Origin of the sequence: Winogradskyella sp. (assembly GCF_013213835.1) — a bacterium.
In the GTDB taxonomy this organism is placed as follows: domain Bacteria; phylum Bacteroidota; class Bacteroidia; order Flavobacteriales; family Flavobacteriaceae; genus Winogradskyella.
Map to the genome: position 1 here is coordinate 115,344 of NZ_JABSSU010000005.1, position 57,671 is coordinate 173,014.

The 57,671-nt window shown below is 34.1% G+C and carries 53 protein-coding genes (2 of these 53 cut by a window edge); 18 read left to right on the top strand and 35 right to left on the bottom strand.

The window, feature by feature from the left end:
- The 6 genes from nqrF to HRU50_RS09045 all read right to left on the bottom strand — a co-directional run.
- Positions 1-743, bottom strand: partial view of an NADH:ubiquinone reductase (Na(+)-transporting) subunit F gene (gene nqrF, locus HRU50_RS09020; protein ID WP_296350396.1) — the 5' portion only. It extends 568 nt beyond the left edge of the window; the window shows 743 of its 1,311 coding nt (coding positions 1-743); it begins with the start codon at positions 741-743; the stop codon falls past the left edge of the window.
- Positions 744-749: 6 nt separating this feature from the next.
- Entirely contained in the window at positions 750-1,496 is a 747-nt protein-coding gene (nqrE, locus tag HRU50_RS09025) for an NADH:ubiquinone reductase (Na(+)-transporting) subunit E (protein ID WP_296350398.1), read from the bottom strand.
- A 72-nt stretch (positions 1,497-1,568) separates the two neighbouring features.
- Complete coding sequence (locus HRU50_RS09030; protein WP_296350400.1) at positions 1,569-2,213, bottom strand: NADH:ubiquinone reductase (Na(+)-transporting) subunit D; 645 nt, start codon at positions 2,211-2,213, stop codon at positions 1,569-1,571.
- Between the two features lie 11 nt (positions 2,214-2,224).
- On the bottom strand, positions 2,225-3,019 hold the full coding sequence (locus tag HRU50_RS09035; protein ID WP_296350402.1) for a Na(+)-translocating NADH-quinone reductase subunit C: 795 nt from the start codon (positions 3,017-3,019) through the stop codon (positions 2,225-2,227).
- 3 nt (positions 3,020-3,022) lie between these two features.
- Positions 3,023-4,300: an NADH:ubiquinone reductase (Na(+)-transporting) subunit B gene (locus HRU50_RS09040; RefSeq protein ID WP_296350404.1), complete on the bottom strand. Its 1,278-nt coding sequence runs from the start codon at positions 4,298-4,300 to the stop codon at positions 3,023-3,025.
- Positions 4,300-5,649, bottom strand: a complete 1,350-nt coding sequence (locus tag HRU50_RS09045; RefSeq protein WP_296350406.1) for a Na(+)-translocating NADH-quinone reductase subunit A — start codon at positions 5,647-5,649, stop codon at positions 4,300-4,302. The genes HRU50_RS09040 and HRU50_RS09045 overlap by 1 nt, the downstream gene beginning before the upstream one ends.
- Positions 5,650-5,817: 168 nt before the next feature.
- Between HRU50_RS09045 and HRU50_RS09050 the strand changes: the two genes are divergently transcribed.
- The 3 genes from HRU50_RS09050 to apaG all read left to right on the top strand — a co-directional run bounded on the left by HRU50_RS09050 (position 5,818) and on the right by apaG (position 8,947).
- Positions 5,818-7,068 (top strand): DUF5103 domain-containing protein, encoded by a 1,251-nt coding sequence (locus tag HRU50_RS09050; RefSeq protein ID WP_296350408.1) that lies wholly within the window; start codon positions 5,818-5,820, stop codon positions 7,066-7,068.
- 56 nt (positions 7,069-7,124) lie between these two features.
- Positions 7,125-8,498 carry a pyridoxal-dependent decarboxylase gene (locus tag HRU50_RS09055; protein ID WP_296350410.1) on the top strand — a complete coding sequence of 458 codons (1,374 nt, stop codon included), beginning with the start codon at positions 7,125-7,127 and terminating at the stop codon, positions 8,496-8,498.
- A gap of 62 nt (positions 8,499-8,560) precedes the next feature.
- Positions 8,561-8,947: a Co2+/Mg2+ efflux protein ApaG gene (apaG, locus tag HRU50_RS09060; protein WP_296350412.1), complete on the top strand. Its 387-nt coding sequence runs from the start codon at positions 8,561-8,563 to the stop codon at positions 8,945-8,947.
- A gap of 7 nt (positions 8,948-8,954) precedes the next feature.
- Here the strand turns inward: apaG and HRU50_RS09065 are convergent, their stop codons facing one another.
- Entirely contained in the window at positions 8,955-9,959 is a 1,005-nt protein-coding gene (locus tag HRU50_RS09065; RefSeq protein ID WP_296350414.1) for a DUF6695 family protein, read from the bottom strand.
- Positions 9,960-10,127: 168 nt separating this feature from the next.
- On the opposite strand from HRU50_RS09065, the gene pruA reads away from it, so the two are divergent.
- Positions 10,128-11,753: an L-glutamate gamma-semialdehyde dehydrogenase gene (gene pruA, locus HRU50_RS09070; RefSeq protein ID WP_296350416.1), complete on the top strand. Its 1,626-nt coding sequence runs from the start codon at positions 10,128-10,130 to the stop codon at positions 11,751-11,753.
- Positions 11,754-11,795: 42 nt separating this feature from the next.
- Here pruA and rsmG read toward each other — a convergent pair whose 3' ends face one another.
- Positions 11,796-12,422 carry a 16S rRNA (guanine(527)-N(7))-methyltransferase RsmG gene (gene rsmG / locus HRU50_RS09075; protein WP_296350419.1) on the bottom strand — a complete coding sequence of 209 codons (627 nt, stop codon included), beginning with the start codon at positions 12,420-12,422 and terminating at the stop codon, positions 11,796-11,798.
- Between the two features lie 140 nt (positions 12,423-12,562).
- On the opposite strand from rsmG, the gene HRU50_RS09080 reads away from it, so the two are divergent.
- Together HRU50_RS09080 and HRU50_RS09085 are read left to right on the top strand one after the other, a co-directional pair.
- Positions 12,563-13,663: an acyl-CoA desaturase gene (locus HRU50_RS09080; RefSeq protein WP_296350421.1), complete on the top strand. Its 1,101-nt coding sequence runs from the start codon at positions 12,563-12,565 to the stop codon at positions 13,661-13,663.
- 19 nt (positions 13,664-13,682) lie between these two features.
- Positions 13,683-14,867 carry a pyridoxal phosphate-dependent aminotransferase gene (locus HRU50_RS09085; RefSeq protein ID WP_296350422.1) on the top strand — a complete coding sequence of 395 codons (1,185 nt, stop codon included), beginning with the start codon at positions 13,683-13,685 and terminating at the stop codon, positions 14,865-14,867.
- 59 nt (positions 14,868-14,926) lie between these two features.
- Here the strand turns inward: HRU50_RS09085 and HRU50_RS09090 are convergent, their stop codons facing one another.
- The 5 genes from HRU50_RS09090 to trkA all read right to left on the bottom strand — a co-directional run bounded on the left by HRU50_RS09090 (position 14,927) and on the right by trkA (position 18,838).
- Positions 14,927-15,181 (bottom strand): hypothetical protein, encoded by a 255-nt coding sequence (locus HRU50_RS09090; protein WP_296350424.1) that lies wholly within the window; start codon positions 15,179-15,181, stop codon positions 14,927-14,929.
- 7 nt (positions 15,182-15,188) lie between these two features.
- Positions 15,189-15,449 (bottom strand): hypothetical protein, encoded by a 261-nt coding sequence (locus HRU50_RS09095; RefSeq protein ID WP_296350426.1) that lies wholly within the window; start codon positions 15,447-15,449, stop codon positions 15,189-15,191.
- Between the two features lie 134 nt (positions 15,450-15,583).
- A complete protein-coding gene (locus HRU50_RS09100; protein ID WP_296350428.1) occupies positions 15,584-15,832 on the bottom strand; it encodes a hypothetical protein in 249 nt (82 codons plus the stop codon).
- Positions 15,833-15,985: 153 nt separating this feature from the next.
- The gene (locus tag HRU50_RS09105; RefSeq protein WP_296350430.1) at positions 15,986-17,479 is read right to left on the bottom strand and encodes a potassium transporter TrkG; all 1,494 of its coding nucleotides are present in this window, start codon (positions 17,477-17,479) and stop codon (positions 15,986-15,988) included.
- Positions 17,480-17,488: 9 nt separating this feature from the next.
- Positions 17,489-18,838 (bottom strand): Trk system potassium transporter TrkA, encoded by a 1,350-nt coding sequence (trkA, locus tag HRU50_RS09110; protein ID WP_296350432.1) that lies wholly within the window; start codon positions 18,836-18,838, stop codon positions 17,489-17,491.
- A 190-nt stretch (positions 18,839-19,028) separates the two neighbouring features.
- Between trkA and ubiE the strand changes: the two genes are divergently transcribed.
- Both ubiE and HRU50_RS09120 read left to right on the top strand, forming a co-directional pair.
- Positions 19,029-19,760, top strand: a complete 732-nt coding sequence (ubiE, locus tag HRU50_RS09115; protein WP_296350434.1) for a bifunctional demethylmenaquinone methyltransferase/2-methoxy-6-polyprenyl-1,4-benzoquinol methylase UbiE — start codon at positions 19,029-19,031, stop codon at positions 19,758-19,760.
- 1 nt (position 19,761) lies between these two features.
- Positions 19,762-20,478, top strand: a complete 717-nt coding sequence (locus HRU50_RS09120; protein WP_296350876.1) for a porin family protein — start codon at positions 19,762-19,764, stop codon at positions 20,476-20,478.
- Here HRU50_RS09120 and HRU50_RS09125 read toward each other — a convergent pair.
- Complete coding sequence (locus HRU50_RS09125) at positions 20,465-21,199, bottom strand: RNA methyltransferase (protein ID WP_296350436.1); 735 nt, start codon at positions 21,197-21,199, stop codon at positions 20,465-20,467. The genes HRU50_RS09120 and HRU50_RS09125 overlap by 14 nt on opposite strands.
- Before the next feature lie 96 nt (positions 21,200-21,295).
- Here HRU50_RS09125 and HRU50_RS09130 point away from each other — a divergent pair, with 96 nt between their 5' ends.
- The 4 genes from HRU50_RS09130 to HRU50_RS09145 all read left to right on the top strand — a co-directional run bounded on the left by HRU50_RS09130 (position 21,296) and on the right by HRU50_RS09145 (position 26,810).
- The gene (locus HRU50_RS09130; RefSeq protein WP_366927371.1) at positions 21,296-23,884 is read left to right on the top strand and encodes a BamA/TamA family outer membrane protein; all 2,589 of its coding nucleotides are present in this window, start codon (positions 21,296-21,298) and stop codon (positions 23,882-23,884) included.
- 108 nt (positions 23,885-23,992) lie between these two features.
- Complete coding sequence (fbaA, locus tag HRU50_RS09135; RefSeq protein ID WP_296350439.1) at positions 23,993-25,060, top strand: class II fructose-bisphosphate aldolase; 1,068 nt, start codon at positions 23,993-23,995, stop codon at positions 25,058-25,060.
- A 220-nt stretch (positions 25,061-25,280) separates the two neighbouring features.
- Positions 25,281-26,141 carry an acetyl-CoA carboxylase, carboxyltransferase subunit beta gene (gene accD / locus HRU50_RS09140; RefSeq protein ID WP_296350441.1) on the top strand — a complete coding sequence of 287 codons (861 nt, stop codon included), beginning with the start codon at positions 25,281-25,283 and terminating at the stop codon, positions 26,139-26,141.
- A gap of 141 nt (positions 26,142-26,282) precedes the next feature.
- Entirely contained in the window at positions 26,283-26,810 is a 528-nt protein-coding gene (locus tag HRU50_RS09145) for a hypothetical protein (protein WP_296350443.1), read from the top strand.
- A gap of 82 nt (positions 26,811-26,892) precedes the next feature.
- Here HRU50_RS09145 and HRU50_RS09150 read toward each other — a convergent pair whose 3' ends face one another.
- Positions 26,893-27,750 (bottom strand): hypothetical protein, encoded by an 858-nt coding sequence (locus HRU50_RS09150; protein ID WP_296350445.1) that lies wholly within the window; start codon positions 27,748-27,750, stop codon positions 26,893-26,895.
- A 181-nt stretch (positions 27,751-27,931) separates the two neighbouring features.
- Here HRU50_RS09150 and rpsO point away from each other — a divergent pair, with 181 nt between their 5' ends.
- Positions 27,932-28,201: a 30S ribosomal protein S15 gene (gene rpsO / locus HRU50_RS09155; RefSeq protein WP_296350448.1), complete on the top strand. Its 270-nt coding sequence runs from the start codon at positions 27,932-27,934 to the stop codon at positions 28,199-28,201.
- Between the two features lie 238 nt (positions 28,202-28,439).
- On the top strand, positions 28,440-30,665 hold the full coding sequence (locus tag HRU50_RS09160) for a polyribonucleotide nucleotidyltransferase (protein ID WP_296350450.1): 2,226 nt from the start codon (positions 28,440-28,442) through the stop codon (positions 30,663-30,665).
- 49 nt (positions 30,666-30,714) lie between these two features.
- Here the strand turns inward: HRU50_RS09160 and HRU50_RS09165 are convergent, their stop codons facing one another.
- The gene (locus HRU50_RS09165; RefSeq protein WP_296350452.1) at positions 30,715-31,374 is read right to left on the bottom strand and encodes a hypothetical protein; all 660 of its coding nucleotides are present in this window, start codon (positions 31,372-31,374) and stop codon (positions 30,715-30,717) included.
- 106 nt (positions 31,375-31,480) lie between these two features.
- On the opposite strand from HRU50_RS09165, the gene HRU50_RS09170 reads away from it, so the two are divergent.
- Complete coding sequence (locus HRU50_RS09170) at positions 31,481-32,452, top strand: helix-turn-helix domain-containing protein (RefSeq protein ID WP_296350454.1); 972 nt, start codon at positions 31,481-31,483, stop codon at positions 32,450-32,452.
- A 73-nt stretch (positions 32,453-32,525) separates the two neighbouring features.
- On the opposite strand, the gene HRU50_RS09175 is transcribed toward HRU50_RS09170, so the two are convergent.
- Together HRU50_RS09175 and HRU50_RS09180 are read right to left on the bottom strand one after the other, a co-directional pair.
- Complete coding sequence (locus HRU50_RS09175; protein WP_296350457.1) at positions 32,526-34,208, bottom strand: DUF6029 family protein; 1,683 nt, start codon at positions 34,206-34,208, stop codon at positions 32,526-32,528.
- Positions 34,209-34,252: 44 nt separating this feature from the next.
- Positions 34,253-34,732 carry a TlpA disulfide reductase family protein gene (locus HRU50_RS09180; RefSeq protein WP_296350459.1) on the bottom strand — a complete coding sequence of 160 codons (480 nt, stop codon included), beginning with the start codon at positions 34,730-34,732 and terminating at the stop codon, positions 34,253-34,255.
- Positions 34,733-34,830: 98 nt separating this feature from the next.
- Here HRU50_RS09180 and HRU50_RS09185 point away from each other — a divergent pair, with 98 nt between their 5' ends.
- From HRU50_RS09185 to rpe, 3 genes are all read left to right on the top strand, one after another.
- Positions 34,831-35,937 (top strand): Omp28-related outer membrane protein, encoded by a 1,107-nt coding sequence (locus HRU50_RS09185; RefSeq protein WP_296350461.1) that lies wholly within the window; start codon positions 34,831-34,833, stop codon positions 35,935-35,937.
- A gap of 163 nt (positions 35,938-36,100) precedes the next feature.
- Positions 36,101-36,964 carry a sigma-70 family RNA polymerase sigma factor gene (locus HRU50_RS09190; RefSeq protein ID WP_094967995.1) on the top strand — a complete coding sequence of 288 codons (864 nt, stop codon included), beginning with the start codon at positions 36,101-36,103 and terminating at the stop codon, positions 36,962-36,964.
- Positions 36,965-37,123: 159 nt separating this feature from the next.
- Entirely contained in the window at positions 37,124-37,786 is a 663-nt protein-coding gene (gene rpe, locus HRU50_RS09195; protein ID WP_296350465.1) for a ribulose-phosphate 3-epimerase, read from the top strand.
- On the opposite strand, the gene HRU50_RS09200 is transcribed toward rpe, so the two are convergent.
- From HRU50_RS09200 to gmd, 17 genes are all read right to left on the bottom strand, one after another.
- Positions 37,787-38,206 (bottom strand): CBS domain-containing protein, encoded by a 420-nt coding sequence (locus HRU50_RS09200; protein ID WP_296350468.1) that lies wholly within the window; start codon positions 38,204-38,206, stop codon positions 37,787-37,789.
- Positions 38,207-38,664: 458 nt separating this feature from the next.
- Positions 38,665-41,001, bottom strand: coding sequence for a polysaccharide biosynthesis tyrosine autokinase (locus HRU50_RS09205; protein ID WP_296350470.1), 2,337 nt, complete (start codon positions 40,999-41,001; stop codon positions 38,665-38,667).
- A 10-nt stretch (positions 41,002-41,011) separates the two neighbouring features.
- Entirely contained in the window at positions 41,012-41,773 is a 762-nt protein-coding gene (locus HRU50_RS09210) for a polysaccharide biosynthesis/export family protein (protein WP_296350473.1), read from the bottom strand.
- Between the two features lie 60 nt (positions 41,774-41,833).
- Positions 41,834-42,922: an MraY family glycosyltransferase gene (locus HRU50_RS09215; RefSeq protein ID WP_296350475.1), complete on the bottom strand. Its 1,089-nt coding sequence runs from the start codon at positions 42,920-42,922 to the stop codon at positions 41,834-41,836.
- Positions 42,923-42,983: 61 nt separating this feature from the next.
- Complete coding sequence (wecB, locus tag HRU50_RS09220; RefSeq protein ID WP_296350477.1) at positions 42,984-44,084, bottom strand: non-hydrolyzing UDP-N-acetylglucosamine 2-epimerase; 1,101 nt, start codon at positions 44,082-44,084, stop codon at positions 42,984-42,986.
- A gap of 490 nt (positions 44,085-44,574) precedes the next feature.
- The gene (locus HRU50_RS09225) at positions 44,575-45,273 is read right to left on the bottom strand and encodes a WecB/TagA/CpsF family glycosyltransferase (RefSeq protein ID WP_296350478.1); all 699 of its coding nucleotides are present in this window, start codon (positions 45,271-45,273) and stop codon (positions 44,575-44,577) included.
- Positions 45,274-45,276: 3 nt separating this feature from the next.
- Entirely contained in the window at positions 45,277-46,482 is a 1,206-nt protein-coding gene (locus tag HRU50_RS09230) for a delta-aminolevulinic acid dehydratase (protein ID WP_296350480.1), read from the bottom strand.
- Complete coding sequence (locus HRU50_RS09235; RefSeq protein ID WP_296350481.1) at positions 46,457-48,595, bottom strand: bi-domain-containing oxidoreductase; 2,139 nt, start codon at positions 48,593-48,595, stop codon at positions 46,457-46,459. Before HRU50_RS09235 ends, HRU50_RS09230 begins: the two co-directional genes overlap by 26 nt.
- Complete coding sequence (locus HRU50_RS09240; protein ID WP_296350486.1) at positions 48,596-49,738, bottom strand: glycosyltransferase; 1,143 nt, start codon at positions 49,736-49,738, stop codon at positions 48,596-48,598.
- Positions 49,735-50,847, bottom strand: coding sequence for a glycosyltransferase (locus HRU50_RS09245; protein WP_296350488.1), 1,113 nt, complete (start codon positions 50,845-50,847; stop codon positions 49,735-49,737). The genes HRU50_RS09240 and HRU50_RS09245 overlap by 4 nt, the downstream gene beginning before the upstream one ends.
- A complete protein-coding gene (locus HRU50_RS09250; RefSeq protein ID WP_296350490.1) occupies positions 50,837-51,343 on the bottom strand; it encodes an acyltransferase in 507 nt (168 codons plus the stop codon). The genes HRU50_RS09245 and HRU50_RS09250 overlap by 11 nt, the downstream gene beginning before the upstream one ends.
- A 49-nt stretch (positions 51,344-51,392) precedes the next feature.
- Positions 51,393-52,613, bottom strand: a complete 1,221-nt coding sequence (locus HRU50_RS09255) for an O-antigen ligase family protein (RefSeq protein WP_296350492.1) — start codon at positions 52,611-52,613, stop codon at positions 51,393-51,395.
- Complete coding sequence (locus HRU50_RS09260) at positions 52,610-53,791, bottom strand: hypothetical protein (protein ID WP_296350494.1); 1,182 nt, start codon at positions 53,789-53,791, stop codon at positions 52,610-52,612. Before HRU50_RS09260 ends, HRU50_RS09255 begins: the two co-directional genes overlap by 4 nt.
- A 3-nt stretch (positions 53,792-53,794) precedes the next feature.
- Positions 53,795-54,367, bottom strand: a complete 573-nt coding sequence (locus HRU50_RS09265; protein ID WP_296350496.1) for an acyltransferase — start codon at positions 54,365-54,367, stop codon at positions 53,795-53,797.
- Between the two features lie 4 nt (positions 54,368-54,371).
- Entirely contained in the window at positions 54,372-55,775 is a 1,404-nt protein-coding gene (locus tag HRU50_RS09270) for an oligosaccharide flippase family protein (RefSeq protein WP_296350499.1), read from the bottom strand.
- Positions 55,776-55,832: 57 nt separating this feature from the next.
- Positions 55,833-56,948 carry a non-hydrolyzing UDP-N-acetylglucosamine 2-epimerase gene (wecB, locus tag HRU50_RS09275; protein WP_296350501.1) on the bottom strand — a complete coding sequence of 372 codons (1,116 nt, stop codon included), beginning with the start codon at positions 56,946-56,948 and terminating at the stop codon, positions 55,833-55,835.
- A gap of 457 nt (positions 56,949-57,405) precedes the next feature.
- Positions 57,406-57,671, bottom strand: the end of a protein-coding gene (gene gmd / locus HRU50_RS09280) for a GDP-mannose 4,6-dehydratase (RefSeq protein ID WP_296350503.1). The gene runs 862 nt beyond the window's last position; 266 of the gene's 1,128 nt are visible here — the last part of the coding sequence; the start codon falls outside the window, past its right edge; the stop codon is at positions 57,406-57,408.

Consider the following 57,671-nt stretch of genomic DNA (forward strand, 5'->3'; position numbering starts at 1 on the left):
TCCCAAGGTGGAGTTGCAATACGTACATTAAGCATAATTTCTCTTCCTTCTGCTGGGTAGGAAGCCATAGAATACGCACGCTCGACAGTTTCATCGTTTTTCATTACCAAAGGCCAAAGACCAAACTTATCCCAGTCTTTTTTAAATTTATCTGGTTCTCCAGCATGGTCTGTTGGATGTGCCGTTATATCGATATCTTCATATTTGATTTCGCACTGAGGAATTTCAATCTGAATATACCCACCAGCCTTATAATTCATATCTTCAGGAATTTCCACTACAAATTCCTTAATAAATGTAGCCACGTTATAGTTACGCACAACCGTCGCTTCCCATTTCTTAATACCAAATACTTCTTCAGGAATAGTTATTTCCATATCCTGCTTCACTTTTACTTGACAAGCCAAACGTGCTCCATGTTGTAATTCCTTTCTAGAGAAGTGAGGTGTCTCAGTTGGTAATGCTTCACCTCCACCAGAAAGTACGTGACATTCACACTGAATACAAGTTCCACCACCACCACAAGCAGATGGTAAGAATACTTTACTATTACCTAACGTAGATAATAAAGTACCACCTGAAGCTACTTCTATTTCCTTTTCACCATTAATGGTAATCTTTACAGGACCAGAAGGTGATAGTTTTTGTTTCACAAATAACAACAGCGCTACTAATAATAAGGTTACTAGTAAGAATGCTCCAACTGTTGCTAAAATAATTCCTAAATCTACTGCTAATATCATAAGGTTCTATTGCTTGTTTGTATTTTCAGCTAGTTCTAGTGTAGCTTCATCTTTGTTCATATTATCCTCAACAGCTTCAATTTGTGCTGCTTTATCTTCTGGCTTAGCTTCTTCATCTCCGCCACCAGTTAACATTCCACCAAAACTTAAAAAGCCAATACCCATTAAGCCAGTAATTATAAACGTAATACCTAATCCTCTTAAAGCAGGTGGTACATTACTATATCTGATTTTTTCACGAATAGCTGCAATTGCTAAAATTGCTAAGAACCATCCGATACCAGAAGAAATACCATAATTAAGTGCTAAACCAAATGATTCAATTTCACGAGATTGCATAAATAAAGACCCTCCTAAAATCGCACAGTTTACTGCAATAAGTGGTAAAAAGATACCAAGTGAGTTATATAAAGATGGTGAGAACTTTTCAACCACAATCTCTACCAATTGCACCATTGTTGCAATCGTAGCAATGAACATGATAAAAGATAGGAATCCTAAATCCATTCCAGAGAAACCTTCTCCACCAGAACTTCCATCTAACCATGCTAATGCACCAGGTTGTAGTAAATATTGATCTAATAACCAGTTTAAAGGCACTGTAATTGCTAATACAAATATTACAGCTGCACCTAAACCAACAGCCGTTGACACTTTTTTGGAAACAGCTAGGTAAGAACACATACCTAAGAACACAGCAAATACCATGTTGTCAACAAATATCGATTTGAAAAATAATTCTAAATGTTCCATATATTTTTAGTTTTCAGTCTCAGTAAACAGCTGACAAAAGTTGTGCACTGTTAACTGTAAACTGTATACTGATTAATCCTCTATTAATGCTTTATTTCTACTACGTTGTACCCAGATAATTAATCCTACAATGATTAAGGCCATTGGCGGCATTAACATAAAACCATTGTTTTCATATCCTATACTGTAAACTCCAGTTTGTTCAATAGGATCTCCTAATACAGGAATTCCTAATAATGTCCCAGAACCTAGTAGCTCTCTAAAGAAGCCTACAATGATTAAAATTACAGCGTATCCTAATGCGTTACCGATACCATCTAAAAATGATTTCCATGGTCCATTACCAAGTGCGAACGCCTCAAAACGCCCCATAATAATACAGTTAGTGATAATTAAACCAATGAATACCGATAATGTCTTACTCAACTCAAATGCGAACGCCTTAAGTACTTGATCAACTATAATTACCAATGATGCAACAACAATTAATTGCACAATAATTCTAATCTTTGAAGGAATGATATTTCTCATTAGAGATATCACCACGTTTCCAACACCTAATACGAACAGTACTGCTATACCCATTACAATTGATGCTTTAAGCTCTGCAGTAATTGCTAAAGCGGAACATATACCTAATACCTGAATTGTAATAGGGTTGTTATCCGCTAACGGATCTGTTATTAACTTTGTATCTTTTTTTGAAAGTAATCCCATAGTTTAATGTTTTATAAGCTTTGAAAAAATGGTAAGTATAATTTCAAATCGTTTTTAATCATTGCAGACACACCATCGCCAGTAATTGTGGCACCAGCTAAGGCATCTACCTCGTAGTCATCCTTTATTTCATTCTTTGGATCGTTATTTCCTTTGGCAACTTTGATACCTTTAAAAGTACCCGACTTATCTATTAATTGTTCACCATAAAAATCATCCATGAAATAACGTTGCTTAATATTTGCACCTAAACCTGGTGTTTCACCAGCATGGTCAAAAAACGCACCTTTAACAACCATATCTTTATCTAGAGCAACATAACCCCAAATCGCGTCCCAAAGTCCTTTTCCTCTAATTGGTGCTACGTAAACCGTTTCACCATTTTGAGTGCCTTTAAACAATGGTAAAAAACGAGACTTACCACTTTTAGCTTTCGCTTGTTCTTTCTTAATATCTACTAAATACGGTTCTTTACCAGCACCTTCAGCTTTTGATTTTAAAAAGTCTTCTCTTGATAGTGTATTGATTATTTTGCCATCTTTAAATTCTAATACTAATTGCTCTTCAACATTAGTAGCAAAAGCATCAGCAACTTCAGCAGTAGAGACAAAAGTAATATCTCCTGTACCCTCATTACCATTAACACCCATGGCATATAGGATATTTTGCTGCTTTTCAATTCTTTGATTTTCATCAATATTCGCTCTTAAAGAAGAAGCTGTAAAGGCTAATAATGAACCTACAACAACAACCATTGCAACAGCAAATAATATTGTATACGAATTCTTTTCTGTATTAATCGCCATAATCTATGCTACTTTTGCTTTTAAACGTTTCATTCTCTTCTTTACATTTCCTTGAACCACGTAGTGATCAATAGTTGGTGCAAACACGTTCATCAGTAAAATCGCTAAGAACACACCTTCTGGATATGCCGGGTTGAATACACGAATCATAATGGATATGAATCCTATTAAAAATCCGTAAATCCATTTCCCTTTATTGGTTTGCGCAGCTGTTACAGGATCTGTCGCCATGTATACTGCACCGAATAAAATACTTCCGATTATTAAATGTTGCCAAAATGGTACACTCATTAGACCAAAGAACTTACTCGATTCTCCAACCCATCCTGCATCAACAACACCATTAAAAATAAGTCCCATTGATAATGCACCTATCACTGTACTTAACATAATTCTCCAACTTCCAATCTTTGCAAAGATTAAGAACAATCCACCAAGTATGATTAAGAACTTTGACGTCTCACCTATTGATCCAGGTATTAAACCCCAGAACATATCAGAGTATGAATATAATTCTGCTGCTCTGTCACCATAAGTTGTTACGGTATCAGTACCTGCTACTGTTAACTCTTGGCCTGCTTTCGCGTAATACCCAAGTAATGTCTCACCAGACATAGCATCCGGTTGTTGTCCTGATGCTAAATCCTGAACTCTAGGATCTGCACCATGAACCCATACTTTATCACCAGACATCCAAGTTGGATATGCGAAGAATAAAAATGCTCTAATAGTTAAAGCTGGATTAAGAATGTTCATTCCAGTACCACCAAAAACTTCTTTACCGATAACAACACCAAATATCACAGCAACTGCTAACATCCACAATGGTAAATCAACAGGAACGATTAATGGTACTAACATACCTGTTACTAAATAACCTTCTTCTACCTCATGACCTTTGATGATTGCAAATACAAATTCTACTGCTAATCCTACACCATAAGACACTGCTACTAGTGGTAATATTTTCCAAGCACCAATTGTAAGGTTGTCTAAAGTCCAAAATGATGCACCTAAAAATCCGTTAGCGCTCTCAATTAATCCTTGTGCTAGATAATGCTGATAACCTGCATTAAACATACCAAATATAAGACATGGCACCATCGCCATGATAACTGTATTCATAGTACGCTTAAGATCATCTGCTGCCTTAACATGAGTACCACCATGAGTCGTCTCATTTGGTAAATACAAGAACGTAAAAAGGGCATTAAAACCAGGAAGCCACTTTTTGTCCTTATTTTTCTCTTTAAAATTGTGTAAATTCTGTTTTAAACCCATTATCCTATCTCTTTAAGCATTAAGTCTAATCCTTCTCTTATTATTTTCTGATGCGGCTGTTTAGACACACATACAAACTCCGTCAATGCAAAATCTTCCGGTGCTACTTCGTACATCCCTAAAGCTTCCATTTCATCTAAATCCTTATACATACAAGCCTTTAAGATTTGTAATGGATAGATATCTAATGGAAATACTTGTTCATAACTACCTGTCACTACAAATGCACGGTGCTCACCGTTTGTATTTGTGTTTAAGTCGTATTTCTTTTTTGGATTTAACCATGAAAACGTCAACGCTCTAGATGTTGATACTTTATTGAAGATTGGTTTATTCCAACCAAAGAATTCGTAATCATCACCTTCAGGTATCACAGTAATGACATTGCTGTAATAATCCAAACTACCATCTGGCTTCACTTGCTTACCTGTTAAGACATTACCTGAAATAATTCTGTCGTTGCCATCTTTCTCTACGCCATTGTCATAAATCATTGTTGCAACTTCAGAACCAATTTTAGTTTTAAAATATCTTGGTTTTTTAACTGAAGAACCAGCAAAAGCAACAACGCGCTCAGCATTAAACTTACCAGTTAGTAAGAGTTCACCAATAATGACTAAATCTTGTGCATTAACTGTCCACGCAACTTCACCTTTATTAATAGGATCTACTTTATTGATTAAAGTACCTACATTCCCAGAAGGATGAGGTCCTGAAACTTTATAAGTGGTTGCATTATCTAAACCTGCTAATGGCGAGTTATTACTACCTACTGAAATGTGAACTCCACCTTCTGTTAATTTAGACAGTGCAGTTACAGCAGCTTGCAATTCAGCCTCTTTACCAGCCAGAACGTAATCTAAGTCTGCAGCTAACGGTGCACTTGCATAACCAGAAACAAAAATAGCTTTTGGTGTAGACTCTACATTTGCAATAACATCATAAGGTCGTTGCTTTATAAAAGCCCAACATCCTGATGCTAATAAATGCTCCTTAATTTTTGCTGCATCTGAAGACAAATCAAATTTACCATGATCTATATACGTTTGCTCTTTGTCTGCAGTAATTTTAATTGCGTCGATGCGACGTCTTGGTCCACGTTGTATTTCAGAAATTTCACCAGACACTGGAGAAACAAATTTCATTGCTTCAGCATCTTTATTGTAAAACAAAGTCTCACCTGCTTTTACACGTGTACCTTCTTTTGCAACAAGTTTCGGGATAATACTGTGGAAATCTTCTGGTCTAATAAAATAGAAATTACTAATAATAGCATTTTCTGTCACTTTCTCGGCTTCACCGACTAGTTTTATATCTAGACCTTTTCTAATTCTGATGTCTTTTGACATATATCTTAAAAGATTAGTTATCTAAAAATCCGTGCAAATTTATGAATTAATGATAAATATACTTTCAGAAAAAATGCTAAGGTTTTTTATTTATACTAATTCTAAATAAGAAATTTAGATAAGGTACGGTTTTTGTTTATCTTTAACCACACTACATAAATTCCTCAAATGAAAAAGGTTGTCTATTGTATTCTATTTCTACTCTTTACATCATCGTCGATTCTTGCACAAGCCGAAGAAGTAGCACCGCCAGATTTTATAAAAACAATTAAATTCAAAAGTAATACCACACAAGGTCAACTACCCATATTGAGATTAGGAGAACCTCTAATATTAGAATTTGACGCTCTTAATGCTGATGAAGAAGACTTCTACTATGTGATTGAACATTTCAACTATGATTGGACTCCGTCTATTTTAGCAAAAGCTGAATATCTTCGAGGGCTCGATAACCAGCGGATTTTAGAATACTACAACTCATTCAACACCTATCAGGTGTATTCGCATTACAAACTGCAAATCCCTAATATTCAAACAAGAGGTTTACTTAAAAGTGGAAACTATATGATTTCTATATATGACGATTATGATGAACTAATGTTTAGCCGAAAATTCATGATATATGAAGATTTAGTGAGCACAGGTGTCCAAGTAAAACGCTCAAGAGATGTAACCGCAATTGCTGAAAAGCAAACGATAGATTTAAAAGTTTCAACAAACAGCATCAACTTTAATAACCCATTAGAAACAATAAAAACCTTAATTATTCAAAATAACAATCTTAATACATCAATTTCCGGCTTAGAGCCTCAATACACCATTGGCAATAATCTTATTTACAGATATGATACCGAATCTGCTTTTTGGGGAGGTAATGAATTCTTTTGGTTTGAAAATAAAGATGTCCGCACCTCAAATATGGCTGTACAATTTATAGATTTACAAGACATTTACCATAGTTATCTCTACACAAATGTACCTAGGCGAGACACGCCATACACCTACAACCCAGACATTAACGGGAATTTCCAAGTGACAGCTGCAGAACGCTTAAACACAGATATAGAAGCAGATTATACCATGGTTCATTTCTCACTGTCTCACGAAGAATTAAAGAGTAAGGACGTTCATGTTTATGGTAATTTTAATGCCTTTGCCATTGAACCATTAACTAAAATGGAATACAATTCTGAAAATGGAAAGTATGAGGTGATGCTAAGACTTAAACAAGGATTTTACAATTATAAATATGTGGTCGTTGACAAGGATACCGAAGCAGTAAATGAAGGTGCTATAAGTGGTGACTATTGGCAAACAGAAAACAATTATAAAGTCCTTGTTTACTACAGAGATTTAGGCGCCCGATACGATAGAATTATAAGTTATGGGGAAGCTTCCTCGACAGACATTTCCAATTAACAACCTTAAATATCTTTAACTAAAACTACCCATTTAAAATAAGAGCACATAATACTATGCTAAAAGACCTCAATCTTTTCAATCAATTATGCGAAGAACTGATAAAACTAGAAAAAGAGCATCCTGTTTCAAGGCCTATACCTACCGCAGAATTATTTAATGAATTAGACCTTTCTTTAAATGAAGAAGGTATCGTTGACAAAGACCTAATTGACACTTTAACAAAAATTATTAAGTATACACCAAAAACAGCTTCAAAATCTTTCTTTAATCAGCTTTTTGGTGGTCGTATGAGTAAGGCGACATTAGGAGATTTGTTAGCTGTTCTATTAAACAATAGTATGTACACCTATAAAGTGGCTGGACCGCAAGTAGGTATTGAAAAACAAATACTCAATAATATTTGCCATCTCATTGGTTATAACAAACAAGGAGATGGGACAATGGCACCTGGTGGCTCAATGAGCAACTTTATGGCATTAATAATGGCAAGAGATTTTAAACATCCAAGTGTTCGTAACAGCGGTGTAATTAGTGAAATGACCCTTTATACATCTAAAGAAGCACATTACTCTATTGCAAAAAACGCTTCATTTGCCGGCATTGGAAGATCTCAAGTTAGGGAGGTAGACACAAATGATAAGGGTGAAATGTTAACATCTCACTTAAGTTATCTTATTAATAAAGATGTAGAAGCTGGTCATATTCCATTTTTTGTAAATGCTACAGCTGGCACAACGGTATTAGGTGCCTTCGACAACATTTTAGAAATAAGCAAGGTTTGTAAAACTCATCATTTATGGCTTCATGTTGATGGTGCTTATTGCGGTGGTGTATTGTTTAGTAAAAAGTATAGACATCTTCTAAACGGTATAGAGCATTCAGATTCTTTTAGTGTCAATGCACACAAAATGCTTGGCACACCATTAAGCTGTTCTATTGTGCTTACCAAGCACAAAGAACAATTGCACAAATCCTTTTCCAATGAAGCTGACTATCTATATCAAACAGATTCGGATGACTTTAATTTAGGTAAAACCTCCTTACAGTGTGGCAGACGTAATGACGCATTAAAATTTTGGACGTTATGGAAGTCTATTGGAACAAAGGGTCTTGAAGAAATGGTAAATAAACAATTTTTACTAGCTGAAGTTGCACGACAATATATAAGAGACCACGAAAACTACACGCTCTACAGTTTCGAAAATTCTATTTCAGTTTGCTTTAACTATAGAAATATTTCTGCAAAGGAATTATGCACTGCTTTATATGAAGACTCAAAACTAATGGTAGGTTTTGGCAAATACAATGGTATTGAATTTATAAGATTGGTAACCATTAACAGCGTTTTGGAAAAAGAAGACATTATCGCTTTTTTTGACACTTTAGAGCACTTTGTTGCTAAAAAAATGCTAAAAACAGCCACATAACGATTAAAGAACTAAAATTCAACTCAAAATTTGTTATTTTAGCTTTTACAAGAAGCAATTGCATGGTTCAACAAGTTACAAGTGGCATCAAAATCTCTGTCGAAACTAATTTCGAAGGTACCTTTTATAAAAATTATAAGGTGCACTTTGCTTTTGGTTATAAAGTAACTATTGAAAACCAAAGTAAAGATTCCGTTCAGCTCAATTCTAGACACTGGCGCATTTTAGACGCTTTAAATAATGAAGAAATTATTGAAGGAGAAGGTGTCATTGGCAAAAAACCTGTTCTAAAACCTGGTGAATCACACACCTATAATTCAGGCTGTTTACTAACTTCACCTTTTGGTGCAATGCAAGGCCATTATAATATGGTAAACTTCACCAAAACCAATAATTTTAAGGTTTACATTCCTTCATTTAAATTGAGCGCACCGTTCGCATTGAATTAATCGAAACCTAGTTAAAGTCCCTAATATACTCAAACCTAAATAGATTATCATTCTGTTTGATATGAAAAAACAAACAGTTTGAATAATGGGCAAATTGATAGTCTGCTTTTATATCAAAACCCTTATCATTTAAATTATAGACTCCATCACAATCTACATGACCATATGGCGAAACTCTTCTAAACCTATATTCTAAAACATTGTCTAAATCATATAATTCAAACCAAGCGCCAGCAGCAATACCACTTAACCATTGCGCATGTTCTTCCTTAACCTCATTATGTTTTGGTTTTAGTGTTCCGGTCAAACTTGGATTATAACCTTGAAGTCTATCTAAAAACAACCTTCTATTTTCTTTACTAACAGTTGATGTAAATTCTTTAATTTCGCCTTTATCAGACACTAAATAGATGTAATCCTCAGTGTCAGATATAATGACATTTCCAATAGTACTTGGTGTAAACCACTTGGATCGAATAAGTCGATTTCTAATTTTATCATTTGTTACAGATGAAATTAATGTATCGGTAACAAAACGCGCACAATTACAAGCTTCCTTAATAAAAGCAGCATACCTAATAAAACCTAAAGACTGCATCTTGTCAATATGAGTTCTGGCAAGCTCATAATTAACCTCAGCACATACCGAAGCGTACAAATTACCATCACCATGCGTAAGTTTAGGATGAGTTGCCAAGAATTCTAAGATCTCAGGCAAATTCTCAATTTTATTATTTTCAATTTGAGCCATTAGGGGAAAACTAAGTTCAAAATCTGTTTCTCTACCCCTAACTCTTCCATTCGGTTCTGAAGTGATGTAACGGCCAAAATCGTGATATTCTAAAACACCTGTTTCCTTTTGAATTAAAACTAAAGCAGCATGACCTGCGCGTACATGTTTTCTACTACCAATACTTAAAAATCTCAAGAACCTAGAATACCATTCTTCTGCATGAGAAACAATAGTTTCGGGATATGCCAAGGTTAAAATGAAGGCATTATTATTAGCCATATAATCAACGTGTATATTTAGCCAACAACTTACAAAAAGTTTCAGAGAACTATCAATTTTAGAGCATTCTAATATCTTATAATTGTTGTAAATTTGTACTCGAAAAATTTCGAAATAAATAATATTAAACAATAATCCACTTTTGTGGAAATACTAAAAAATTAAGAGATGGGAAAAGGATTCTTCAATGTACCAATCGCTGTTAATGAGCCAGTGAAATCATATGCACCAGGTTCACCAGAACGCCAAGAAGTGTTAGAGGCATACAAAGCAATGTATAACAGTAAGATTGATGTCCCACTTTATATTAACGGTAAAGATGTGAGTACTGGAAATACTAGAACAATGTCACCACCACATGATCATCAACATATTGTTGGAGAATACCATTTAGCGGAGCAAAAACATGTTGACGAAGCTATTGCCACTGCGTTAGAAGCTCGTAAGACATGGTCTCAATTACCATGGGAACACCGCGCTGGCATCTTTTTAAAGGCTGCCGAATTAATTGCTGGACCTTACAGAGCCAAAATTAATGCTGCTACAATGATTGCACAATCTAAAACAATTCATCAAGCTGAAATTGATGCAGCATGTGAATTTATTGACTTCCTGCGTTTTAATGTGCAGTTTATGACAGATATCTATGCCGAACAACCAGAAAGTACGAGTGATGCCTGGAATAGGATTGAATATAGACCACTTGAAGGTTTCACATACGCGGTAACACCATTTAACTTTACTGCAATCTCAGGAAACTTACCAGCTTGTATGGCGTTAATGGGCAACGTTGTTGTTTGGAAACCAAGTGACAGTCAGATATTTTCTGCAAAAATAATTATGGACGTCTTTAAGGAAGCAGGTGTACCAGATGGTGTAATCAATGTTGTTTTTGGTGATCCTGTAATGATTACAAATACGGTATTAGCTCACCAAGATTTCTCTGGTCTACACTTTACTGGTTCTACATTCATTTTTAAAGAACTTTGGAAACAAATTGGAGAAAATATTCATACTTACAAGACTTACCCAAGAATTGTAGGTGAAACAGGTGGTAAGGATTTTATCATCGCACACAAGTCTGCGAATCCTAAACAAGTGGCAACTGCTATTTCTCGTGGTGCTTTTGAATTCCAAGGACAAAAATGTAGTGCTGCTTCTAGAGCCTATATTCCTAAAGGTATTTGGAATGATGTAAGGGATTTTGTTTTAGAAGATATCGCTTCATTTAAAATGGGTTCACCAGAAGACATGAACAACTTTATTACAGCAGTCATTCATGAAGGGTCTTTTGACAAATTGGCGAAATATATAGATCAGGCAAAGACTGATGGTGATGCTGAAATAATCGCTGGCGGAGGTTACGATAAGTCTAAAGGTTACTTTATTGAACCTACTGTAATTGTAACAACAAATCCGAAGTACACTACAATGGAAACTGAATTATTTGGACCAGTTATCACCATTTATGTTTATGAAGACGATGCGTATTCTGAAACACTTAAACTTGTAGATGACACAAGCGAATATGCATTAACAGGTGCTGTAATCGCAAGAGAGCGCTATGCCATTGACGAAGCTACCAAAGCGCTACAAAATTCAGCTGGTAATTTCTATATTAACGACAAACCAACTGGCGCAGTTGTTGGACAACAACCATTTGGTGGGGCAAGAGCATCTGGCACAAATGATAAAGCAGGTAGTGCACAAAACTTATTACGTTGGGTGTCGCCAAGAATGATTAAAGAAACATTTGTAACTCCTACAGATTATAGATATCCGTTCTTAGGATAAGTATTACAAGAATAAAAAAGCGCTTCTGTTGAAGCGCTTTTTTTATTTATGCTTTAATGGCAGGTAAATCACCTTCTTTGTTTCAAAAAAATCTTCTTCAAAATAATCAGAAAGTAAATACGCTTTCACAGTAGTATACTGCTTTAACTCTTTTGATAAATCACCACCTTTAAGGTAAAGAATTCCATTTTTCAAATCGTTTTTTTGAATTTTATCAATTTTGCCTTTCACCAATTTTGTAAACTCTGGCATAGCGGTTACAGCTCTACTCACTATGAAATCATAAGTGTCATCAATTGCTTCTACTCTACTATGTGTAGTCTTAATATTTGTTAATCCAATTGCTTCAGAAACAGCATTTATAACTTTAAGTTTTTTATTGATACTATCAACCAAATGAAATTGACAATTAGGAAACATAATAGCCAATGGCACACCTGGAAAGCCACCGCCAGTGCCAACATCTAGGATTGATGAACCTTCATTAAATGAAATAACCTTAGCGATTCCTAATGAATGAAGTACATGTCTCAAATAGAGCTCATCAATATCTTTTCTAGATATTACATTAATTTTGGAATTCCAGTCCTGATATAACCTTTTTAATGCTTCAAATTGTTTGATTTGTACATCAGTTAATTCTGGAAAATATTTTAAGATCAAATCCATTTACACTATTTTCTGCAAAAATACATTTTTTAAACATGTATAAATTATGTTAAATCTGAGATGCTCATATATTTATTAGTATCTTTGATTTCTTAAAAACTAACCTAACCCTAAGACGTTGAATACTTAAACTAAGAAGTATGAACAAACAAACCCTTTCTTTTTCAAGAACCGATTCAGCAAAGTTCTTTAGAACCCTTAATAAACGCGTAAACAATTATTTTAAGGAGAACAACATCAAACGCACAGGTAACTGGCAACTATGGTTAAAAACAGTAGTGATGTTTGCACTTTTTCTTACGCCTTATTTTTTATTACTCACTTTAGATATTCCTACTTGGGCTCAAATTCTGCTTACCGTTGTTATGGGTGTTGGAATGGCAGGAGTTGGAATGAATGTGATGCACGACGGTAATCATGGAGCTTTTTCAAACAAAGAATGGATCAACCGTTTAATGGGAAGTAGTATTTACATTTTAGCTGGAAATGTATATAATTGGAAAGTACAACACAATGTCCTACACCATACGTACACAAACATTCATGGACATGACGAAGACTTAGACGCCGGAAGAATTCTTCGCTTTTCTAAACACGCAAAGTGGAAGAAGTATCACAAGTTTCAACATTATTATTCTATTCTTTTATACGGTCTACTTACCATAAATTGGGCAATTACAACAGATTGGCAACAAATGCGCAGATATATGAAGCGCAAGCTGTCTTATGGAAAATTCCCTAACCCTTTTGTAAACTGGAGTAAATTGGTAATTTCTAAAATGGTTTATGTGGCCATGTGGATTGTATTACCTATACTTCTTACTGATCTTGCTTGGTATAAAGTATTAATCGGCTTCTTCTTAATGCATTATGTAGCTGGTCTTATATTGAGTATTGTATTTCAATTGGCACATGTCATGGATGAAGCAGAAATGCCAATGCCAGAAAAAGATGGTACTATGAAAAATACTTGGGCTATTCACCAATTAAAAACTACCGTTAATTTTGGTGCGAAAAATTGGTTGGTTAACTGGTATACTGGGGGCTTAAATCATCAAGTAGAGCATCATATTTTCCCTAATATTAGTCATATTCATTATGGTAAAATTGCACAGATTGTTAAAGACACTGCAAAGGAATTTAATTTACCTTACAAAGAATACGAAACTACACGTAAAGCCATTGTCGCTCATTTTAAATTTCTAAAAGAAATGGGTACTAAACCAGCTCTACAAGTTTAAATTTACTATTACTAACATCATGAATCAACTTTCAGATAGAATTAATAATCTATCGACATCAGCTACCCTAGCTATGGCTGCCAAAGCCAGAGAATTAAGAGCAGAGGGAAAAGACATTATTGGATTAAGTTTAGGTGAGCCAGATTTTGACACACCAGAATTTGTTAAGGAAGCTGCAATTAAAGCTATTAACGACAACTACAACAGCTACACACCCGTTGATGGTTATGGCGACCTAAAAAATGCTATTATCACTAAGTTTAAGAGAGATAATAATTTAGAATACACAGCATCTCAAATTGTGGTCTCTACTGGTGCAAAACAGGCGCTATACAATATTGCTTCAGTGATGTTAAATGATGGTGATGAAGTTATTTTGCCTTGTCCTTATTGGGTAAGCTACAGTGATATTGTAAAATTAAATGGAGGAGTTCCTGTTGAAGTAAAGACAGATATCTCTAACGATTTTAAAATGACTGCTGAACAGCTTGAAGCCGCTATAACACCAAAAACAAAAATGCTTTGGTACAGTTCACCTTGTAACCCAAGTGGATCAGTATATAGTAAAGAAGAATTAAGAGCTATTGCTGATGTTTTAAAGAAACACCCAAACATATATATTGTTTCCGACGAAATCTACGAACACATCAATTTCATTGGAGGTCACTTTAGCATTGCTGAGTTTGAAGACATGTATGACAGAACAATCACTGTAAATGGTGTCTCTAAGGCGTTTGCGATGACTGGTTGGAGAATTGGATATATAGGTGCACCAGATTGGATTGCGAGAGCCTGTAATAAAATTCAGGGGCAAGTTACAAGTGGTGCAAATTGTATTGCGCAACGTGCAGTTATTGCCGCACTAGAAGCACCTGCATCATCTATTCAATATATGGTAGATGAATTTAAAGAGCGTAGAAAACTAATACTAGGTCTGTTAGGTGAAATAGATGGCATCAAGGCTAATGAGCCAGAAGGAGCATTTTATGTATTCCCAAATGTATCGGAATATTTCGGTAAAACGCTTAAAGACAAAACCATTAATAATGCATCTGACATGGCTTTATACCTTTTGGAAGAAGCTAATGTTGCTACAGTAACTGGTGAAGCTTTTGGTAATCCTGATTGTATTAGAATTTCTTACGCTGCTTCGCAAGAAGAAATAAAAGAAGCGATTAGTCGTATAAAAGTCGCTTTAAGCTAAATATCGACTTAAATACTAAATTTAAAAGCTATAATGCGCATGCATTGCAGCTTTTTTATTTAAAAAAATAACCAAATTAAAATTGAAATAACCATGACAGAGGTTACTACAACTTTCATCCATAGCTTACGATTTTCTCTTCGAACTTTATTTTTAATTTCTAGTAATAGTTCTGGTGAAGCTTTTGGAAAATTAAAATTACCTCTTGTACACTTATTATAGCCACCTAAAGTTTTTCTAAAACGTTTAGACTTATCGAGCATAATATTTTTATTGCTCTTCAATGTACTTATCATAGATTCACTAAGTGGCATAATACCTCTAATTTAAAAATTTAAACATAAATATCACTAAACCCAAAGTTAATAAGCCAGTCACAACACCAACTTTCATCATTCGTATTTTACGTTCTTTTTTTAATCGAGTTGCTATAGAATGAAGTTCGGCATCTGTAGCCTTAGGAAGATTATATTCTGTTTTCTTATTTGGATGATAACCTCCTAAAGTAAATTTTAAACGATCTCTTTTATTAAGCAACTTTTGATTATTCTTAATAATCGTCATCATTGAACTTGAAGCCATAATTTCTAAAATTTTAGTTTGAATAAGACAATAATCTCCTACAGTGCCATATTTAAATGGCCTGTGAAACAAAAGACATTAACCATGGTTAATGTCAGTTTAAAAGTTCTAATATTTAATTGAAAAGTCTAACTCTAGAACATTGCTATTACAGCAATAAAAAAGACTGATAATTTAATAATGGCAGCGGTATGGTTTACCATTCTAAACTGCGAAGACTTTACACGTTGTTTGATACTAAATACCGAACGCTCAGTTGACGTTTTAAAGTTATCCTTTACTATTGATTTGTAATTGGTATTTAATAAACCATTATTTGTAAAATGACGGTTAATAACGGGTTCTGGTAAAGTTTCTAATTCTTGATTTAATACTAATTCCATGATTGATATATTTTGATTGGTTACATAGATATGACGTATAACCCAAAAAAATGTTACAACATCAGATGCTAGATTATCAATTAGTTACAATACAAAACAACCAAAATATCAGTAAAAATATAGGCTAGCTAAAATTTAAAAAAAATTAAAAATTTATCGATTTCGCCAGAAAAATGGTGTGAAAAGAATAAGTACTGTGAACAATTCTAGACGTCCAATAAACATTAAAAATGATGCCCACCATTGTCCCAAAGGAGGTAATTTCGCATAGTTATTTACTGGTCCAAACTCACCTAAAGCTGGCCCAACATTACCTAAACTTGATGCGGACAAACCAATCGCAGATTCAAAGTCCATTTGAAACATCGAAAATACTAAGGCACCGATAATAAAAGATAACATATAGAGTATAAAGAATCCAAGAATTTTAAACACAATATCTCCTGAGATTGACTTCTCATTGTATCTAACTGGAAGAATGGCATTAGGATGTAAAGAGCGTTTAAACTCTAAAAAACCGTTTTTTATTAAGATGAGATGGCGTACTACCTTTACACCACCAGAAGTACTACCTGCAGATCCTCCTAAAAACATTAAACCAAAAAAGAATACCGTTAAAAACGGTGTCCATGCCGTATAATCAGCTGTTACAAAACCTGTAGTAGTTACAACCGCCAACACTTGAAACAAAGCATGTCTAATGGCACTTTCGCCTTCACCCAAAACCATCGGGTGATCAACCGTGGTTGTTGATACGTCAGCTCTAAAGTAAATTAAAAGCGCTGCTATTATTGTAAAAATTGCAATGAATTTAAAGTACAATTTAAACTCATCGTCTCTTATAATCTTCACCACGTTACCCTTAAACAGATAATAACTCAAGACAAAATTAGTACCTGCCATAAACATGAAAAATATAATGATATATTGAATAGCTGGGTTATCATTCCAATACGCAACACTCGCATTTTTAGTTGAAAAACCACCTGTAGACAATGTACTCAATGCATGATTAATCGCATCAAAAAACGACATTCCTGCCAGCCGAAGAAGTAAAGTTTCAGCAACAGTATATCCGAAATAAATAAGCCATAATCGTTTTGCTGTATCTGTAATTCTAGGATGTAATTTATCGCCGCCAGGACCAGGAGCTTCAGCAGCAAATAACTGCATACCACCAACACCTAATAATGGTAGAATAGCAATAGCCAGAACAATAATTCCCATACCACCAATCCAATGTGTTGTACTTCTCCAAAACAACACTCCTTCTGGTAAAGCTTCTATGTCGTTTATAATACTCGCACCCGTAGTTGTATAACCAGACATGGTTTCAAAAAAGGCACTTGTAAATGAAGGAATAGCTCCGGTCGTAAGATAAGGTAACGTTCCGGTTAAAGACATGACAATCCAACCAAGGGTCACCACAATATATCCTTCTCTTTTATTCATTTCCTTGCGATGATTTTTAGTACCAATCATTGCAAATCCACCTAACAAAATAGTTAACAAACCAGCCAGAAGAATATTGAGGGTATCTCCATCTTTATAAATCAAACTAAACAACGTTGCAATTAGCATAAAGCCACCATTAAACAACAACAGTAAGCCTAAAAAATGGAATATTATTTTGTAATTAAGTTTCATTAATTCAGCTTATGAAAAAAAGGCTTCTACCTCAGAAATAGATCTAGGCAAACAACATACCACCACGCGATCACCAACCTCAATTTTAAAACTTCCTTTTGGGACCACACCTACTCCATCTCGTATAACACCTCCTAGAATAGCTGACCTTGGAAAATTTAAATCTTTAATAATCTTGTTCGTGATTTTAGATTTTGGTTTTACAACAAACTCCAACAGCTCAGCATTCATATTGGTTAACTTCGTCATCGCAACTACCTCACCTTTTCTGATGTATCTGAAAATATTATTGGCTGCCAAAAGTTTTTTGTTGATTAACGTATCAATACCTATTGAATGAGACAACTGATAATAATCCATATTCTCTACTAAGGCAATTGTCTTTTTTACACCTTTGGACTTTGCTAAAAGGCAAGACATTATATTAGTTTCAGAATTACCTGTCACCGAGATAAAAGCATCCATGTCTGAAATATTTTCTTCTTCAAGAATTTCAACATTTCTTCCATCACCATAAATCACCAAAGCATTAGGCAAGTTATCCGCCAAGTCCATGGCTACAGTCTTTTTATGCTCTACAATTTTTACATTGAATTTATTCTGGCATAAATCTCTAGCCGTTTTGAAACCGATTTTACTTCCACCGAGAATCATCACATTTTTCATGTCAACCTTTACTCTGGCAGAAAGTTCAAACAGTTCTTCATCACCACCTTTAGAAGTTACAAAAACAACCTTATCACCTTCTTTAAACTGAGTATCACCTCTTGGAATAATAGTGTATTGGGTACCATAACGCTGAATAGCGATAGGAATAAAATGAACTTCAGGAAATAATTCTGCAGCTTCTCTCACTGTTTTACCAACAAAAGTTGCAGTTCGTGATAAGCGTAATCCTAACATTTTTAAAGCACCTCCTTCGAACTCATAGGTGTCATTAAATCCATATTGATTTAGAAGCAATTCTATTTCGGATGCGGCTAAAGCCTCTGGCGAAATCAATTCATCAATACCAAATTGAGAAAAACCTATAACTTCTTTTTGTTCTAAAAATTCAGTGTTTGAAATTCTAGCAATGGTACGCTGCGCACCTAATTGCTTTGCAAGTACACTCGCAGTAATATTAGTGGTTTCTGAAGATGTCACAGCAATAAATAATGCCGCCAATTCAATGCGAGCTTCTCTTAAAATGGAAATGGAAGTAGCATCACCCTTTATTGTCTTAATATCTAAATGCTCATCGGCATAAATTAAGCTGTCTTTACTCGTATCTATAAGTGTTATCTCTTGCGACTCGTAAGACAGTAGTTTTGCTAAATGAAAGCCTACTTCTCCTGCGCCTGCGATAATTATTTTCATTATTGATCATTCAAATAAACGTACAAATATAGTAAGAATAATATGTTAAGACCTAGCTTCACTTCCTAAACTTAGTCTACCATATCGCTTAACATAAATAAATATTACATGATATTGAATCTACCATAACTTTAAATACTTTCAACTTTAAGGACTTATAACTAATACCTATATTTGTCAAAAATTTTTGATGGACGAAAAAGTTAAACCATACAAAGACAGTGATGCCTCAAAAAAAGAGCAAATCACCGAAATGTTTGATACGATTTCAAATGAGTATGACGGACTAAATAGAGTGATCTCTTTTGGTATTGACGTTAAATGGAGACAGAAGGTTGTAAAGCTTGTTTCAGAAAAAAAACCAGAAAACATTCTAGATATTGCAACAGGTACAGGTGATTTAGCCATAAATCTTACTTCAACTAACGCTAAAGAAATTATTGGTCTAGATATTAGCGATGGCATGCTAGAAGTTGGACGACAAAAAATAAAAACTAAAAATCTAGACGGCATCATTTCAATGGTGATAGGAGATTCGGAAGATTTACCTTTTGAAGACAACACCTTCGATGCCATTACAGTGGCTTTTGGAGTTAGAAATTTCGAAAACTTAGAAAAAGGCTTAGCTGAAATTTTAAGAGTTCTTAAACCAAATGGCATTTTTGTTATTTTAGAAACTTCTGTACCAACAAATCCAATATATAAATTTGGTTATAATGCCTATTCAAAATTGATATTACCAACTATAGGTAAAGTTTTTTCCAAAGATAGGGTAGCATATAAATATTTGAGCGAATCAACCTCTAGTTTCCCTTATGGTGAAGCTTTAAACAATATTTTAAGAAAAACAGGGTTTATAAATGTCGAAGATAAACCGCAAACCATGGGAGTGGCAACAATATATACCGCATCTAAAGGATAATATGAAACGAATTATTGTCATCTTAACGTTTTTATTGGCAACACAAAACAGTTCTGCCCAACTTTTCACCAAAGAAAAGGTCGCTAACAACATTGACAATTTAGATCAAAAACAATTGTCTTGGGGCTATTTTCTTGGGTTTAATCAATACGATTTTAAGTTTCAATACAATGAGAATCTTGAAGATATCTTAGTAGATAAAACGTTTGGATTTCACCTAGGACTCATAGGAGATTTACGCCTTAATAATTATATGAATTTAAGGTTAGAGCCAGGTGTTTTCTTCACTACCAGAAATTTACGTTATGACGAAAGCTATTTTGCTGGTATGGAATTTAATGACGCCGATTTATTGAGAGAAGTTAAATCGACTTACATCCATTTACCATTGTTATTGAAAATTTCTACTAAACGTATCAATAATTTCAAGCCTTTTATTATTGGTGGTATTTCCACTGCTCTAAACTTATCGAGCAATCAAGACAATCCTGATGATAATAGCTCAGGCGAATTTAGAATGCAAAAAAATACGTTGTTTTACGAACTCGGTTTTGGTATTGATTTATACCTACTTTACTTTAAGTTTACACCTTCAATACGAGCTATTTTCTCATTTAATGATGAAATCATAAGGGATGCTGACCCTAATAGTCCATGGACAGGCAATGTTAATCAGATGCAAACAAGGGGAATTTTTATCAACTTTACATTTCAATAGTTCGTCGCATAAATTCGCTTAAAACTATAGCTGTTGCATTAGCAACATTTAAACTTTCAGTATCGCGTTGATCACCAAACTGAGGAATGGTGAGCTTAGTGTTTATTTTACTAGTTATTGCCTCAGATATGCCATTAGCTTCATTACCCATAACTATGATTCCAGAAGTTGGCAATGATGTCCTGTAAATATTTTGACCATCCATAAAGGTTCCAAAAATTTCGGCTGAAGTCTCTTCTAAAAAAAGATTCAAATTAAGATAAGAAATATTTACACGAGACAAAGAACCCATTGTAGCTTGTACCACTTTTGAGTTATAACAATCCACTGTATTCTCACTACAAACCAAATCTTTAATACCATACCAATCGCACAATCGTATTATTGTGCCGAGATTGCCAGGATCTCTAACATCATCTAATGCAACTACAAGCCCATCAATATGTATTGTCTTTGGTTTAGAAGTTTTAAAAACAGCTAACGCTGTATTTGGGGTTTTCAAAGAAGAGATCTTTTTTAAATCATTAGAAGAAATCTCAAAAGTAAGTGCTTGCGGCGCATTGAATTGATCCGCCGTTGTATAAAGTGATTCTAATTCAAATTCAGAATTAAGAAATTCCTGAATACCTTTTATGCCTTCAACGGTAAACAAACCATGTTGTTGTCTGTATTTTTTTTGAGATAAACTTTTAATTAACTTTATTCTGTTCTTTGATAACATTAAAATGTCTTTACATTTGTTAGTGTTAATACAAAGTAAACCAATTTTGGACTAATTTTTGTTTACAAGAATCAATATCTAAAAAACATCTCTCTTTTGAAGCTAGCGTTAAGCATGTTAATCCATCATAAATTGCACAATAAAACTTGTAGCGCTTTCTGCTTCTTACTTCTATTTATTCTATTTAGTTCTTGTAATGTCGTAAAGCGTGTAAAGAAGAACGAACATCTCATTACCAAAAACACCATCATTGAAGATGGCAAAGTAATTAAAGACGAACGAATTAATAATATTATCATTCAGAAAACGAATTCTGGAATGAATACGTTTTTTGGTTTGCCTTTAAGATTACATATATATAATCTAGCTAGACCAAATATAGATTCTATTATTCAAGCTAAAGTTCTGAGCGACTCTTCTAAAGTAAATTGGAAGTCTAAATTATTCTCTAAAAAACAGTTTGATAGAGAGATCAACTCTAGAAAAAACTTCAATAGTTGGCTCAAAAGAACTGGTGAGGCACCAACAATACTTAACGAAACTAAAACTGAAAAAACAGTAAATAACCTGAGAAAATACTATTACAGAAAAGGTTGGTTTAATAATAGTGTAAGCTATGATATTAAAAAAGATAGCTCAAAACGTGCTGAAATTACTTATAACATCATTAAAAAGACACCATATGTGCTTGACTCTATTACACCTATAATTAGTAGTCCACTCATTGATTCATTATATCCTAAATTTATGAAGTCTTCATGGCTTAAAAAAGGAGAACAGTTTGATGCGGAAAACTATGAAAAGGAACGAGAACGAATAACAGCATATTTAAGGAATTCTGGCTTCTATTATTTCGGACAAGATTATATTCGTTTCAATACAGATACGATAGACACTAATTATAAAGTAAATACAGAGCTGAAAATAGCAAATCGCTCAATACGAAACGATGACTCTACAACCGTTGCTCCTTTTAAGCCATATAAGATTAAGGAAGTAAATATTTTCACTGACGAAAGTTTCGCCAATCAAAATCAACCCATACGAGATAGTGTCTTTTATAAAGACTACAATCTTTATAGTAAAAACAAATTACGTTTTAGACCACGAGCTTTAACCGATGCTGTTTTCTTAAATAAAGGCGATATCTATAGTGATTTAGCAAGAAGTAGGACATCTCGCTACCTCAACGATTTGCAGATGTTTAGGTATCCTAGCATAGAATTTGTTGAAAATAGTAAAGACACAACCCTTACGGCAAACATCTATTTAGAACCTAAGAAGAAGTATCAATTAGGTTTTGATTTTGATGTAAGCCAAAGTAATATTCAAACTATAGGATTTTCAGTGACACCTGGGCTAAAAATTAGAAATGTCTTTAGAGGCGCAGAAAGTATTGAAATAAGTGGAGTTGCGGCTATTGGTGCTTCTAAAAACAGAACTGATGATGTTACAAGTTTTTTTGATATTAATGAATATGGTGGTAATCTAAGATTAAACATTCCGAGATTATTTACCCCATTTAAAACAGATAGCATTATTCCTAAATATATGTCACCCAGTACGGCCATAAACGTATCTACAACAGGTCAACAAAATATTGGTCTTGACAAACAAACCCTTTCTGGTCTTTTAAGTTATAACTGGGAACCTTCACGATCTGTATCAAACACTTTAGAATTATTTAATGTACAGTTTGTGAAAAATTTAAATACCAGCAACTACTTTGGTGTATATTCAACGTCATTTGGAAGACTAAATAGTATTGCAAGAGATATCAACTATATAGATAATGATGACAGTTTACGAGATGATTCATTACCAAACAGATTTTCTCCAGCGGACCAATTTATTTCTGATGTATTATCAGGAAATACCAGCTTAACCAATTCTGATGACGACTTCATTGCCGTTAATAATATTGAAGAGCGCAAACAACGACTTACAGAAAACAACCTTATCTTCTCTACAAGTTTTGATTATAAGAAAGATAAACGTACCAATATATTTGACAATGACTTCTCGGTATTTAAGTGGCATGTTGAACTCGCAGGTAACCTATTGTCTAACCTTTCAGAAGTATTTGGTGCACAACCTAATCCAGATGGCAACTACGAGGTATTTGGTGTGGTGTTTTCACAGTACTTCAAAACGGAACTTGACTATGTAAAATACTTTGATCTTGGTGGTAGTAATATTTTTGCATTTAGAAGTTATGCTGGTATTGCTATTCCTTATGGGAATTCTGAAAGTATTCCGTTTGCTGAAAGTTTCTTTGCTGGTGGACCCAACGATAACAGGGCATGGACAGCATACAACTTAGGGCCAGGAAGCTCCAGAACAACAAACGAATTCAACGAAGCCAATTTTAAAATTCATTTAAGTGCAGAGCAACGGTTTGACCTTTTTGGAGACGTTAAGGGTGCCTTGTTTGTTGATGCTGGAAATATTTGGAATGTCCTAGATAATGTCGAAGACGACAATGCCACATTTACTAGCTTTAATTCGCTTAGAAATATTGCCGTTGGCTCTGGATTTGGACTTCGATATGATTTTGACTTCTTTGTACTACGTTTTGACACAGGATTCAAAACATACAATCCTGCTCTCAATGGTAACAGATGGTTTAAAGAATATAATTTCAAAGATGCCGTCTATAATATAGGTATCAACTACCCCTTCTAAAACTATATCGTTTTCGGTATTTTATAGCGTATTTATCTGATTAAAGTCAGTTTTTAGTATTTAAAATTATGTATTTTTGAGATCTAAAATTATTTCAATCACATTGTTATGAGTCACAATATTAAACCTGGCGTTGCAACAGGTAAAGAAGTTCAAGAAATTTTCAAACTTGCAAAAGAAAAAGGCTTTGCATTGCCTGCAGTTAATGTCATAGGATCTAATACCATTAATGGCGTTTTAGAAACTGCAAAAGCATTAAACGCACCCGTTATCATTCAATTTTCAAATGGTGGTGCACAATTTAACGCTGGTAAAGGTTTAGGAAATGATGACCAAAAGGGTGCAATTGCCGGATCTATTGCAGGAGCAAAACACGTACATCAAATGGCTGAGGCTTATGGCGTACCTGTAATTTTACATACAGATCACTGCGCAAAGAAACTTTTACCTTGGATCGACGGTTTATTAGATGCTAGTGAAAAGCATTTCGCTGAAACTGGTAAATCTTTGTTCAGTTCACATATGATTGATTTATCTGAAGAACCATTAGAAGAAAACATCGAAATCTGTAAGCAATACCTTGAGCGTATGAGTAAAATGGGTATGACTTTAGAGATTGAATTAGGGATTACTGGTGGTGAAGAAGATGGTGTTGACAACAGTGATGTGGATGCATCAAAATTATATACACAACCAGAAGAAGTGGCTTACGCTTATGAAGAATTAAGTAAAGTAAGTGATCAATTTACAATTGCTGCTGCCTTTGGTAACGTACATGGGGTTTACCGACCAGGAAACGTAAAATTAACACCAAAAATCTTAAAGAATTCTCAGTCCTACATTACAGAAAAGTATAACGTAGGTGAAAACCACATCGACTTTGTATTCCATGGTGGTTCTGGTTCTACAGTTGAAGAAATTAGAGAGTCTATTGGTTATGGTGTCATCAAAATGAATATAGATACAGACATGCAATGGGCATTCTTAAGTGGCGTGAGAGACTATGTAGAAGAAAAGTCTGACTATCTTCAAACTCAAATCGGAAACCCAGAAGGGGACGATGTACCAAACAAAAAATATTATGACCCACGTGTATGGTTAAGAAAAGGCGAGCAAGCTTTTGTAGAAAGACTTAAAAAAGCTTTTGAAGACTTAAATAATGTAGATACGTTGTAGGTCTTTTTTATATGACAATTCAAAACCCATTAAAGCTATAAAACTAGGTTTGATGGGTTTTCTTTTTTAATATATTTACGCACTGAAAAAAGCTAGGCTTTTGCGTTTCATTAGAAATAAGTAATTTTGCCTACCTTAGTTTTACAAACACTAACTAACTAAACACCTTGTAATCTAATATCTAAAGTATTACGATTACAAACCACAAAAAGCAATTGATATGACGGCTTGGTTTAAAAGAAAAGATAAAGGAATTCAAACCTCTACTGAAGAAAAAAAAGACACTCCCAAAGGGCTTTGGTATAAGTCACCAACTGGTAAAATAATTGACACCAAAGAACTTGAACAAAATTTTTATGTAAGTCCAGAGGATGGTTATCACGTAAGAATTGGAAGCAAAGAGTATTTTGAGATCTTATTTGATGACAATAAATTCAAGGAATTAGATGCAGGTTTGACCTCAAAGGATCCACTAAAATTTGTAGACACTAAAAAATATCCTGACCGACTAAAAGCGGCTCAAGAAAAAACAAAACTTAAAGATGCGGTAAAAACAGCAGTAGGTAAATCTAAAGGGGAAGATTTGGTTATAGCCTGCATGGACTTTGGTTTTATTGGTGGTTCTATGGGAAGTGTTGTTGGCGAAAAAATAGCACGTGCTGCCGATTATGCTCTCAAGCACAACATTCCATTTATGATTATTAGTAAATCTGGCGGTGCACGTATGATGGAGGCCGCATTATCATTAATGCAGTTGGCTAAAACTTCTGCGAAATTGGCTCAATTAGCTGATGCTGGCATCCCTTATATATCATTATGTACAGATCCAACTACAGGAGGAACCACAGCTTCTTTTGCCATGTTAGGCGATATTAATATCGCTGAGCCAGGGGCATTGATTGGGTTTGCAGGTCCGCGTGTTGTTAGAGATACCACAGGTAAAGAATTACCTGAAGGTTTCCAGACATCAGAATTTTTACTTGAGCACGGTTTCCTAGATTTCATAAGTCATAGAAAGGATTTAAAGGACAAAATCAATTTATACATCGATTTAATTAAAAATCAAGCCATAAGAGCTTAGACACAAATTATAACAATAAGAAAAAGAGGTGTTTAACCTCTTTTTTTTATGGACCCCATTTTTATTTGTCGTTTTTTTGATGTTACTTGTTAACCTTTTACAAACTAACTGTACTAAAAACAAACCATAACAAATTGCACTATGAAATTTATTAAAAAAACAAGCATTCTATTATTAATATTTAGCATTTCTTTTTCTTGTGATGAATTGGATGAGTTAACAGAATTTGATGTCACTACAGATTACGAAACCACAGTGAGTGTATCTGTACCTGCTGGTGAAGATTTAACGTTCTCTGATCAAACAACAATAGACCTTACTGCTGATGAAGTCATTCAAGATAATCTTGATGCCATAGAAGATATTCAATTAAACACATTAACTTATGAGATATCAAATTATGTAGGTGTAGAGGGTGCATTGATTACAGAAGCTTCGGTGAGTGCTGCAGGAATTACTGTTCCAGTTTCTAACATTGATTTACAAGCAGCAGACGCAAGTGATCAACAATTTGTAATTGCAGATTCAACCTTATTAAACACAATTGCCAATACGCTTCAAAATACAAACACAGTTACCGTAACGCTCAACGGAACAGTTAGTGACGCACCAGTAGACTTTGATGTTATTATTGTGTTGGACATTACTGCCACGGTAGATGCAGGATAACTTAAATAATTAATAAAATTAAAAAGCGAGCCAAATGGCTCGCTTTTTTTAATCAATCAATCTAAAAATAGACTAGTAAAAACTAGTTAAGTGTTATCGGAATTTCGGTGCCGTTATTAAAAGTAAATGTCGCTTGATTATCGCAACTTCCATCACCGAAATCGAAGATTCCACCGAAATTAGTACGTTGTACATCCACAGAACCACTCACAATATTACTACAAGTTGCTTCGCGTCTTAAGGCCGTTATTACCTCATACGTATGTGTGTTACCATTTACAAAATGAGCTGTCCAATCGCCAGTAATCTCAAATACGTTATCTGTGTAAACACCTGTTCCAAAACCTTGAGTCCATTCTCTTATACGTGTGCCTTCTCTAGAGGCTTGTACTCCATTTGGCCAAACTACTGTAAGATCTAAAGTATGTGTAAATTGTGGATTACCATTAGCATTAGATAATTCTCTCAAGATCGTTCTGCTACCTAAAACTTGTTTTGCATCAAAAGTAAATGCCACCAAATTATAATTGATCATAATTTGCTGTGCTTCAGGATCTCTGGTATAATCAAAAACGATTTGACCAGTTAACACATGTCCATTAACAATACATCCTTCAGTACCAAAATCTAGGGTCACTTCTCTATAATTTTGCTGAGCTACTATGGTAATTGTTACACACCCAGGTATACCACTTGTATAACTAGACCTACCCGATTCGCTAATTTCTTGTTGTTCGTAGGCCTCGATGACCAAGTCACCCAGTGTGTCATCTATTTGATCTATTTGGGAGGCGCGCTCAACTTCTGTGAGATCTTGTTGTATGTCATCAGCATCATTTGCGGCATCATCAGAACATGATGTACTAATAAACCCTAATAATAAAAGGAAAAATAATCCTCTTAATAGGTCTTTCTTTAAAGTGAAATTTAATAAGTTCATGATTTTATTATTTGCGTTACTATGCTACTAAGACTTTCACCTTTTCAAAAGGTTTAAAACCGTTTATCGAAAAATGAAAAGAATCTTCTGAATAGATTGTAAATCGTTAAAAATTACTATATTTGCCGCCTGAAAGAAAGACTTTCAAACATACATAACAATCATTTACAATAATATTAGAATGTATTTATCTAAAGAAACAAAAGAAGAAATCTTCGCAAAACACGGTAAAGGAGCAAACGATACTGGATCTGCAGAAGGACAAATTGCATTATTCACTTACAGAATTAACCACCTAACTGAACACTTAAAACAAAATCGTAAAGATTTTAACACTGAGCGTTCGTTGGTAAAATTAGTAGGTAAGCGTCGTGCATTACTCGATTACTTAACAAAGAAAGATATCATGAGATATCGTGCTATTGTTAAAGAATTAGGTTTAAGAAAATAATATTAAAAGAGGCTTTCGAGCCTCTTTTTGTTTTTATACAACGCAATCGAAAGCGTCTAAAATTCGAACATTAAAATTAAGCAGAAAAGGTTCTGAAACAAGATCAGAGCTATTGGTTTTTCACTGGTCACTCAACAACAACTACACACAACAACACAACGACCATTGTTTAACAAGATGTTTTTATGGATTCACTTCATGAACTTCAGTGACCACAAAAACAAGAATTAAAAATTTTATGATTCCAAAAACTTACAAAGAGGTCATTGACCTTGGTGATGGTAGAGAAATTTCTATCGAAACCGGAAAATTAGCAAAACAAGCGCATGGTAGCGTTGTGGTGCAATCAGGTAAATGTATGTTATTATGTACAGTAGTATCTAATTACCACCAAGCAGATGTTGACTTTTTACCATTAACAGTAGATTATAGAGAAAAATTTGCTGCTGCTGGTCGTTATCCTGGTGGATTCTTTAAAAGAGAAGCAAGACCTAGTGATGGTGAAGTATTAACAATGCGTTTAGTAGACAGATGTTTACGTCCATTATTCCCAAAAGATTATCACGCAGAAACTCAGGTAATGATTCAGTTAATGTCTCACGATCCAGAAGTTATGCCAGACGCTATGGCTGGTTTAGCGGCTTCTGCTGCAATTCAGTTATCAGATATTCCATTTGAAACAGCAATTTCAGAAGTAAGAGTTGCTCGTGTTAATGGTGAATTTATCATTAATCCATCTTTCGCCCAATTGGCAGAATCTGATATCGACATGATGATTGGTGCTTCTGCAGACTCAGTAATGATGGTAGAAGGTGAAATGGATGAGATTTCTGAAGAAGAGATGGTTGAAGCGATTAAAGCTGCACACGAAGCTATTAAAGTGCAGTGTGATGCACAGTTGAGATTAGCTGAAGCATTCGGCAAAAAAGAAACTCGTGAGTATGACCCAGAAGTTGAAGATGAAGATTTAGCGAAAAAGATTCACGATATGGTATATGATAAAACATATGCTATCGCAAAAGCAGGTTCTGCAAAACATGAAAGAGGTGCTGCCTTTAGCGAAATTAAAGAAGAAGTTTTCAATGCGTTCTCTGAAGAAGAGCAAGATGAGTTTGGGAAACTAATTCACAAGTATGTTGCAAAAGCTCAAAAAGAAGCAATTAGAAACTTAACCCTAAATGAAGGTTTACGTTTAGATGGTCGTCAGACTACAGACATTAGACCAATCTGGTGTGAAGTAGATTACTTACCATCAACTCACGGTTCTGCGATATTTACACGTGGTGAAACTCAAGCATTAGCAACTGTTACTTTAGGTACTTCTAGAGATGCTAATATGATCGATATGCCTTCTTACGAAGGAGAGGAACGTTTCTATTTACACTATAATTTCCCACCATTCTCAACTGGTGAAGCAAGACCAATTAGAGGCACATCTCGACGTGAAGTTGGTCACGGAAACTTAGCACAACGTGCTTTAAAAGGCATGGTTCCGGATGATTGTCCTTACACAGTAAGAGTTGTATCCGAAGTATTAGAATCTAACGGTTCTTCTTCTATGGCAACAGTGTGTTCTGGTACTATGGCTATGATGGACGCTGGAGTACAATTAAAAAAGCCTGTTTCTGGTATTGCTATGGGATTAATTTCTGATGGTGATAAATACGCTGTATTATCAGATATTTTAGGTGATGAAGACCACTTAGGAGATATGGACTTTAAAGTTACTGGTACTGCAGATGGTATTACGGCAACGCAAATGGACATTAAAATTAAAGGCTTGTCTTACGAGATTTTAGTGAAAGCTTTAATGCAAGCTAGAGATGGTCGTTTACATATCTTAGAGAAGTTAACTGATACGATAGCTTCACCTAATGCAGATGTTAAAGACCACGCACCTAAGATGATTACTAGACGCATACCAAACGATTTAATTGGTGCATTAATTGGCCCTGGTGGAAAAGTGATTCAAGAACTTCAGAAAGAAACAAATACTACTATTGTTATTGAAGAAGACCCAGTAACTGAAGAAGGTATTGTTGAAATTTTAGGTGTTGGTGCAGAAGGTATTGCAGCTGTTGAAGCTAAGATAGATGCTATGATGTTTAAACCTGAAGTTGGTAGCGTTTACGAAGTAAAAGTGATCAAAATGTTAGATTTTGGGGCTGTTGTAGAATATACTGAAGCACCTGGAAATGAGGTTTTACTTCACGTAAGTGAATTAGCTTGGGAACGTACAGAAAATGTGTCTGATGTTGTAAACATGGGTGACATTTTTGATGTAAAATACTTTGGAATTGATTCTAGAACTAGAAAAGAAAAAGTATCTCGCAAAGCTATTTTACCAAAACCTGAAGGTTGGCAGCCGCGTCCAAAACGTGACAACAACAGAGACAATAAAGGTGGAAGAGACAATCGTAATCGCGATAATCGTAAACCTAGACAAGATAGAAAAGAAGATTAATTCTTTTTGAAATCATAAAAAAACCTCACCAAATGGTGAGGTTTTTTTATTAAAAGCTGTAAAGTAATCTTGGCGTAATTGCGATACTACCAATATCTTCTTGTAAAGCACCTTCAATCTTATATGGTGAATAATTGAGACCTACACTAAAGGTAAATTCATTGTTGTTTTTAAATGTTTTAGAGTAATCTAGACTCGGAGACACTAAAAACGCAGTGATGACCTCGTATTTATTTCTGTCTTCTGAGTTGTCAAAAAAATCAGTGTTTCTAACATCTGTAGTAATTACTGAAGCACCAAGACCTAAACCTAAAACTAAGGTTTTTGTTTGTGATGCACTCATATTTTTCTTAAACCTCAATATCGGGTTGAATAAAAAAGTTGCTTTGGTTTCCACAATATCAGAAATGCGTTGATATTCAAAAGATTGTTTTTGTTCTGGGATAACCAATTGCATCGCTAATTCTAAAGATTTAGAATCAGTTACTGGAAAATCTAGACTCAATTCCACCAAAGGAGATATTCCAAAATGGCTACTTAATTCTCCCTGCGGTACTAAAACACCACCACCAATTTTAAAGGTTACAGTTTTCCAATAATTACCAAACATATCATACGGTCTGTAATCATTTTGTTTTACTAAGGTGTCATTCTGCCCAAAAAGGGAAAAACTTAATAATAATACGATAAGTGTGATTCCATGTTTCATATCAGTGTGATTTAAATTCATTTCAAAATTATTGCTATATTCACAATTAAATCGAACTAAAACGCAAATTTGAATTTTATTTTTTGTGTTTTTCACAATTTTTCAAATGATGTATGAACAGCGATTATTAGAACTATTAAAAACAAACCTCTCACCTAATACATCACTTAATGATGCCATCGTAACTGCATTAGACATAAGTTATGACGCTGCACATCGACGTACCTCGGGTAAAAGCAAACTATCTTTGGAAGAAAGTGTGCGACTTGCGAAGTATTATGATCTATCTCTAGATCGCTTGTTTGAAAACACTCAAGAAAACATTATAGCTGTAGAAAAAACCAAAACTATAGATAGCGAAAGTGAGTTGAAAGAGTATTTTGACACCTCTTTCGAATCTTTAAAACCACTATTAAACCAAAAGGATAGCCACATTCTATATTCTGCAAAAGACTTACCATTGTTCTACACTTTAGAAAACAATACTTTAAGTCGATTTAAAATGTTTGTTTGGTTAAAACTTTTAGACCCAACAATGAGCGATAAAGGTTTTGAAAGCTTTTCTTTAAAAGTTGAGACTATAGAATCAGCAAAAGCATTAGGTGGGCTTTACAAAAATCTTAATACGTCAGAAATTTGGGATATCACCACCATTAATAGTACACTAAAACAGATTGACTTTTATTACGAAGCAGGTCATCTGGATACGACAACTGCATTACAACTATGCGATGAATTACAGACTTTAGTCACATCAATTTCAATTCAAGTTGTTCCAAAAAACGAGAAATATTTATTCTACTATAACGAACTACTGTTAATGAATAATAATGTACTCGTCACCACACCTCAAAAACAGTCCTTATTTGTACCATTCACCATCTTATCATACTACCAAACATCAGATAAAAAAACATGTCAAGAAGCAGAAGTATTCTTAACAAAACAATTGCAAAGTTCTAAACTGCTAAATACAGCAGGTGAAAAAGAAAAGCGAAGTTTTTTTAACAAATTACATTCTAAAATTGAAGCTCTTCAGCAACTCATTAAAGCATCTCAAGTATTAAATTTCGAATGATTTAGGTTACCAATAAATCATCAGTAACCTAAATAGTATTGCAATATTTTATTGTCTTCATTATATTTCTGTACTAGAAACTCATCAACAAACTTGCTGATAAACCTGTAGCCTCAGGTACGAATCTACATACACCACCAACACAAACCAATCCGGCACGTTGTCTTCCATAATTTATAGAGAATCTCGTAGCACCTTTGGTGTAACTACCACCGAAATTATAATAATGAATTTTTTCTGTACTACTATCTGTACCACTATTATAGATATCGTTAGCATAAATAGAAAACTTGGTGTTGAAATTATACTCTACTACACCACCAACCCAATCGTGACTATCAGTGTTAGACCATAGTCGTTGTAATACCAAACGTAAAGATTTCCCTTTACTACCTAGTTTATGCTGACTTTCTAATGCGACAATATTGGTTTCTATCTGTTCACCTGAGAAATTATCTTCAATGGTTCTTTGGTTATAATACTGATTCACGTAATAGATAATGGAATTCCAATTTTTCGACCATTTTTTACGCATTTCAAAACTAATATCAGAGAAGTACTTAGCACCAAAACCCAAATAATCAACATCGTACTCTAAGTTGGCAAAATCATAATCCCCTTTGAGACCGGCCCAATATGACGCATTAAATGCTAATTTGGTGCCGTATTTACCACCTAGCGGAGTGCCTTTTTTGATTTTGTAAAACACATCTACTTGTCCACCTATTTCACCGGCCTCCATAAGTTGTGGATCAGCAAAAACTACCTGCGACTGCGCTTGATATACAAAGATATTAGTTAATAAATAATCGTGCTGCTTTGTAAGACCTGGCGTAAAGTTGACATTGTTTTCTAAAAACACATTACCAGTGGTTGCTCTTTCTGAAAAGAACCCCATATTCTCTAGTCTTCTGAAGGTAGCATCTACACCAAATCCCTTTGCAGAATAACCAGCATTGACTAAAAGCGCATTACCTGGATTGACAAAATTTTCTAAAATCTGGCCATTAAACACATAAACATCGTCTGATTTTGACACATATTCTGCCCCTGCATAGAAGTTACCGGCTGAAACATCAATACGGCCAGAAAATGCATTTGTCAACTCGTCAAAACTTGGATCTTCAATATCCGTTTCTTCATTACGCCCAACATAACTAAATCCTAGATTTATGGATGTATTTTCAAACTTCAAAGCATTAGAAACGTCAAACTCAGTATTAAATCCATAAATCTCACCAGCTGATGTTGAAAAGCCAACACGCTGCTTTCCATATAAACCGGTAATGTTTAAGAAATCAAAAGGCTTATACTTCAGACGGCCACCAAGTAATGCATTATTGATACCGAGTTGACGGTCTTCCCAGTTTCTCAGTATCAAACCACTACCAAATTGCTCATAGTAGTGACCAACATTAGCTTCAAGTTTATTTCCATTATAATTTAAAGAATAGATACCAAGGTCTGTTCCTTTAAATCGTGGTGAATAGTTTAGAATAGCCAAAGGTTGATAGGATTCTATTTGTACCGTCGCTGTAAAATTCTCTAAAAAATCATAATCAATCTTCAAATAAGAATTTGTTCTTAGGTGCTCATCACCGTCATTATTTTCATCATCAAAAAAGGCACCTGTTGTTTTATCATCGTTGTACCAAGCAGCATTACTCTCTAATCCTATTCTTAAATTTTCAACAAGCTGTGCAGACATAGTATGAATTGTAAACACAAGACATACTACTGAAATTATTTTTTTCATAAAAAAGGTTGGTAAGTATTATTAGTTATTTATTAAGAAGTACATTATTTAGAATGCTCTTTGACAATCTCATACAATTCTTCTTCACTGCCAGGAGTGTAGCCTGTTCTTGTGTGAATAATTTCACCATCTTTAATAACTACAACATACGGTAAAACATTAATATTAAGTGCACGTTTAAAATCTTGATTTTCATCCATCAAAATCTTATAAGACCAATCCTTTCCGTTCACTAAAGGCTGTACTCTTTTCTTGGTTCTTGCATCGTCTGTTGCTACAGCAATTACCTCTACACCTGTCTCATCTTGCCAATCTTCATAAACTTCTTCAATGGCATCTAATTCATTGATGCAAGGCACACACCATGTCGCCCAAAAACTAATGATTTTTACATTATCACCTTCTAATAACTTTTCTGTCGTTGTGGTTTCACCATCAATATCTTTAATGGTAAGGTTAGGAATTTCTTGTCCATAGCTAAATGTTGTGAATATTGCTAAGACTAGGATGTAAATACTTTTCATAGGTAATTATTTATTTTTCTTAAAAAATTTAACAATAATAATACCAATTAATGAAAAAATACCATAAATTCGTTTTTTTTATAACAAAAACCTTTTTTATGAAAGTATCTAACTTATTCAGACTACTATTATTAATGACTTCCTTAGCTATATTTAGTTGTAGCAGCGATAGCGATGGTGGTGGAGACGGTAACGGTAACGGCAATGGGAACGGTAATGGTAATGGCAACGGAAACAACGACACTACAATTACAGTTTCAATTACGAGCACAAGTGAGTGTGGTGTGTATCCTGGAGATACCATGACCTTTGCAGTAAAAACAAATACTAACCAAGATGTAACAGCGCAATCTACTATTTCAGTTAACGGTGAAGTTCTTAGTGGTAATTCTTACATCCCTACAACAGGAGGGGACCTTTCTATAACAGCGACTTACCAGAGTGCTACTAGTAACGCAATATCATCTAATGTTCTTGATGATGTTACAAGATTTACAAAGAATGCATTAATTGAAAAATATACAGGTACATGGTGTGGTTATTGCCCACGTGTTAATTATGCTATTGAATTGGTAGAAGCAGAAACCGATCAAGCATTTACGGTTGCGATCCATAACGATCAAGATTTTGGATGTCCTGAAGTAGCACAACTTGAGGCTTCTTTTGGTATTGGAGGTTATCCTACTGCAAAAATCAATAGAGGTGCTGACTGGGCTTTCCCAGAGCCAAGTAATATTGAGCAAGTACTAAGTATTACGAGATGTGCTAACGCTGAAGCGGGTCTTGCAATAACACCTACATTAAGTGGTAACCAAATGAGTATTGAAGTTTTTGCAAAGTTCAATGAGGTATTTACTTTCAACAATACAAAACTTACCGTATTTATCTTAGAAGATGATTTATTCGCTGACCAAGAAAACTATACGAGTTACTATGGTGGTGTGAGTACTATCGTAAACTTTGAGCACGATCATGTATTAAGAGAAAGCTTAACTAACGTTTCAGGTGATGCCGTATCATCAAGTGAAGTATCTAACAATGTTTACAGTAGAACATTTACTGCTACTATACCATCAAATGTTGCGGATGCATCAAAAATGAGTGTGATCGCATTTATCTCAAATGATGACTTTATTGGTACACCTCAAGTGCTGAACTCAAGAGTGGCATATTTTGGTGACACACAAACTTTTGAAGAGCAATAAAAAGCTAATCATAAATTAAAAAAGTCTTGCAATACGCAAGACTTTTTTAGTTGCATAAAGTTAATTTTACTTTTTTTAAACTTTTCTGTAACATTTTGCTTATTCCATACGTATTATAAAAGAGCACTTTGCTATTTTAATGCACAAATCTTAAAATAATTACATGAGACAACTTAAAATCACCAAGCAGGTAACCAACAGAGAAACTGCATCATTAGACAAATACTTACAAGAAATTGGTAAGGTAGATTTAATTACTGCAGATGAAGAAGTTGAGTTAGCACAGCGCATTAAGGCAGGAGATCAAATCGCCTTAGAAAAATTGACTAAAGCTAACTTACGTTTCGTTGTATCGGTTGCCAAGCAATATCAAAACCAAGGATTAACCTTACCAGATTTAATTAATGAAGGTAACTTAGGTTTGATTAAAGCTGCACAACGTTTTGACGAGACTCGTGGATTTAAATTTATCTCATATGCAGTATGGTGGATTAGACAATCTATCTTACAAGCATTGGCTGAACAATCGCGTATTGTACGTTTGCCATTAAATAAGATTGGATCGATAAATAAAATCAACAAGACTTTTGCATTTTTAGAGCAAAGTCATGAGCGTCCGCCTTCAGCAGAAGAAATTGCTAAGGAATTAGACATGACCATTAACGACGTTAAGGAATCTATGAAGAATTCTGGTCGTCACGTCTCCATGGATGCACCATTAGTGGAAGGTGAAGATTCTAACTTATACGATGTATTACGTAGTGGTGAATCTCCAAATCCTGATAAGGATTTATTACACGAATCGTTACGTACAGAAATTGAGCGTGCGTTAGAGACTTTAACGCCTCGTGAAGCTGATGTGATTCGTTTATATTTTGGTTTAGGGAACCAACACCCAATGACTTTAGAAGAGATTGGTGAGACCTTTGATTTAACACGTGAGCGTGTAAGACAAATTAAAGAAAAAGCCATTCGTAGATTAAAACATACCTCTCGCAGTAAAATATTAAAAACATATTTAGGTTAGTCATTTGTTTTTGTATATTGAACAACCAACCTAAATAAAGGTAACAACAGTTACAAAACATAACTGTTCGTTTTTTGATTGATGAAAGAACCCACGGCTGATTACCGTGGGTTTATTTTATTACTTACTTTTGCATCAGAACAAAGCTATCAATATCACATGAACACAAAATTAATTGCACCTTCAATGCTTGCCGCAGATTTCGGCAACTTACAACGCGATACAGAAATGGTTAATAATAGTGATGCCGATTGGTTTCACATTGATATTATGGATGGGCATTTTGTGCCAAACATTTCCTATGGCATGCCAGTGATTGCTGCCATTAAAAAACACGCCACAAAACCATTAGATGTGCATTTAATGATAGAACAACCTGAGCGTTATATTGAAGAATTTGCCAAGGTTGGTGCAGATATTATCACCGTGCATTACGAATCTACAGTGCACTTACACCGCACATTGCGCCAAATAAAGGATGCCGGTTGTAAAGCGGGTATTGTATTAAACATCACCACACCTATTAATGTTCTAGAAGACATTTTACCTGAGTGTTATATGATCTTGTTAATGTCCATTAACCCTGGTTTTGGTGGTCAAAAATTTGAGGAAGTGACGTACCAACGTATCAAAAAACTGCGTCAAATGATAGATGCTCAAGGCTTAGATACGCGCATTGAAATTGATGGTGGTGTTACCGATAAAAATATTGAAAAACTCGTTGCGGCAGGTGCAGATACTTTTGTAGCCGGAAGCCATGTCTTTAAGAGTGATGATCCAACGGATACCATTGCACACTTAAAAACATTGGCCAACCAGTAATTATAATTGCTTCAACAGATAGTTGATTAAGTCCGTTGTTGTTACAATACCAACAAGACAACCATTATCTACAACAGGTAATGCATGGAACTCTTTCTCGTATAGTATTTGTGCTACCTCTTTTATTGTAGCAGTAGATGGCACAGTGACCACATTTTTCACCATGACTTGATCAATGGTAAACATGTTGTACACCATCGTATCCACATTATCCTCATCTTCGTAAACCGTATCGGCAAAACTAATCCGCATTAAGTCAGAATAGCTTAGCATACCCACAATAACGTCTCCTGCAACCACAGGAATATGTCTTATTTTATTACGCTTAAAAAGCATCTCGGCCGTCTCTAAATCATCATCTCTATTTAAAGCGATGATGTTTCGGGTCATTATTTCTGAAATTGGTGGTATATATCTCATGACGCTAGGATTTAATATTCGTTATTAAAAGTAGCGGAAAGGCCTGAGAAAAAGTATGATAATTGTCATGTGACCGATTTGTGATTCAAAAGTAAGCTTGATGAACGATGCTTCTTAATGTTATTGTGAAGTGTGACACCTCAGTCACCGAAATCGTCATTTCGAGTGATTTCACAGGGTGAAATCGTATCGAGAACACTGTAGCAACCTCCATAAAGCAACTTACATATGAGATGCCGTATCAAGTACGGCATGACAAATCAATGATATTACGAAGTGTGACTTCGAGAGTCTCAGCCACCAGAATGTCATTCAGAAGTGAACGTAGTGAACGATGAATCTTTGTCATTTTAAAAATTTAAGATTCTTCGCTATCGCTCTGAATCACAGCAGAAAGCTTCAATACTTCGACTGTACTTACGCTAAAGCTTCAGCGACACGCGGAAGTAGGAATGGAGTTAATCACTGCCATAGCCATAACCATAACCATAGTTATAACTATACCCATAAGACTTACTTGCGCCAACACTATTCACCACATAAGCCACATTCTTCAATTTACCTGTTTCACTAAGGTCCTTAGAGAAGTCCAACAACTTCTTCTCAGTGTGGTTGGCACGTACCGCATAAATCGTCGCATCAGCATACTGAGATATCAATAAAGTATCTGTCACTAAAATGGTTGGTGCTGTATCTATGATGACATAGTCGTACAAATCGCGCGCTTCCTCCACAAGATCTTTAAATCGACCGTTAGTCAATAACTGTGCAGGGTTTGGCGGAATGGTCCCTGAGAGCATGATGTGGTGATTCGGATGCATTTCAAAACCAGATACTAAGGCGTCTTTCCAATCAAAATCTGTATCATGTAAATAATTAGACAGCCCTGGTTGGCCTTTATCTCCATTAATATGGGTATGAATCTGTGGATTTCTAAGATCTGCTCCGATCAATAACACCTTTTTGTTGATACTCGATAACGCCAAGGATAAATTCAAACTGATATACGTTTTCCCCTCTCCTTTGATGGTTGAGGTACAGTAGATAATATTGTGCTTTTTATTAGACTCATTTGGTAAGATGTAATCCACATTTGCACTTAATATACGAAACGCCTCTGCCACAATGGTGCGATCATTAGGATTCTTAAAAATCATATTGGCTTTTTCCTTGCCTTTAATCTCAGGAATCTCTGCAACTACAGGAATGGTATTATCGTTACTTATATCTTCCTTGCTATGCAACTTGGTGTCTAGCATAAAAAACAAATACAAGATACCGAAAGGCAATAACAACCCAGCTAAGAAGGCACCTGCATACACAATGTTTGACTTTGGAGAAATCGGAAAGGTCCCAGACAAAGCATTTTCCACCACCTTAATAGATGGCTCTGTAATGGCTAAGTTTATTGCTGCTTCTTCGCGCTTTTGCAAGAGTAATAGATACAAACTTTCTTTTATCTTTTGTTGACGTTGTATGGCTTTAAACAAGCGTTCTTTGTTAGGAATTTGGGCCATCTTTCCAGAAATCAATTGATTTCTAGTTTGTAGCTGATTTAATGATAAGCGCAATTGCGCGGTATAGGCTTTAAGGCTTCTTTTTATATTTACCCTTAAACGTTCTATTTCACTGTTGGCGTATCTAACAGCAGGATTATTAGCGGCTCCACTTTGTGCTAACTTATCACGCTGCATCACCGCGGTATTATATTCCGATATATAGGTGTTTATATCGCCATTTTCAAGACCAATATTCGCTGGTAATAAATCTGAGTCCCCATCTAATTGTATTGTATTTTCTAAAGATTTTGACAAGAGCAATTGATTTTCTAGACGGAACAACTCTTCTTCAGATTTCATGCGCTGTTCCAGACCCATTTGCACATCTGTAGACACATCTACTATATTATTTGCCTCTTTAAAGTCCTCACCACTAATCTCTATGGAATCCAATTCTTTAGCTAAATATGTAAAACGCTCTTCAATAAAATCTATAGTCCGTTGTGATACCAATTGACGGTCATTTATGCCATCCTCATTAAATACTTCAATTAACTTATTTAAAATGGATTCACTCAACGCTTTACTTTCACCTTTCAAGGATAAACTCAGTAAGTCGCTTTGTTCTCCAATGGGTTCTACCTTAATTATTGACTTTAATTGGAGGACTTTTGATTTAAGGTCTGTATAGGAAATAATATGTGTATCTTCTATACGTTTATCTGTTTCCATTTGATTGAAATCAACATTAAAAGGTAAGTCATGTTCACTGTTAAATGTTGAGAAATCTGGAAATTCAAAAACCTCTTCAGTCATTAGATTAGTGACAGTTAAACTTTTAGTTGTAGTGTTTAATTCATAAGATTGCTTATTTGAAATACTATCAGGATGGATCAATTGCTGATACGCAAATGGCAATTGGTTAATTTGAGAGGTCTGTATGGTTCCCACTTCAAAAAAGGTGGTATTTAATTGAAGTTGCTCTACAACACGATCTAAAATCAAATAAGATGTCAAAATCTCAATTTCATTTTCTAAATTGATATTAGACCGTTTAAAAATAAAGGCTGACGTCGGTAATTCTAGCCCATCTGACTCATCTAAAATTTTTATTTTTGCATTGGTTTGATATATACGAGGGGCATACCTTAGATATACATATGCAGACCCTAAGAATAGTACGAGCGCTAATACAAACCAAGGCCAATAGCGTACATACCTTTGAATTTCACTTTTAATATCTAAAGTCGATTCATTCTCAAAAGGATTGGAATTGATATTGAAGGGTTGTTCCATATAGTCTATGTTATCTTGTCAATAAAATGGTAACACTTAAGGCCAGCGAGGCGATAGTAAGTACGGTACTTACATTACTGATAAAGCCCGCTTGTTTGACTCTTGGTTCGTTCTGATTCACCACAATCATATCATTAGGTTTAATAAAGTAGTATTCAGAATTCATAAAATCAGCATTTGTTAAATCGATATGCGTCACTTTACGGACACCATCCACCTCTCTAGATAATAAGATATCCTCGCGTGTGCCGTTAATGGTGAGATCACCTGCATAACCCAAGGCTTGTAACAGGGTAATATTTTGCTCAGTAAAATTATAGGTCCCCGGTTGGTTCACCTCGCCAAGTATGGTAAACTTCGCATTAATGAGACGGACATTGATATTAGCTTCCGTTAAATGCCCTTCTGCCTCTAAGCGATCCTTTAGGTGTTGGGCTAATTGTATTGTGGTTTTATTAGCAACAGAAATCTCGCCTAACACAGGAAAATCAATGGTATTGTTTAAAGATACCAAATACCCATCCAATTGTAATAATTGTAAGTTTTGCGGCACCATACCTTGATTCACCCCTCGATTATAAGGGGAAGCCGCCTCAGGGACTACAGATTCCACAGTAATTTTTAAAATATCGTTAGGTTGAATGGTCGACGATTGATAATTAACCTTCTGAGTGACATCTGCGTCAATATTTTGCAAATAATGAATGTCCTTTTTTGAGGCACACGACATGACTAATACCAAAAGGCTCAAAGCATTGATTTTTAATTTCATTGAGGTATTTTGAATTTGAACAAATATAATTGAATTGACAGATAGGGCAAAAGTTTGCAACTAGATTAACCACTTTTTCAAAACCAACGGTACAATATATAGAACAGAACCGTAGCACCATAATGCCAATATCTGATAATTTAATTCCAAAGATAACAGATTAAATGCTATACAAATGATTACAAAATTGATGATAACAATTATAATCGTTGTAACAACATGAGAATAGCCTTGCTGTATAAATCGATGATGCACATGATTTTTATCGGCTTTAAACGGACTGGTTTTGTGAATAAATATACGAATCGTAAAAATACGTAAGGTATCCATTAATGGGTAAAACAACAGTGCAAAGGCCAAAGCAGGTGAAGCCTTATAATAGGATGAACTCGGATCTGTCTGCGCCAAGTTGATAAAACTTATAGTAAAAAACGCTAATAAAAAACCCAAAATCATGGAGCCTGTATCCCCCATAAACAACTTGTTCTCTTTTGAAAAATTCAACCGTAAAAAAGCGATTAATGCACCGCAAAGCGCAATCGCAATGGTTGCCAAACTCAGTTCATCAGCTTGTACAAAAATATAGACAAATACTGCACTCGCACATAGGGCAAAGGAGCCTGCCAAGCCATCAATGCCATCAATGAGATTAAAGGCATTAATAATTAAAATATATACAAACAATGTAAATATGATAGACAACCAATACGGCAACATATCGACATCTAAGATATTAGAGAACCCAATAATTCTTGTATTGGTGAAAATAATCAATAAGGCTGCTGCAAAGATTTGACCCATCATTTTTTTTGATGGTGACACCACAGTTAAGTCATCTTTTAAGCCTAAGAAAAATAAGGCTGTTAGGGCACCCATGACCAACAATAAGACCTTCGTATTTAAAAAGGCACCCACAATAGTCATAACTACAATTAGGCTGAGAAATATGCCAATACCTCCAAGGGTTGGCACTACTTCCGTATGCTCACTGCGTTCATCCGGTTCATCCATCAAATGCTTTTGGCGTGCTACATAAATTATCGCAGGAAATGAACGCAATGCAATGATGAATGCCAATAGAAAAGCAGAGCCTAACCAAATGAATGGGTAGTTGTTCGGTGAGAAGTCTTCTAATAAGGTTTTAATCATATTTCTGGCTTTGAGCCATTTAAACGAATGTCACAAAAGTACAAATTATAACAAAATGTTATCACTTATCACTTTGAATTTTAAGGAGTGCGTCTACAATGCGTAGGGCAGTGTTTCCGTCCCATAATGGAATATCATTCCCTTGTTTCCATGAACCTTCAAAAAGTTTATCCAGATAAGGTTTTAAATGATCTGGATTCGTTCCAACCAACGCGTTAGTACCAAGCGTTATAGTCTCAGGACGTTCTGTATTATCTCTTAGTGTCATGCAAGGCACACGCATCACAGAGGCTTCTTCAGTTATACCGCCCGAATCTGTAATAACGGCTTTGGCATTTTCCACCAAATAGTTAAATTCTAAATAACTTAATGGTTCAACCATATGAAGTCTTTCATGCGCAATATTCAAACCTTTTAAAATTTTTGCTGTTCTAGGATGCACAGGGAACACTAATGGTAATTCTTGAGTATTTGCAATGATTTCATCAATCATTTGTTTGAGTTGCGCTTCTTCATCTACATTGGCCGGTCTATGAAGCGTCATCACTATATATGCTTTGTCAGAAAGATTTAAATCATCCCAAATCTGAGGCTTTATAAAGTTTTGTCTTTGTTTTAGTAAAGTATCAATCATAGTATTTCCGACGAAGAAAATCTGTTCTTCTTTAACCCCAGAATTTTTTAAATTTTCATTGGCTAATTCAGACGTTGTAAAAAAATAATTGGTAATACTATCAGTTACCAACCTATTAATTTCCTCTGGCATCGTCCAATCATCTGAACGAATTCCGGCTTCTACATGCGCTACTTTGGTATGTAGTTTTTGAGCGACTAAGGCACAAGCCATAGTCGACGTCACATCCCCTACTACTAAGACTAAATTGGCCGGATTGCTCATCAATTCATTTTCAAAAGCAATCATAATATTTGCTGTTTGCTCAGCCTGTGTGCCTCCACTACATTCTAAATTCACATGTGGTTCAGGAATATCTAATTGTTCAAAAAAACTTCCGGACATATTCTTATCATAATGTTGCCCTGTATGTACCAAGCGATAATCTATTAAGGCACCTTCATCTTTAACACGTTCTATTTCATGAATAATAGGAGCAATTTTCATGAAGTTTGGTCGAGCTCCAGCTATAATGGTGATATGATACATGAATTAAATTTTACTTGTGCACAAAGATGCATTTTTTCTTTGGAATACTAAAAACATGGTGACTTAGAATTAAAAGTGTATGTAACACATCTTAAAATCACTTAAACAGTTTTATCGAAAAATTTAAATTGCAGTAAAATAGAAAAATTGTATCAAAACATTAACTTAAAACCTTGTTCTCGATACAAAATTCTTATAGAATTTTACTCGAACTGACGATTATGGACTACAACACATTGAAATTTATAGTAAGTTAAATCTATTAAACGACTTTTGATAATGAGATTATCGCAGTTTCCATGAAAACCTCGCCGTAATAGTAGCTTGTTATTCAGAGTTATTTTATAAATTAAGGCACATCTCTTAAAGTAGAAGCGCAAATTTTTCATGACTTTTCCCTCTAAAGTAGATAAATAAAGACATTTACCACTACATGGTAAGAGACTCCTACCTCATTTTGTAAAACTCAGCACAAGGCAAGGAAGTATGGTTAATAACGATTCAATATTAGGTTAGTGAAAAATCGAACTAAATGTATTTGACGTTTAATGCGAGAAGGTTGTTTTAACAAGCGGTATGCCCATTCTAAGTTGTGTTTCACCCACCATACCGGTGCACGCTTCACATTCCCCGTATACACATCAAAACTCCCACCTAAACCTTGATAAACCGCTTGGTGATGTTTCTGGATCTTTTCCATCAACAGTTCCTGTTTTGGGGAACCCATGGCCACAAATATGACATCTGGTTGATGCTCTTTTATATCTTGAATTAAAGCATCTTCTTCAGCTTCAGTTTTTACGTAACCATTTCTGTAGTTACAAATATTAATCCCTTTAAACTCTGTCTTTAAATGCTCTACAGTTTCTTCTATAACTTCCTGCTTTCCTCCAATTAAATAAAAAGATTTTGTCTTGTAATAATTAGCGACAACATCTAACCACAATTCACAACCTGGAATTTTAACAACATCTTTAACGCCCTTCTTTTTAAGTGCCCAAACTGCTCCAATACCATCTGGATAACCTAAATTTCTATTTATTAGCGCTCGACTCTCTTCTGTGGCGTGTAAAATCTTTTCAGCATTAACTGCCACCATAATCTTATGATTATCAAACGCATATTGCATAAGGTCTTTTCTAGAACTTGGCGCAAAAGTGATCACGCCGTTTAATGATTTAGATTCCATCTGTTAAGCTTTAGTATGTAACAAATAATGAGCCATTGCATTAAACATAAAAGCATTACTCCATCTCATATATGATATTTTTGAACTCATACCTTTTCTATACTGATAGTAAAAATAGCCTTTTTTGTCTTGCATATGTACTATCGTCCAATCTAAAACATTTGATAACAGTTCTTTGTTTTCTTGAAACAATTTCAACTTAGAAAAAGTAACAATGACTTGCGCAGGACAATGAATATCTATTGGATACGTTTTATCATGGTAATATTTAGGAACTCGATGGTCTTCAAAAAATGCATCAACATAAAATTGTAATCCTTCATCAATGTATTTTTGAAAACTAGCATCTCCTGTATTTTGTTGATAAGTTGCAATAGCATCTAAATTAAATCCTGTATGAAAACTATCTTTCCAAGATTGTACTGGCAACAACCCATAAATCCAAGAGCCATCTTTTTCTTGCAAATCACAAGCTGCAAGCACAGCTTTTCTGGCCATATCTGCGTGTTCTTGAATTTTCTTGTATTTGTAGGCATAGCTTAAAATCTTAGCTCCCAATAACGACGCATTAATGACGGTATTATTGCCATCTTTTACACTGTATGAAAAAATATGGCCTTCTCCATGTTGTGTTCTTGACAAATCCTTTAGAACAAAATCAGCTGCAGAAAGCGTTTCTTCAAGAACAGACTCATCTTTTGTGATTTTATAACTTTCAATTAAAGCTTCAACGCAAAAACAAGTAGCAACGACAGTAGGTGTATGTTTTTTAAACAAAAATAATCGCCTTGCTTGCCAATCAAAATTATAACCCCAAGCTGAACCAGAGTAACCTTCACTTCTTAAACTCAATAAAAGTTTTGTGATTTCTTTTATCTTTTGAAGCAACTCTTCTTTCGTTCCATAATCATCACATCCTTTTTCAGCTAATTGATATAATCTACAATAGCCTAAAAGGAATAACGCAACACCTTTAGCATTGTATTCTTTTGGGACTAAAAAAAGTTTTCTGAAATTAATTGGACTACGTTTAAAACCTTGAATCCAAGCCAATCTTGCTAAATCCCAATGTTTGAATGGTAATGCTTGAAAGACTTTAGAATTTAATCCATCATAAGGATCCCATCCTTTGTATTCTTCAGACTCACAATAGTTTTTGAGTTTTAAGAAACTCTCAGAAACCTTAAACTTCAACTTGTTCTCCTCCACGTCTAATTGATTCTAAAACTTTGAATGATGCTTTAGTTACTGCTACAATTTCTTCAAAAGGAATTGGTGCTTCTCCATTAGATAATAATCCATTCACAAAAGCATTAACCATTTCCTTTTGCCCTTTATTTTGATTTAAAAGCTTATCTTTTTTAGGCTTTCCTTTTCCATAAATCTTTAGTTCTTTAAAATCATTCAGTGTTGCAGACATTCCTGCTGAAAACACTTCAACATATTCTTTTGTCATTGATTTGGAACCATTAGCATAGTAACCAACAACTCCAGAAGATCCGTTTTCAAACTGAATCAAAATATTTAGAGTATCGTTTAACTGGTTAGCATCTGGTAAGGCTGCTGCTGAAATTTTGATTGGTAAACTTCCGTTAAGGTACGTTAGGTAATCTATAAAATGACAAACTTCACCTAGTATTCTTCCGCCGCCAATTTCTGGATCTTGAATCCAAGTTTCTTTAGGAATTGCACCAGCATTAATTCTATAAATCATCGTCATTGGATGATTACCAACTGCTTTTTTGAGCTTTGCTGTAATTGGCGAAAAGCGTCTATTAAACCCAACCATTACGGCTTTATTTGATTTTGATTGCGCTTCTATAATTTGCTCTAATTCTGACTCTAATAAACATATTGGTTTTTCGACAAATACATTTTTATTAGCCTGTAAGCTCTTAAGTACGAAAGGCCCATGCGAATCGTGACGCGTGGCAACAAATACAGTATTTGTTTTATCGTCTAATACATCTTCTTCATTTGTAGCACAAAACTGAAACTTGAATTTTTCAGCAACACGTTTAGAAGTGGTTCCTGTATTGGTTAACACACCTACGCGACCAATCTCTGAAGACTCAGGGATATTTGGCAATAAATTGCCTTGTGCATAACTACCTGCGCCAATAAATGAAATATTTACTTTACCAAGTTTATCATTATCTGATGTGCTAATCTTTTCTTTAGAGATAGCTCGTTGAGTATTATATTTTAAGGCAATACCTGTAAAGGGTTCTGTTCTTGACACCACTAAATCGAAAGCTGCTTTGGCGTTATCAAATTCAAATTGGTGAGTGGTTAAATAACCAATATCGATCCGGTTAGTAGCAATTAAATTTTGAAAAGCTTCCATGTTGCGCTTCTCAGTCCAACGTACATAAGGCAATGGGTAATCGATGCCTTTTTCTTCATAATTTAAATCGTATCGTCCAGGGCCATACGAGCATGCCATTTTAAGTTCTAGCTCTTTACGATACCAAAATGGATCGCGATCGAAACCTGTTGGTACAGCACCAAGAACCACAACTTTACCTTTTTTGCGCGCTATAGCACCAGCAAAGTTTATAGGGTCTAAACTAGAGGTAGCTGCAGCAATAATAACAGCATCTGCACCATAACCATTTGTGGCGTTTAGAATTTGCTCTTCGGCACCTGCAGCATTTCGGGTTAATCCTAAATCTACAACATTGTTTTTTACAGCCTGGTTTACAGCTTCTTGAGAAACATCTACACCAATAACAGTAACACCAGAAGCTTTTAAAATAAGCGCTGCTAACTGACCTAGAAGTCCGAGACCAATAATGACACAGGATTCGCCTAAGCGTAAATCGGCTTGGCGAACTCCTTGCATTGAAATCGCTCCTAATGTGTTGTATGCTGCATCTCTAAGATTTATATTGTTATCTAACTTTACACACAAATTAACAGGCACAGAAACAATCTCTGCATGATTGGCATAACCAGCTCCAGCACAAGCAACCTTATCACCAACTTCAAATTCTGTCACTCCTTCTCCAACTTCAATAACTTCTCCAGCACAGCTATAACCTAAAGGTGAATAGGCATCTAGTTTTTTCATAACTGCTCTGTAGGTTTGCACAGGCCCTTGCTTTCTTAATGTATCTACGACTTGCTTTACCTGTTGTGGACGTTCTTTTGCTTTGCCTATTAAGCTTTTTCTGGCGGCTACTACAGTAGAACCTTCTGTACCTGCACTAATTATAGAGTAATGATTTTTAACGATAACCATTCCTTTTCCAAGTTGTGGGTATGGCACCTCTTGAATTACCATATCACCTGAGCCTAATTTTTGTGTAAGTTGTTGCATCTATTTAATTTTTTGGGCATATCTCTCTAGTAAGTTTTTTCTTAAAAACTTATCTCTTATTAATTTTATATTCTCAATTTTATCTGCAATTTCATTATCTGAAATTGAGTTAAAAAAATCTCTCAATTTTATTTTGTCGTTTTGTACAACCCAACCTATATCATAGGTTTTTACAAAATTAGAAACATCGCTATCTCCAATAGACAATATAGGTGTAAAAGAACCAATAGCATCAAACACTTTATTGGGAAGCGCACCAACTTTCATTATTATTACAGATATCTTAGCATTTTTATATAAACACGGTACTTCTTTTGGGTTGATCATACCCAAAAGAGAAATATTAGGATTTTCTTTAGATTGATTAAGAACATCCTTATATCGTTCACCAGAACCGTTATCACCAAAAACAGTAAATTTAATGTTGCTCCCTGAAATTGCATCTATTACCTTAGAAATATCAAATTGATGTGTTAATGTACCTCCATAAATAATATTTAAACCCTTGTTATTTAATTTATCATCTATTTTAAAGTCATAGAATCTAGAATCTATACCTAAAGGAATAAAATTAGATTGAACATTTTTGTTATATCTAAATAACCATTTTTTAAAAGAAGGAGCTACATGAAAATAGGTGTCGTATTTAGCAACCGATTTTTTTTGAAAAAATTCACAATAATAATCAAAAGCCTTTTTTATAATTCCCCCAGAAGTTAAACTATCTGGCCAAATATCTCTAATATCTAATACTAAACCAACACTATATTTTTTCTTTAATTTAGACATATAATAGATTAGTTCTGATGGTCTAGAAGGCAATATTATTGTATCATTTTTCCCGAGTGAATATGAACTTAATAAGTTATATACTTTTCTTGAGAATTTATAATTCCACAAAACTCTTTTAAATGATAAGTTAGCATCATACTTACCATTATTTAAAAAGATTAAATTGTACGGTAAGCTTTGTTTCACTCTATCTATATCTTGATTTGATATAAACGTTTTATTAGCATGATCAAAATTAGTAGTTATATATGTTACCTCCTTATTTTGTTCACAGAGTAACAATGCTAAATCTGGATGTCTCTTACCTCTATTGGTTAAAGTAGACTCTGTTGGTGAAACTATATAAATCATAAGTCTCTCGTTGTTATTTCAGCAATTTTTTTATTGATTGCTAATATGTCAAACTTTTGTTTTGCTTTTTCTCTATTTGAACTACAATTTTGCAAATAAGTGTTTTTATTTTCACAAAACTTAGTAATAGCACTTTCTAATTCTCTATTGTTTTTAGGTTTAATAATTATAGAATTAAACCCATCTTTTACAATTTCTGGAATTGCACCAACATTAGTTGCAATTACAAAACAACCTGCTGCAGTTGCCTCAATCACAGAATTAGGACACCCTTCTTTATACGAAGGCAAAACAAATAAATGAGAATCAGCTAAAGCTTGGTATTTTTTTGTACCGTCAACAAAACCATGAAAATTGATAATTTGTTTAACGTTTGGATTTTCATTCAAGAACACACTCACTTCTCTTTCCATATTTTGATCAACAAAATGCCCAAAAACATTAAGTACAAGGTTGTGAATCCCTTTATTAATCAATTCTTTCATAACATTAAGTAATACAAAAAAACCTTTCTCCTTGCTAACCCTAGATATATAAACCATTTTAATTTTACTTTCTGTTTTTGTGTTTCTAGGTAAAATTTCTCTGTCATCGTAAGTAGTATACATAACTTCTATAGGCTTTTCTGGGAAATATTTTTGAAGCTCATCCTTAAAAGAATTTGCTAAGACAATAAAATTTCCTGAATGCTTAAAAATTTTCAAAAAATACATTCTGTATATCCACTTGGAACTCAAGAAATTTTCTCGCCAACCTCTAATAAAGGTAATCACCTTAATATTAAGCTTTTTTGCGATTAGTAAATATATGCCATCTCTTATTATAGGAATTGGAATTAAAGATGGATTAACAATAACTTTATCTGGCTTTTCTTTTTTTAAAAACCCATAAAATCTAACTATTTGTTTAAAACTATCTAGTATGTAACCAAAGTATCTTTTTTTTCTTACGTTATAAACTTTATGAGGTGAACCAACTTCATGAAATTTAAGATTTATCTGAGGATAATTCCAATTTGAAGAAAGCACTCTATAAAAATTTGCCACACCACCTCTAGACTCTAAGTCTTTACAACAAATTACAATTTTGATTTTATTATTATGATTCATAAAGTTTTAAAGTAGTTTTTTCTTCATTAGGATATAGATTTTTCTCATGCTCTTTTACAGTTTCAAAATCGAACCTTCTCTTTAATAACTTTGCTGGCACTCCACCTATAACAGAATAAGGAGGAAAAGATTTTGTAACCACAGCACCTGCTGCAACTATTGATCCTTTTTTTATAGTAACTCCTTTCAGAATGGTACTATTAGCTCCAACCCACACATCACTCTCAATTGTAACATCTTCGTCATCACTATCTCTTTTATCTTTCACAAAAAACATCCACTCACCTACCACCTCAGTATTATGATTACCCCCTCTAATGAGAACATTAGGACCAAACATTACATTATCATTAATTCTAATTACAGAATGTCTTGCGCTAAACTTAGCTCCTTTGCCTATATAGATATTACTACCTAGCTCAATAGAATTAAATGAAAATGTATCAAATACACTAAACTTAACATTACTCCCACATGTTTTAAACAAATGTTTCATAGAATATCGTAAAAGTCTATTAAACACATTTTTTAGAAAAATGTATAACCTAGCTGGATACTTCATATTTATATTTTTGATTTAAAACTATCACTCCAGAAAACAACACATTACTATAAAAACCAAATCCATGAGATGGTATTAATGATATTAAGAATAATATTAAAAGTGTTATTGGAAGCCTTTTAATTAAGTTTTCTTTATTGTGAAATTTATTGATTGTTAGTTTTATTATACTTTTTAAATAGAATACATACAAAAAAAGAGTAAAAACACCTCCCACTAACAACAACTCTAATATTCTATTATGAGAAAATGTTCTAGTCCTAGTCTTTAGTCTCATTTTCTCTAAAGCTCCATAGGTTCCTATCCCCATCAGTTTTTCCATTAGAGTCATTTCATTAAATATGTCTATAGAATGCATATACAAATCACCTCTACCAGATGAAATTCTGTTATAATCACCAACTACGTACGCTTTATTTTCTTTTTTACCAATTAACCTATTATATAATTCGACATTGTTAGAAAAGATTGATGCTATTATAGGAACTACTACTAAAAACAAAAGAAAAGCAACAAATTTCGTTTTAATTGAAGATTTATATAAAAACAAAATTAAAAATCCTAATATATAAATAACCCAACCTGTTCTTGCAAAACTGTATATTACAGATAAAAATCCCACAATTGTAAGAACTACCCAAAACACTTTTTTAATAATTCCGCCATTCCAAAATCTTTTAAAATATGCAAAAACAATTATCGAAGAAATAGCAAAAATCTTAGAGGCACCTGATGCGTTATTAAAAACCCCAAAAACTTTTACTCCAAAACCTTTAGAATCATACCCTACATCTACAACCCCTTTAGGTTCTAACCAACCTATTAAAAAAGGAATATTAGATAAAATAACAAAAATTGAAATATTCAGGATAAAACTCTCTACCTCTACGTATTTCTTATAAAGAACACATATATAAAAATACGCAACAAACAAAGGGATAGAGATCAGGTCTAAAAAAAAAGTAATATCCCCTGAAATACCTAATACTAAATTTGCATTATAAAAAATTGATAATGAAGTAATAAAGCCTATAACAAGAAATTTAGAGACTTTTCTTGGTAGCTTATGTTTAAAAACTATATACAACAAGTAAAAAAACAGTAACACTTTCCATAAGTGACTTAACTTAATTGGTCCTATATGTATATAATCATAATACAAAAGGAAAAACAGCAATAAGTATCCTATAACTTTTCTTATCAACTAACCTTACTTATTATGTTATTATATATTCTGCCAACGTTTTGAGAAGTGAAATAATTTTCTAGATCCTTAGAATTCTTACAACGCCCAGAAACAACATCATTAATCGCACTAGCAATTTCTTCAGAATTAAAATCACAAGCTATCCCACCACCAAATTTATTCAAGTAATTTCTCATTTCACTTTTTTGAGGGGTTAAGCAAATTATTGGTTTTGATAATGTAGCATAATCTGCAAATTTACTAGGCAAAAATGGGCTCGTAGACATTTTTGCTTCTATAGCTAATAACCCACTACATGCCTCTACTTCTCGATAAATCTCATCTTGAGGCACTTCTCCTTTTAAAGTAATAAAGTCTTGAATCTGATAATCTTGGGTTTTTTGAATCAATAAGTTACTAACACGACCTATAAACTTTACACCTTTAAATTCTTTATTATCAATTATGACTTTTTTGACAGCTTGAAAAAATTCGTCGACAACCCTTTCCTTCGTTAAATTTCCCGTATGAACAATCCATCCATTTTTATTTTCACTATGGTTTAATCTATTTACATCTAATCCTATATGTGGTATTATAGAGTATTTATCTTGTACTTTTACACTACAAAATTCACACATAAGATTATAAGCATATAAACTAGAGACTAAAATATGATCTGCTCGTTCCAAAACATTTCTTAATTTATTTTTTTGAATTTTAGAAATAAATGGAATGTGATTTGCTCCTTTATAAGGTTCTGGAGCAATTGAAATAGGAAAAGGGTCACTAAATGCTGCAATCCACTTTGAACCATAATCTTTTTTTATTTTGTCGCCTACAAAGTGTGTGTCAAAAGGAGTAGACTGTGTTAATATGACATCTGTTTTAACTGGTTTATAAAGCTCTACTAATTTATTTGTAGTATCAACAACCCAGCTATTTGCAGAATAAAGTTGATTAAGCTCCTTAATTCCTCTATTCATTTTACTAAAAACCTTTTGATTCACAAATGTCTCCGTATATGGTATGTAAACGACATTACCTACTATCTCAGTTTTTTTCCCGTCTCTTCCTCCAACAAAAGAAACTACATCTAATCCTACATTTTTTAAAGCATCTGTAAGTTTTACCGCTTGAAAAGCTTGTGCAGAATTAAGAGGTTTATAGTATTTAGCAACTTGAAACAATTTCATTCTCTATCTTTTCTTTATAAATATAGCTGGACTTCCACCAAATATCACATTATTTGGCACATCTTTGTTTACAACACTATTTGCAGCAACTATAGCACCATCGCCAATCGTGACCCCCTTTAAAATAACTGAGTTTGTACCTACCCATACATTATCCCCTATTATTACATTATCATAAAGTCCTTCCTGATCTTTTATATTGAGAGTTTTATCACTATATCCATGACTAGAATCTGTAATATAACAATTAGGTGCAATTAGTACATTGTCGCCAATAGAAATCGACTTATTAGCTTCAATAAATGTATTATTACCTATCCATGTATTTTTACCTACTCTCAAAAAAGGTTTTCCTGTCAAGTCCTCTTTTTTAGGTGAGCATTTAATATAACTACCCATTTCTATGGTTACGCTGTCATCAAACTCAACTCGATATGGATTTACAATTACCACATTTCGTTTAACCAGTAACCTTCCTCTTGATTTTATTCCTCTCAGTAAATATAGTTTCCCTCTAGTATGCGCTATAAGTTTATTTAAATGAAAAAGTAACTTTGAAAGTTTATAATAAATCATAATTCTAATGAGTCAAATAATCATTTTTTAGTTTGTAGATTATCCCCATAAACAAAGCCAATGTAAATATTAATTTTTTGAAAAAGGAACATTCATTAAATCCCAAATAAGCTCCAAAAATTAAAGCGATGATAATTAAGATTAATTGCCATTCTAATATTATTTTTTTTCGGACTACACCGCTTTTTATATAAAAAGGTGTAAAAATAACAAATGTAATCATGTAACTAGCTAAATAGGCAAAAGATAAGCCTACAGAGGTTTTTGGTAAAAATTTAAATGATATTATTAATACTATACCCCAAAACAAATTATTAAAAAAAGACAGCCATAAATAATTCTCTACTATAGTTACTCTTGCTAAACCTTCGGTGAGTAAAAAAAATGAAGTATATAACATTACTATAGTAAGTGTATTATTTAATTTCGCACCCTTATAATCTGAACCTAAAATAAAATCTAAATATTCAGGAAAAAGCATTACTGGCACAACAAAAAACAGTGATATTAACCAGACTCCAGATATATTAAGTTTATCCTTCTTTTTACTTACAACCGACCTATTAGATGCCATAGCTGTTATAATAGGTGCGTTTATAGTTTTTGTCAATGTCATTATTAATATTTGAAAAATCAAAGTTGCTTGAAAAATCCCCATTTCAGCAAAACCACTGCCTAACCTTACCATATCTGCTTCAACAATCCATTTTACAGGACTCACAACCAAACCACATAAAGCAGCTGGTAAAGAATAATTAAGCAACAGTTTTTTTTCTTTGATTACCCCATTAAAGCTTAATCTAATACTATTTTCACTATAGAGTTTTCTTAACCTAACGGCATTAAGCAAAAACAGAAGAACTAAACTTAAAACTAAAGCCAATATTGCACCATAAAAGCTAAAAAAATAAGCACCAAAAATAAACATTAGACCAGATATCAAACCATGAACTAAGTTGATTTTAGCAATTACATCAAAAGCTTTAAAGCCTTGCAATACTCCAGTCTGAGCACCATTTAAAGAACTAATCAGAATCATTACGGATGCAATTCTAAGTTCGTTTTCTAAATAAGGAGCACCTAATGAATCTTTAGCTATGTTTTCAGCAAAAATATTAACTAAAACAAAAACAATCAATCCTAGCAAAGTCGCAAATGCATATGCCATTGATAAAATATTAGACACTTTCTCTTTATCATGATGAAGATATTCTGCCACATGTTTAGTAGCTGTCAACCCTAATCCAAAACCCGCAAATGCAGCAAACATTTGTATTGTCGATCTTATAATTCCAAATTCACCATATAATTCTTTACCAAGTATTCTAGCTAATACAAACCAAGTAATAAGTAAAAAGCCTTTAGACAAAACAACACCTAATATAGACCATAAAGATCCTTTTATCATTGATTTAAAAAACGAATTATCATTTAGCTTTTTGTATTTTTCAACAATCTGCAAATCCTATAATTTTTTTATAAAGTCAATAATTTTTTCGCATGATCTCCCATCACCGTAAGGATTATGTAGTTTAGACATCCGCTCGTATCTATCGTCATTTTCCAGCAAATCATTCGCCTCTTTTTCTATTAATTCAGCATTAGCACCTACCAAAACAACTGTACCTGCATCAACTGCCTCTGGGCGTTCTGTAGTTTCCCTCATTACTAAAACTGGCTTACCTAAACTTGGCGCCTCCTCTTGGACACCTCCACTATCTGTTATTATCAACTTAGATCTATTCATTAACCATATGAATTCTGGATAGTTTAATGGAGGGATTAAATGTATATTACTTATATCCGACAAGAAATCCCTCACCGGCTTCTGAACCTTGGGGTTTAAATGAACAGGATAAACAATTATTACATCTTCATTCTTAATCGCTATATTTTTAAGAGCCTTACATATATTTAAGATTCCTTTACCATGATTTTCCCTTCTATGACCAGTGACTAAAATCACTTTTCTATCAACAAATAGCTCCTTCATTTTTAAAACTTCTTGAGAAGGATTTCGCTCTATTTTCTTCAATCCAATTAACAAGGCATCAATTACAGTATTTCCAGTTACCACAACCGCATTACTCTTAATATTTTCTGCTAACAAATTTCCTTTTGAGTTATCTGTAGGTGCAAAATGATAGTTTGTAACTCTAGAAACCAATTGCCTATTAGCTTCCTCAGGAAAAGGCGACGTTAAATTAAAGGTTCTTAACCCGGCCTCTATATGACAAATCTTTGAACCAGCATAAAATGCTGATATTGCAGCGACCATTGCCGTAGTAGTATCCCCATGGACAAATGTGAAATCTGGTTTAAAATCATTTAAGATATTTTGTAGTTCTGAAAAAATCCGAGAAGTTAAATCAAATAAACTTTGATTAGGTTTCATAAGATCTAAATCATAATCCGGAACAATCTCAAAAAAATCTAAAACCTGATCAAGCATTTCTCTATGCTGCCCAGTTACACATACTTTAGTCTCAAAACTATCAGTATAGTGCTCAAATGTCTTTACCAATGGAGCCATTTTTATGGCCTCTGGTCTTGTCCCAAAAACAATCAAGTTTTTCTTCATACCTGCACTCTATATTTATATTCAACATATTTAAATTCCTCATCAAGAGCAACAAAACATGAAATCAACGATCTTTTTTAGTCCACAAAATTAACACAATTATAAGACTAAACACTTAATTGTTCGTTTTTTATCACATGTTAATTAACACACCAAAGTCTTCAAAAATACTGAAATTAAGGAAGGACTACAACGCATCATTGGTCTTGACTATTCTATGCCTTACCTACAAAAACCACAGTATTATTTTCTATTAGAAAATTTACTATATTTTCGCTAGCTTTCCCAAGTTTTAACATACTTACTACGTACGTACAAGCAGTCTAATGTTGTACAATTGTTGACACCAATTTAACCCTTATAATCACTCACGTATGCCTAAAAAGCGTTATGCTTTTGATGACTAAATAGTTCTATTTACTTAACCAAAATTTACATGCCCTATACTCTCGCTCATTTACTCAAAACTCTCTAGGCGTTCGTAACCGCCAGACTTTAAAAACTTCTCTCTTTGCATCAGAGACATATCTGAAGTCATCATATCTTCTACCAAACCTGCTAGATCGTATTCTGGTACCCAGCCCAATTTTTCTTTGGCTTTTGTAGGGTCGCCAATTAATACATCTACCTCTGTTGGTCTGAAATAATTAGGGTCTACAGATAAGACTTCTTTACCAACAGTTAACTGATAACGAGCATCTTTACATTCTACCACATAAGCCT

Bases quoted from the DNA above. Each gene is read 5' to 3' on its own strand.
- HRU50_RS09160 (WP_296350450.1), top strand. From the start codon at position 28,440: ATGATTCCAAAAACTTACAAAGAGGTCATTGACCTTGGTGATGGTAGA.
- HRU50_RS09270 (WP_296350499.1), bottom strand. From the start codon at position 55,775: ATGATAAAAGGATCTTTATGGTCTATATTAGGTGTTGTTTTGTCTAAA.
- rpsO (WP_296350448.1), top strand. From the start codon at position 27,932: ATGTATTTATCTAAAGAAACAAAAGAAGAAATCTTCGCAAAACACGGT.
- rpe (WP_296350465.1), top strand. From the start codon at position 37,124: ATGAACACAAAATTAATTGCACCTTCAATGCTTGCCGCAGATTTCGGC.
- ubiE (WP_296350434.1), top strand. From the start codon at position 19,029: ATGGACGAAAAAGTTAAACCATACAAAGACAGTGATGCCTCAAAAAAA.
- pruA (WP_296350416.1), top strand. From the start codon at position 10,128: ATGGGAAAAGGATTCTTCAATGTACCAATCGCTGTTAATGAGCCAGTG.
- HRU50_RS09030 (WP_296350400.1), bottom strand. From the start codon at position 2,213: ATGGGATTACTTTCAAAAAAAGATACAAAGTTAATAACAGATCCGTTA.
- HRU50_RS09150 (WP_296350445.1), bottom strand. From the start codon at position 27,750: ATGAACTTATTAAATTTCACTTTAAAGAAAGACCTATTAAGAGGATTA.
- HRU50_RS09085 (WP_296350422.1), top strand. From the start codon at position 13,683: ATGAATCAACTTTCAGATAGAATTAATAATCTATCGACATCAGCTACC.
- HRU50_RS09100 (WP_296350428.1), bottom strand. From the start codon at position 15,832: ATGGAATTAGTATTAAATCAAGAATTAGAAACTTTACCAGAACCCGTT.
- wecB (WP_296350501.1), bottom strand. From the start codon at position 56,948: ATGAAGAAAAACTTGATTGTTTTTGGGACAAGACCAGAGGCCATAAAA.
- HRU50_RS09265 (WP_296350496.1), bottom strand. From the start codon at position 54,367: ATGATTTATTATAAACTTTCAAAGTTACTTTTTCATTTAAATAAACTT.
- HRU50_RS09260 (WP_296350494.1), bottom strand. From the start codon at position 53,791: ATGAAATTGTTTCAAGTTGCTAAATACTATAAACCTCTTAATTCTGCA.
- fbaA (WP_296350439.1), top strand. From the start codon at position 23,993: ATGAGTCACAATATTAAACCTGGCGTTGCAACAGGTAAAGAAGTTCAA.
- HRU50_RS09080 (WP_296350421.1), top strand. From the start codon at position 12,563: ATGAACAAACAAACCCTTTCTTTTTCAAGAACCGATTCAGCAAAGTTC.
- HRU50_RS09145 (WP_296350443.1), top strand. From the start codon at position 26,283: ATGAAATTTATTAAAAAAACAAGCATTCTATTATTAATATTTAGCATT.
- accD (WP_296350441.1), top strand. From the start codon at position 25,281: ATGACGGCTTGGTTTAAAAGAAAAGATAAAGGAATTCAAACCTCTACT.
- apaG (WP_296350412.1), top strand. From the start codon at position 8,561: ATGGTTCAACAAGTTACAAGTGGCATCAAAATCTCTGTCGAAACTAAT.
- HRU50_RS09035 (WP_296350402.1), bottom strand. From the start codon at position 3,019: ATGGCGATTAATACAGAAAAGAATTCGTATACAATATTATTTGCTGTT.
- HRU50_RS09065 (WP_296350414.1), bottom strand. From the start codon at position 9,959: ATGGCTAATAATAATGCCTTCATTTTAACCTTGGCATATCCCGAAACT.
- HRU50_RS09190 (WP_094967995.1), top strand. From the start codon at position 36,101: ATGAGACAACTTAAAATCACCAAGCAGGTAACCAACAGAGAAACTGCA.
- HRU50_RS09055 (WP_296350410.1), top strand. From the start codon at position 7,125: ATGCTAAAAGACCTCAATCTTTTCAATCAATTATGCGAAGAACTGATA.
- HRU50_RS09215 (WP_296350475.1), bottom strand. From the start codon at position 42,922: ATGATTAAAACCTTATTAGAAGACTTCTCACCGAACAACTACCCATTC.
- HRU50_RS09225 (WP_296350478.1), bottom strand. From the start codon at position 45,273: ATGGAATCTAAATCATTAAACGGCGTGATCACTTTTGCGCCAAGTTCT.
- HRU50_RS09045 (WP_296350406.1), bottom strand. From the start codon at position 5,649: ATGTCAAAAGACATCAGAATTAGAAAAGGTCTAGATATAAAACTAGTC.
- HRU50_RS09185 (WP_296350461.1), top strand. From the start codon at position 34,831: ATGAAAGTATCTAACTTATTCAGACTACTATTATTAATGACTTCCTTA.
- HRU50_RS09170 (WP_296350454.1), top strand. From the start codon at position 31,481: ATGATGTATGAACAGCGATTATTAGAACTATTAAAAACAAACCTCTCA.
- HRU50_RS09165 (WP_296350452.1), bottom strand. From the start codon at position 31,374: ATGAAACATGGAATCACACTTATCGTATTATTATTAAGTTTTTCCCTT.
- HRU50_RS09200 (WP_296350468.1), bottom strand. From the start codon at position 38,206: ATGAGATATATACCACCAATTTCAGAAATAATGACCCGAAACATCATC.
- HRU50_RS09040 (WP_296350404.1), bottom strand. From the start codon at position 4,300: ATGGGTTTAAAACAGAATTTACACAATTTTAAAGAGAAAAATAAGGAC.
- HRU50_RS09235 (WP_296350481.1), bottom strand. From the start codon at position 48,595: ATGCAACAACTTACACAAAAATTAGGCTCAGGTGATATGGTAATTCAA.
- HRU50_RS09090 (WP_296350424.1), bottom strand. From the start codon at position 15,181: ATGCCACTTAGTGAATCTATGATAAGTACATTGAAGAGCAATAAAAAT.
- HRU50_RS09105 (WP_296350430.1), bottom strand. From the start codon at position 17,479: ATGAAACTTAATTACAAAATAATATTCCATTTTTTAGGCTTACTGTTG.
- HRU50_RS09175 (WP_296350457.1), bottom strand. From the start codon at position 34,208: ATGAAAAAAATAATTTCAGTAGTATGTCTTGTGTTTACAATTCATACT.
- HRU50_RS09205 (WP_296350470.1), bottom strand. From the start codon at position 41,001: ATGGAACAACCCTTCAATATCAATTCCAATCCTTTTGAGAATGAATCG.
- HRU50_RS09095 (WP_296350426.1), bottom strand. From the start codon at position 15,449: ATGGCTTCAAGTTCAATGATGACGATTATTAAGAATAATCAAAAGTTG.
- rsmG (WP_296350419.1), bottom strand. From the start codon at position 12,422: ATGGATTTGATCTTAAAATATTTTCCAGAATTAACTGATGTACAAATC.
- HRU50_RS09180 (WP_296350459.1), bottom strand. From the start codon at position 34,732: ATGAAAAGTATTTACATCCTAGTCTTAGCAATATTCACAACATTTAGC.
- wecB (WP_296350477.1), bottom strand. From the start codon at position 44,084: ATGTATCATATCACCATTATAGCTGGAGCTCGACCAAACTTCATGAAA.
- HRU50_RS09125 (WP_296350436.1), bottom strand. From the start codon at position 21,199: ATGTTATCAAAGAACAGAATAAAGTTAATTAAAAGTTTATCTCAAAAA.
- HRU50_RS09250 (WP_296350490.1), bottom strand. From the start codon at position 51,343: ATGAAACATTTGTTTAAAACATGTGGGAGTAATGTTAAGTTTAGTGTA.
- HRU50_RS09245 (WP_296350488.1), bottom strand. From the start codon at position 50,847: ATGAATCATAATAATAAAATCAAAATTGTAATTTGTTGTAAAGACTTA.
- nqrE (WP_296350398.1), bottom strand. From the start codon at position 1,496: ATGGAACATTTAGAATTATTTTTCAAATCGATATTTGTTGACAACATG.
- HRU50_RS09050 (WP_296350408.1), top strand. From the start codon at position 5,818: ATGAAAAAGGTTGTCTATTGTATTCTATTTCTACTCTTTACATCATCG.
- trkA (WP_296350432.1), bottom strand. From the start codon at position 18,838: ATGAAAATAATTATCGCAGGCGCAGGAGAAGTAGGCTTTCATTTAGCA.
- HRU50_RS09210 (WP_296350473.1), bottom strand. From the start codon at position 41,773: ATGAAATTAAAAATCAATGCTTTGAGCCTTTTGGTATTAGTCATGTCG.
- HRU50_RS09120 (WP_296350876.1), top strand. From the start codon at position 19,762: ATGAAACGAATTATTGTCATCTTAACGTTTTTATTGGCAACACAAAAC.
- HRU50_RS09240 (WP_296350486.1), bottom strand. From the start codon at position 49,738: ATGATTTATATAGTTTCACCAACAGAGTCTACTTTAACCAATAGAGGT.